This is a genomic window from Leminorella richardii, from assembly GCF_900478135.1.
Lineage (GTDB): Bacteria > Pseudomonadota > Gammaproteobacteria > Enterobacterales > Enterobacteriaceae > Leminorella > Leminorella richardii.
In genome coordinates, this window is record NZ_LS483470.1 from 1687191 (window position 1) to 1743974 (window position 56784).

Genomic DNA, 56784 nt, shown 5'->3' on the forward strand with positions numbered 1-56784 from the left:
GTTTGTGGAGAGATAGGAGCGGATCTTATCGTTATTGGATCGCGTCGACCCAATATCACGACGCATCTTTTAGGCTCCAACGCGTCAGGCATTGTGCGCTATGCAAACACTTCGGTGCTGGTTGTCCGATAGAATAACGAAGGTATATGTACAGAAATAGAGTCACCTGTAGGAGGCCGGTGGCTCTATTTTATGATTAACCGAACAATGCTTTTCCTAGTAGAACATCTTAAAAGAAAACGTATAATCGTTGGGGAAAATCAACAGATCCAGAAAGTCATCTTTTTTAATTATGTGATTAATCAAGGAAGAGATTGATGTTTTATAAAACATTTTTGTTTGGCGCCCTAATGTTAGCCAGCGGTGCTGCAATGGCTGCCAACAGTAGCTATGTTGAAGCCTGTGCCGATATGCAGCAGCAGGCGAACTCCAAGATTACCCGCAGCCAGGCCGTAAAAGCCTGTCAGTGTATTGAGTCTCGTCAGGATAGCGATCTGGAAAAAATTCAGGCGATGGATAATCCAACGCAGGCGCAAATTCGCAAAGTCATGGAAGATACGGCCAGATACTGTATTAAAAAAGCCGGTATTGCCAATAGCGGGAAAACAAGCAGCAAGAAGCCCAGTAGTTCATCTGATGAAAGCGAGTCTGAAAGCAAACCGACGATCAGACCCGGCGGTACTGTGGGTGGGATTCCAATTCGCGGTATTCGCTAAAGCTCAGCTACCGCGACAAAACATAAAAAAGGCGTGAGTTATCACGCCTTTTTCATACTTTTAGCATCAAAAAACGCTTAGGAGTTAACCTCTGCACTAACCGGTCTTGGGATCAGGAAAGAGGTCAGCAACGCCAGAACAGTGATGCCTAACCCTACCAAGATGCCGTTAGCATAGCCCGAGGTTACTGAGTCACCGGATGAGGCTGTCATTATTTGAACCGCTGGGAGCAGCGCAAAGCTTAAGCCCGCGCCGAGGTTAAATGCACCCGCGTTCATACCCGGCAGAAAGCCGGGGTTGTCTTTAGGCGACAGCACAATGCCTAACCCGTTCAGCATAATGTTAGCGATGCCTGCATAGCTGACGCCAATAAGCAAAACGGCGCCAATCATCCAGGGGAGTGAACCAAGACCCATCATCGCCATCAGCCCTAAGGAAATCAGGCTGCCGATCAGGCCAAAGCGCAGCACTCGGTTGTAGCCCAGCGTCGGCGCTAGTCGCCCGGAGAAGGGGCCGACTAGCCAGCCAATAAGCGCGTAGGGCGTTAAAAATGCTAGTGCGGCGGTATCTGCTCCCATTCCAAAACCAACGTTTTGATTTTGAGCCAGTGACATGACCAGCCCGTTCACAACGGCGAAAATGCCGGTCATGGTCAGCGTGGTGGTTAGCAGCAGCGCCCAGGTGCTGCGCTGCTTGAGATAGTGCGTCGTTACCAGAGGCTGCTCGCTGCGTTTTTCCACCTGCCAGAATGCAATAAACATCACGACAGAAAAGGCCGCCAGTCCAAAAACCAGAAGCCAGTTTGCAGCAGCGAGGTTCCCAGCCTGACCAAGGGCAATCAGCATTGCAGCGAGCGAAAGAACCAGCAGTATAACGCCGGGCCAGTCCATTTTAACGTTTGCAGAAGGCTTAGACTCTGGAGCCCATTTCATTACCATCAGAGTGGCGATCGCGGCAACGACGGTGATTGTCCAGAAAACCGAGCGGAAGCCAAAGTTGGCGGCTAACACGCCGCCAGCAATGGCATCAATACCGGCAATACCGCCGTTGACGGCGGTGACGACGCCCATCAGTGTGCCGTAGACTTTGGCATCAGAGATTTCGTGACGCAGCATAAGCAGGCAGAGTGGCACCACTGGCCCTGAAACGCCCTGAATGACTCGAGCGATATAGAGCACGGTAATATTGGGTGCCAGCGCCGCTAAGACGGTTCCTGCTGTCATAATCGCCAGCATCCAGCTCAGCACCTTTTTACGCCCTTTAATATCGCTGAGGCGCGGTAAAAACAGGGAGAACAGCGCAGCGGCAGTGAAAAACGCCGTTTGCGATAGAGAAACCGCTGCCTCATCGGTATGCAGCTCTTCGGCGATAGTGACCAGCACCGGGCCGAGCATGCTGGCATTAAGCTGAAACGCGACGCAGGCCGCCAAAAGGGCGACCATTAGGATCGTTGCGCTGACTCTCGTTTCTGAAGAGGGCGTTTCGGTCATATGCGCACCTCACCGATGCGCTTAAGGGCATCGACAACCATGTCCCAAAAGCGTGTGTGGTCGAGCTTAACGGCGACCTGAGTATGACAGTCTGACGGTGCGGGGGCACGGAAGTCGGCAACGGTCATGCCGAGTGTCAGTGTGCCTGTTAGCTCAATGTCTACAGGAACTTTCTGTACAGTCATGACGGAAGGATCGATAACATAGGCTACTGCGCACGGATCGTGAACCGGCGGGTAGTCAAAGCCCTGTGCGTCTTTGTACATTTTGCCAAAGAATTCCAGCAGCTCCAGCACAAACTGGGCGGGTTGAGTGCCGACAGCGGTGATTTTCTCAACGACGTCTGGCGTTGCCAGCGCCTGGTGAGTGAGATCCAGACCGACCATGGTTAACGGCCATTTTTCATTGAAGACGATGTGTGCGGCTTCAGGGTCGATCTTGATATTAAACTCAGCGACGGGGCTCCAGTTACCCACGTGGTAACCGCCGCCCATCAGCACAATTTCTTTTACTCGTTCAACAATGCGAGGTTCCATACGCGCCGCGAGGGCAATATTGGTCAGCCCGGCGGTAGGAACGATGGTCACCGTTTTTGGCGGATGGGACATGATGGTATCGATAATCAGATCGACAGCGTGGCGATTATCAAGAGCCAGCGTCGGTTCTGGAAGTACCGGGCCATCAAGGCCTGAGTCACCGTGAATATCAGGTGCGGTTTCAACCTGACGCACCAGCGGGCGTGCCGCACCGGCGGCAAAGGGAACCCCTGTAATATTGGCAATTCGGGCGACAGCCAGAGCGTTGCGAGTGACTTTCTCCAGCGTCTGGTTACCGACAACCGTAGTGACGGCCAACAGCTCAATATCTGGGTTACCGTGAGCAAGGAGGAGGGCGATCGCGTCATCGTGCCCGGGATCGCAGTCAAGGATAATTTTTTTGGTCATTTCTACACCCTCTATAGGATAAAAGACGAAAAAGGCCTTTTTGAAAACGGCCACCCCGCTCTGTGGCCAAAAGGCAAAATAACGACTGAAGCCTATAGGGCGAGTGGCCCAAGGCTGCGGTCACGGGGAGTTAATTGGTAAAGTTGTTGCGGCTGGCCCTAAACGCTATTTTTCATTTGGGCTATAGGGCAGCTTCCCTAAGCGGTAGGGATTGGTGCGAAAGAACTCAACGCGCTCCTTAAAATAGGCCTGTAGCTCTTTGGGAATAACGGCTTCAATATCGCGATAGCTAAACGGCATGCCGTAGCGTTCTTTATAGGCAATGCCTGAAGCGTGCAGGTCGACGTCGATTTTTTCCCGCTCTTGTGGCGGCAGTTCGGCAAGATTATGGCTCATAGGCGACTCCTCTGTATTTGACGAAGTATATCCCAACCCGAGAGCAATTTCATGACGTTATTAGAGGCGTAAATCGTTGGCAACGCGTGCTGTGCGCTGCCATAGCGTTGCTATTTGAGGACGAGACTTTTCATAAAAAGATGCACTGCAATCCTCAAGAGGGCTTACTATCGCGACAGCGTCTTTTATAATACTCTCTGATTTTTACGACGCGTCACTTCATACAGGCAAGGAACGGCATGGACTCTGAAGATCTCTTTCGCATTGCGATTATTATTGGCTGTCTGGCATTGGCGGCTAGGGGGCAACGATTTCACCTGCGCTATTTCTTGATTGCTATTGCCGCGATTGCCGGATTGGCCATGCTGTTGGACTATTTTGGTCTGGCATAAGGCGGTAATCCTGCTTACTACTTGAAAGCGTAGCGCTATCTACTCATACTGAGCCCAGACGCAGTTCTGACAGAATAACCCTATTGAGAGGCATACCATGGCTGAAGAGACGATTTTTAGTAAAATCATTCGTCGGGAAATCCCGGCTGATATCGTATATCAGGACGATTTAGTCACTGCGTTTCGCGATATCTCTCCACAGGCGCCCACCCATATTTTGATTATTCCCAATGTGCTTATTCCTACGGTTAACGACGTGAAGGCTGAACACGAAGTTGCCCTTGGTCGCATGCTGGTTGTTGCTGCAAAAATTGCTGAGCAGGAAGGCATTTCAGAAGACGGCTATCGTCTGATTGTGAACTGCAACCGCCACGGCGGTCAGGAAGTGTATCACCTGCATATGCATCTGGTCGGTGGGCAGGCGTTAGGGCCTATGCTGGCGCGCTGAAGGAGTGGATATGAAAAAGACACATTGGCTTTTTTTGGTCGCAGCGATGCTTGCGCTGACGGGCTGTCAGGTTAATCAGCCCAAAAACAAGGCGCCGGTAGTCGTTGTACCGCCCGCACCTCCGCCCTATGAGCCACCTCCTGTGCCGCCAACGCTGCCAGAGCCTGAAAAAGCGATTAACTGGGTAGCGAGCGTTGAACCGCTGGTGGCAAAAATGGTGGGTACCCCATCTATAGAAAGCGAAAAGGGGATCCTGCTGTTAGAGCAGATAAAGAATAACACCAGCGGCAGGCTGGCTTCTGCCGCCGCAACGGAAGCGCTGAAGGATTCTTTGGCGTCAACGCAGAAATTTGAGCTGGTGCCGGACGACAGGCTTCAAGAGGCACGACAGGCGCTGGGCATTCAGGGAGATGACAGCCTGATTTCCCGGAGTAAGGCGATGAGCCTAGCCCGCTATTTGGGGGCAAAATACATTGTCTACGCATCTGCTAACGGTAGCCCAAGCGCGCCAGAAATCACGATCCAGCTGATGCAGACCGCCACCGGTGAGATAATCTGGTCCGGTCAGGGGGAAACTCAGCGCTAGTCTGGCAGCTGAGTGAATTGCTAACCTGCTAAGGCCCGATTTTGCCGGGTCTTTTTCTTCGTCTAGCGCCCGTTAGCCGAATGTGTTGCGCGACTATTTTGTTATTTCGACAGCGCGATTAAAATGAACTACCCGTTTTGGGCTATGTATGCTGCACAAGACGATTACAAATAGAAGAGAGGTATATGTGGGTCCGGTAATGTTGGACGTCGTCGGTTATGAACTGGATGCAGTTGAGCGTGAAATTTTGCAGCATCCGTCGGTAGGTGGCCTTATCTTTTTTGCCCGCAACTTTCACGATCCGGCTCAGCTGGCTGAGCTTATTCGCCAGATCCGAGCTGCGTCAAAAAACCGACTACTGCTAGCGGTGGATCAGGAGGGCGGCCGAGTTCAGCGTTTCCGTGACGGATTTACCCGCCTGCCTGCCGCTCAGGCGTTTGCTGCACTGTTGGAAGGTGAGGAGGCAGAAGCTGCCGCTCAGGAAGGCGGCTGGCTGATGGCGGCTGAGCTAGTCAGTATGGATATCGATATCAGTTTTGCTCCGGTATTGGACGTTGGTCATATTAGCGCCGCGATTGGTGAACGTTCCTTTCATCAGGATCCTTTGGCGGTAACGGCCCTCGCGAGCAGGTTTATTCAGGGAATGAATGACGCAGGCATGCGGGCGACGGGAAAACACTTCCCCGGTCACGGCGCAGTGTCAGCGGATTCTCATAAAGAGACGCCGATCGATCCACGCTCTTATCAGACACTGTACGATAACGATATGGCGGTATTTCGACGCCTGTTCAGCGCCGGGCTGCTGGATGCCGTAATGCCTGCCCACGTGATTTATCCGCAGGTGGACGATCGCCCGGCAAGCTGTTCCCCGCATTGGCTAAAAACAGTGCTGCGCGAACAGTTAGGCTTTGACGGCGCTATTTTTTCCGACGACCTTTCAATGGAAGGCGCAGCCATCATGGGCAGCTACGCCGAGCGCGGCAGAGCGGCGCTGGAGGCTGGGTGTGACATGGTGCTAGTCTGTAATAACCGAGACGGTGCCGTTAGCGTGTTGGAAAATCTACCTCAGGGCATTCAGGCAGAGCGCGCAGAGCGACTGCGCCACAGGGCGACATTCACCCGTAAGGCTCTGTTGGAGAGCGACCGTTGGAAGCGTGCCAGTCAGCGCATGAGTGCGCTGAGCGCGCGGTGGGAAGAACACAAACAGCAGCTGGCGGGACGTTTAGAGAAATAGAGCCCGAAAAAGGGTTGACCTAGAAAAAGGTTGAATAAAAACCGGCTTTTTGGGCAAGATTAACGCGTAGGCATACACACAGCAGAGTGAGGCTTAGATGATTATTTATTTACACGGCTTTGATTCAACCAGCCCGGGCAATCATGAAAAGATCTTACAGCTGCAGTTTATCGATCCCGACGTGCGCTTTATCAGCTACAGCACGCTGCATCCGCGTCACGATATGCAACACTTGCTCAAAGAGACCGATAAGGCAATACAACAGTCAAACGATCCGAATCCGCTAATATGCGGCGTTGGGCTGGGTGGGTTCTGGGCTGAAAGGGTTGGTTTTCTTTGCGGTATCCGCCAAACGATACTTAACCCAAACCTGTTTCCCCATGAAAACATGCCGGGGAAAATTGATCGGCCGGAAGAGTATCTGGACATTGTTACTAAGTGCGTGACGGATTTTCGCACCAAAAACAGGGAAAACTGTCTGGTGATCTTATCGCGCATTGATGAAGTGCTCGATAGCCAGCGCAGCGCTGACTCTCTATCTCCCTATTATCCGATTGTGTGGGACGAGCAGCAGGGGCATAAGTTTAAGGCCATTTCAGCCCATTTACAGAAAATAAAAGACTTCAAGCTGCGCTAGCGAAAACAAGTACAGAGACAAAACGCCCCGACAGGCATATCTGCCGTCGGGGCGTTTATTTTTATGTAGCAAAGAGATAGCTTGAATCTTAAAGTATTCAAAGCGTGTTAAATAGGTTGAATTTGATTTACATCAAATTTGGTATGACCAAATGCCCAAGTATGATATTCTGCCGCAATTAGTGTGATGGCGATCAAATGTTAAGTGCCTTTATGCCGAAGCGTTGCGCCATGACCGACCTGAATTCATAGTCTATTTAGGTGGAAAACAGCGTGCAGAGCGAAAAGAAAAAAAATTGTTATTGTCGGCGGTGGTGCCGGCGGACTTGAACTGGCAACGAGCCTGGGCAAAAAGCTGGGGCGTAAGGGCAAAGCGGAAATTACGCTGGTGGATAGAAATCAAAGCCACCTGTGGAAACCACTGCTGCATGAAGTCGCGACCGGCGCGCTGGATGACGGCGTCGACGCGCTGAGCTATTTAGCCCATGCCAGAAATAATGCCTTTCATTTCCAGCTGGGAACGCTGATTGGTATTGAACACGAGGCCAAGCGGATACGACTGGCAAGAATCGATACCGAGCAGGGGGAAGAGCTGGTACCCGAACGCGAGCTTTCTTACGATATTCTGGTGATGGCGCTGGGCAGTGTGTCTAACGACTTCGGTACGCCCGGCGTAAAGCAAAACTGTATCTACCTCGATAACCCTAAGCAGGCTCAGCTGTTCCACAACCGCATGCTGGATCTGTTCTTAAAGTTCTCTGCAAACTCCGGCGAGCGTGAGCGCGTGAATATTGCCATTGTTGGCGGCGGCGCAACGGGCGTAGAGCTGTCGGCGGAGCTGCATAACGCGGTGAAACAGCTGCACAGCTATGGCTATAAGGGGCTGGACAACAGCGCCTTGAACGTGACGCTGGTTGAGGCCGGCGAGCGCATTCTTCCCGCACTGCCAGTTCGTATCTCTTCTGCTGCACATCAAGAGTTGACGAATCTTGGCGTTAACGTAATGACGCAAACTATGGTCACCAGTGCGGATGAAAACGGCTTGCACACAAAGAGTGGAGAGTTTATTCAGGCCGACCTGATGGTGTGGGCAGCAGGCATCAAGGCTCCCGACTTTATGAAAGAGTTGGACGGTCTGGAAACCAACCGCATTAACCAACTGGTGGTGGAGCCTACACTGCAAACAACGCGCGATCCCTCCATTTTTGCCATTGGCGACTGCGCAAGCCTTATGCAGGAAAGCGGTGTACCGGTTCCCCCAAGAGCTCAGGCCGCACACCAGATGGCAACGCTCTGCTACCAGAATATTCTGGCTCTGCTGAATGGGCAGGCGCTAAAAAGCTACCGCTATACGGATCGGGGCTCACTGGTTTCTCTGTCACAGTACAGCACGGTTGGTAGCCTGATGGGCAACCTAACCAGAGGCTCTATGATGATTGAAGGGCGCTTGGCAAGGTTGGCCTACATTTCACTGTACCGCATGCATCAGGTGGCGCTGTTTGGCTACGTGAAAACGGGGCTGATTATGCTGGTGGGCAGCATTAACCGCATTATTCGACCTCGGCTGAAGCTGCACTAAGTATGCAGAACCCGCAGAATTAAAAAATAGCGTTAAAAAGCAGGGCGATCGGAAACACCGATCGCCCTGTTGCGTTATGAGGACTTTAAAAGCCAGCCTGTCGGATGTTCGACAGGCTGACTGGTTAACTCAAGCGATGCTGTTCAAACTGCTCCAGTAGCTCGCTGATAAACGTCAGTCGCTTGGGGCGTTCGCTCAGGTCAAGGCTAAACTTCAGCTTGCTGGGGCCGTCAAGCTTATAGCGCTGAGGCTGCTTTTGCAGCAGGCCGATAAGAAAGGCCGGATCGACATGGTTGCTGTCGCTAAATTCGACAAATCCGCCTTTTTCATGTCCCTCAATGCGTCGAATGCCCAGACTTTTTGCCCGTAGCCTCATAGATGCCGTTTTGCAGCAGATTGCGGGCTGCGTCCGGCAGCAGACCGAAGCGGTCGATAAGCTCTACCTTGAGCTCGTCCAGTTCTTCTTCCGCGGCGGCGCTGGCGATGCGCTTATAGAACGACAGACGAGTATTAACGTCCGGCATATAGTCATCGGGCAGCAGCGCAGGCACGCGCAGCTCAAGATCTGTCTGGCTAGAGGTTAAGTCTTCCAGAGAAGGCTCACGCCCCTCTTTGAGCGCATCGACGGCGCTTTCCAGCAGCTCCATATAGAGTGAAAAGCCGATAGAGGCGATTTGGCCGCTCTGATCTTCACCCAACAGTTCCCCCGCACCGCGAATTTCTAAGTCGTGTGTCGCCAGCGCGAACCCGGCACCGAGGTCTTCCAGAGACGCGACGGCTTCCAGGCGCTTCACCGCGTCCGGCGTCATGGCTTTTGGATGCGGCGTGAGCAGATAGGCGTAGGCCTGATGGTGTGAACGGCCCACGCGGCCACGCAGTTGGTGCAGCTGTGCCAGACCAAAGCGATCGGCTCTCTCCATAATAATGGTGTTAGCGTTGGGGATGTCGATACCGGTTTCAATAATGGTCGTACAGACCAGCACGTTAAAACGCTGATGGTGGAAATCAGACATCACTCGTTCCAGATCGCGTTCGTGCATTTGGCCGTGGCCAATCGCTACCCGAGCCTCGGGTACCAGTTGGGACAGGCGCTCGGCTGCCTTATCGATGCTGGCGACGTCGTTATAGAGATAGTAAACCTGCCCGCCGCGCAGCACTTCACGCAAAATAGCCTCGCGGATAATCAGGTCGTCATACTCGCGAACGAAGGTCTTTACCGCCAGACGGCGAGCCGGAGGAGTTGCGATAATCGACAGGTCGCGCATGCCGCTCATGGCCATGTTCAGCGTGCGGGGAATAGGCGTGGCGGTAAGCGTTAAAATATCGACGTTGGCACGCATTGCCTTGATGCGTTCCTTTTGACGAACGCCGAAGCGGTGTTCTTCATCAACGATCAGCAATCCCAGATCTTTCCATTGGATATCGCTTTGTAGCAGCTTGTGGGTGCCGATAAGAATATCCACTTTGCCCTCGGCGGCGTCCTGTAAGACGACCTGCTGATCCTTGGCGCTGCGAAAGCGCGACATCACTTCAATACGCACCGGCCAGTTGGCAAAGCGATCGCGGAAGTTATCATAGTGCTGCTGAGCGAGCAGCGTGGTTGGTACCAGCAGCGCGACCTGCTTGCCGTTGATCGCCGCTAAAAACGCGGCGCGCATGGCCACTTCGGTTTTGCCAAAGCCGACGTCACCGCACACCAGCCGATCCATGGCGGACTTGGAGCACATGTCTCCAAGCACTGCGCCAATGGCGTTTTGCTGATCCAGCGTTGGCGTATAAGGAAAGGATTCGCAAAACAGCTGGTACTGTTCTTTGTCCTGCTGAAAGGCAAAGCCGGGCTTGGCTTCCCGCTGGGCGTAGACGTCCAGCAGCTCTGCGGCAACGTCGCGCACTTTTTCTGCGGCTTTCTGTCGTGCTCTGCTCCATGCGTCGCCGCCCAGCTTGTGCAGCGGCGCATTCTCTTCCGCTCCGCCGGAATAGCGGCTTATTAGATGCAGGGAGGAGACGGGCACGTACAGCTTGTCTTCTCCGGCATAGGTCAAGATCAGGTACTCTGCCTTGATACCGCCGGCCTCGAGGGTTGTTAAACCCGCGTAGCGGCCAACGCCGTGCTCAAGGTGCACAACGGGCTGGCCGGGGCGCAGCTCTGCAAGGTTGCGGATAAGAGTATCTGTATTGATGGCGCGTCGACTGTCCTGACGACGCGGCGTCAGGCGTTCACCGAGCAAATCACTTTCACAGATAAGCGCCAAGCGGCCTTCGTTGTCCAAAAAGCCCCGCTCGCAGGCGCCAATCATCAAATAGTGACCCGACTTATCGGCCTGGTGCAGATCGTCTATCGGCGTTGGTCTGAGCTTGATGCGAGAGAGCAACTCCTGCAGGGTTTCCCGACGCCCCTCGCTTTCAACAGAGAAGACGACTCGTCCGTCAAAACTCTCGAGAAAGCGGCGCAGGTTATCAAGGGGAGACTTGTTTTGGTGCTGTACAGCGAGTTCAGGCAGCGGCTGATAGTCCAGATTAACGCTGCCTGCCTTCTTAGTGACGGGGTCACTTTTTAGCGCAATTCTGGGCCACTGCTTTAATTCATGAAACAGCGTATCAGTGGGAAGCCAGAGGGCGTCTGGCGGTAGCAAAGGACGCATGGGGTCAACGCGTCGGCTCTCAAAGCGCTGATGAACGTCCTGCCAGAATCGCGCGCTGGCGCCTTCAATATCCCCTAGCGTCAGTAGAAGAGTGTTTGCCGGAAGATAGCTAAACAGCGTGGGTAGCGGCTGGCTGAAAAACAGCGGCTGCCAGTATTCAATACCCGCAGGCCAAACGCCTTTGCTGACCTGCTGATAAACGTGTTCCGGATCGCGGCGAACCTCGAAGGTTTCGCGCCACTGGCTGCGGAACAGTTCAATAGCGGCTTTATCCGTAGGAAACTCGTGAGCGGGCAGCAGGTTAATGGCGTCAACTTCCTGAAGCGTGCGCTGGGTGTCGACGTCAAACAGGCGAATGCTGTCAATCTCATCGTCGAAAAAGTCTAAGCGATAAGGCACATCGCTACCCATGGGGAACAGGTCGAGCAGCGCGCCTCGAGTGGCGAATTCACCGTGTTCTAATACCTGATCGACCGAGCGGTAGCCAGCCTGTTCCAACTGGGCGCGCAGGTTATCTCGCGACAGACGATCGCCTTTGTTCATCACCAGCGCGTGCCCCATCAGAAAAGCGTGAGGACACACCTTCTGCATCAGGGTATTGATGGGCAGGATAGTGACGCCGCTTTGCTGCTGCGGCAGCTGATAAAGGCTGGAAAGACGTAATGAAACGATTTCCTGATGGGGAGAAAAGCTGTCGTAGGGCAGCGTTTCCCAATCCGGCAGTGCGGTTACCGGCCTGCGGGTAAACTGCTTGAGCTCATCGCTGATGCGCAGTGCCTGCTGCATGTCAGCAGTAACGAGCAGCGAGGGGCCGCTGTGGCGCTCAATAATGTCGGCAGCGACAGCCGAAGAAGAAGAGCCGAACAGGCTGCCGACCTGTCTTAGGTCACCGGCGCGGGTAGGTAGAGTAAAGCGGTGTTGAGCAGGCATACGGTATATCACGTCTCTTTAATGCTGTGGACTATGAGGCTTTGACCAAACGGTCAAGTTATCCAACGGTATTCAACAATATTCAACGAACAGACAAATAGCATCCACTGGGCATGGCGAACAATCGCCGCCCCATGGAATAAAGTTTGTATTCACAGTGGCTAAAAGGCGACCGTGAAAATGTACCGCTTATAGTAATCTAACCCTGCACTGTTGTCTGAAAAAATCGCTATCCTTTTACCGTCACCTTGCCGCTATTGCATAAAAAAACGGGGATTCTTCCTATCGCCTAACGATGGTAAACTTAGCGCGCCGTTGAAGACCAAAAGCACAAAGCGACATGGCAAAACGACATTGAAGCCGCGCCGTGAACGATACGCTTCGCCCTGTGAAGGCGAGCGTATATTCCCGTGAAGAAACCGATGTCTTTGACTGACCGCGCCGCTGGCTGAGCCTTATGCCGGTGGCGATAAACTGAGTACATATACCTTAATGTATCAACCCGTTGCGTTATTCATAGGCCTGCGCTACATGCGCGGGCGAGCGTCAGACCGATTCAGCCAGTTTGTTTCTTGGCTTTCTACTATAGGCATCACGCTTGGCGTTATGGCGCTGGTAACCGTACTGTCGGTGATGAACGGCCTTGAGCAGGAGCTGGAGAAAAACATTCTCGGCCTAATGCCGCAGGCGCTGGTCACTACGCCGGAAGGTAACCTCAATCCGCAAACCGTTCCCAGCGCTCCGCTACTGGCCCTTTCTGGCGTGACGCGCGCTGCGCCGTTAACGACAGGGGATGTGGTGATGCAAAGCGCGAAGGGCATCGCTGTTGGCGTTATGCTCGGTATCACCAAAGAGGACAATGACCCGCTGGCTGGGAGTGTCTACAGTACCAGCGTGTCAGCGCTGGTGCCCGGCAGCTATAGCGTTATTCTGGGTGAAAAACTGGCGGAGAAGCTCGGCGTGCGCGTCGGTGACCAGGTACGCCTGATGGTCACTGGCGCGAGTCAGTTTACGCCGATGGGGCGCATTCCTAGCCAGCGCCTGTTTACCGTTATTGGTACGTTTGCCGCAGGTAGCGAAGTGGACGGCACACAGCTTCTGGTCAACCAGCAAGACGCCTCAAGGCTGATGCGTTACCCTGCGGGCAACGTCAGCGGCTGGCGTTTATACCTGACTCGTCCACTTAACATTAACGTAGTCAGCCAGCAGGCCTTGCCTGACGGGCTGGTGATGAAAGACTGGCGGGAACGCAAGGGCGAACTGTTTCAGGCCGTTAAGATGGAAAAGAACATGATGGGCCTGCTGATTGGGCTGATTATTGCCGTTGCCGCTTTCAACATCATTACGTCTCTGAGCATGATGGTGATGGAAAAAGAGGGCGAAGTGGCGATTTTACAAACTCAGGGGCTGAAGCGCCGTCAGATTGTGAGCATCTTTATGGTTCAAGGGGCGACCAGCGGCATCATTGGTTCTCTGTTGGGGGCAGGCATTGGCCTTCTGCTTGCCAGCAAGCTTAACGCTATTATGCCAGCGCTAGGACTGTCTCTCGGCGGCGCCAAGCTGCCAGTACTTATTGATTCCTCTCAAGTTATTACTATCGCGCTGTTCTCTATGGGGCTAGCGCTGCTTTCCACGCTTTATCCGTCATGGCGGGCTGCCGCCGTTCAACCAGCAGAGGCGTTACGCTATGAATGATTCTTTATTGCTGCAATGTGTCGACCTTTGCAAAACCTATCAGGAAGGCAAGCTGAAAACAGACGTGCTGAAAAACGTCAATTTCTCTATGCGGCCCGGAGAGCTGATGGCTATCGTCGGCAGTTCAGGTTCGGGCAAGAGTACGCTGCTGCACCTGCTGGGCGGGCTGGACGCGCCGACCTCTGGTGAAGTGATTTTTAACGATCGCTCGTTAAACCGCATGAGTGCGTCAGAAAAGGCTGAATTGCGTAATACTCAGCTCGGATTTATCTATCAGTTTCACCACCTGCTGCCGGACTTTACCGCACTGGAAAACGCCGCCATGCCGCTGCTGATTGGCCGTAAAAAGTCATCACAGGCGATGGAACAGGCGCGGGCCATGCTGGCTGCTGTGGGGTTGGAAAAGCGCGCCTCTCATCGGCCGTCTGAGCTTTCCGGCGGTGAACGTCAGCGGGTAGCGATTGCACGCGCGCTGGTGAATAACCCTGCGCTAGTGCTGGCGGATGAGCCGACAGGCAATTTGGATCAGCGAACCGCTGACGGTATTTTTGAGCTGTTAGGCAAGCTGAATCAGCAGCAGGGAACGGCGTTTCTGGTAGTGACTCACGATCTTAGTCTGGCGCGCCGCCTCGATCGCCAGCTTGAAATGCGCGACGGAGTGCTTAACCAGCGCGCCAGCCTGCTGGAGGCAGAGTAATGTCGGCACTGCCTCTCTCGTTAACGATTGCTCTGCGGTTTATTCGCGGGCGACGTCGAAGCGGCATGGTGTCGCTGATTTCTGTGATTTCCACTGTCGGTATTGCTCTGGGCGTAGCTGTGCTGATTGTTGGGCTTTCTGCGATGAACGGCTTTGAGCGGGAGCTAAAAAACCGTGTGCTGGCAGTTGTTCCTCACGGGGAAGTAGAGCCAGAACAGCCGTTTAACGACTGGCTGCAGACTCAGCAGAAAATGGCACACGCGCCGGGCGTCGCAGCGGTGGCGCCTTACATTCTGTTCACCGGTCTGGTTGAAAGCGGAACCCAGCTAAAGGCCATACAGGTTAGGGGCGTTGAGCCAAAAGACGAAGAGCGCCTGAGCGCGCTGCCTGAGTTTGTGCAAAACGACGCCTGGAAGGGCTTTAAAAGCGGTGAACAGCAGCTGATTTTAGGTAAAGGCATTGCCGACTCGCTGGGGGTAACGCAGGGCGACTGGGTGACAGTGATGATCCCCAACAACGACGGCAACGGCGACGAGCTTAAAATAGGTCAGCCTAAGCGCATCCGCCTGCACGTCACCGGTATCTTACAGCTTAGTGGAATGCTGGATCACAGCTTCGGCATGGTGCCGCTGAGCGACGCGCAGCAGTATCTTGATATGGGTGACAGTGTCACTGGTATCGCCTTTAAGGCCAACAACGTGTTTGCTGCCAACGTGGTGGCAAAAGAGGCGGCGGAAGCCAGCGGCAAGTACGCCTATTACCGCAGCTGGATCGCCACCTATGGCTATATGTATCGCGATATTCAGCTGGTGCGCAGCGTGATGTATCTGGCCATGATTCTGGTGATTGGCGTTGCCTGTTTTAACATTGTGTCGACGCTGATTATGGCGGTAAAAGACAAGAGTTCAGATATCGCTGTGCTGCGTACGCTCGGTGCAAAAGACCGGCTGATTCGCTCGATCTTTATCTGGTACGGGCTGCTGGCAGGGCTGGTTGGTAGCCTGTTTGGCGTGGCGACTGGCGTACTGATTTCGCTGCAGTTGACCAATATTATCAAGGGGATTGAGAAGATGGTCGGGCATCAGTTCCTTTCCGGCGGCATTTACTTTATTGACTTTTTACCGACTGAACTGCACGGGCAGGACGTTGCCATCGTATTGGCGACTGCTCTTGTGCTAAGCCTGCTGGCCAGCTGGTATCCGGCACGAAGGGCCAGCCGCATTGACCCTGCGCGAGTGTTGAGCGGCCAGTAAGTTGCTAAAAGAGGAGAACGGGAATGTATTACGGCTTTGACATGGGCGGTACAAAAATTGAGTTTGGCGCCTTTGACGTCCAGCGCAATCGGCTGATGCAAAAGCGCGTTCCCACTCCTCGTGACGACTATGAGGCGCTGCTGGAGGTTTTTACGCGTCTGACGCAGGAAGCTGACGCCGAGCTGGGTGTGATGGGAAAAGTGGGCATCGGCATTCCCGGTATGCCTGACGCGGAGAGCGGCGCACTGTTTACTGCCAACGTTCCCTCAGCCATGGGAAAGCCGCTGGCGGCGGACTTAGCCAAACGCCTTGGCCGACCGGTAAAGGTAGAGAACGACGCTAACTGCTTTGCGCTGTCTGAAGCCTGGGACGACTCGCTGATGGGCTATCCCAGCGTGTTGGGGATTATTCTCGGTACAGGCGTTGGCGGTGGGCTGATTATCAACGGCAGGCCGTTTTCCGGTCGCCACCATATTGCCGGTGAGTTTGGTCATCTTCGACTCCCTGTTGACGCGTTAGATCGCTTGGGGAGCGATATTCCTCGAGTCCACTGTGGCTGTGGCCACGACGGCTGCCTTGAGAACTATATTTCCGGGCGGGGGTTCGAGTGGCTGTATCAGCATTTTTACCAAGAGTCGCTAAAAGCACAGACGATTATTGAACGCTATAGAGCACAGGATTCGCTTGCCGTTGAACACGTTGAGCGATTTATCGACGTGTTGGCGCTGTGTCTGGCGAATATTCTTACCGTTTTTGATCCACACGCAGTCGTGTTAGGTGGCGGGCTGTCTAACTTTGACGAGATGTATGCTCTATTGCCGGAGCGCATTCAGCCGCACCTGCTTAGCGTAGCCCGAGTGCCGCCGATTGAAAAAGCGCGCTGGGGTGATTCCGGCGGCGTTCGCGGCGCGGCCTTTCTTAATTTCGGCGTTTAAGACAGAATAGAGAGCCGTTATGCGCTGAGGCAGAGTACTGCTTGAGTACCGCTCAGTGTCAGACTAAATAAAAAGGAGTTTTGTGCCATGCGCGTTCATCGCCGTCTGCACCACCGTAAAATGAAGCGTTCCGGTCATCGTCTACAGCGCATGCGCTATTACTATGGCCTGATTTACGCAGCGTGTAGTGAGATGAAAGCCAGCATTTATCCTTCTGTTGTGGTTCTTACGGGGGCGGGTATTTCCGCTGAATCAGGCATTCGAACGTTTCGCGCTTCCGATGGCCTGTGGGAAGAACACCGCATTGAAGACGTGGCGACACCGGAAGGCTATGAGGCCAATCCAGAGCTGGTACAGACGTTTTATAACGCCCGTCGTCGCCAGTTGCTCAGCCCCGGTGTGATGCCCAATGACGCCCACAACGCGCTGGCAAAGCTGGAAAACCTGCTGGGCAGCAAGTTTTTATTAGTCACGCAAAACGTAGACAATCTTCACGAGCGAGCTGGAAATCTGCGGGTCGTTCATATGCACGGTGAACTGCTGAAAGTGCGCTGCACCGGTTCAGGAAAAGTATTTGACTGGAAGGGCGATCTTTCCGTTGACGATCTCTGTGACTGCTGTACGCCGCCGCAGCCGATGCGCCCGCACATTGTCTGGTTTGGCGAAATGCCGCTGGAAATGGAGAGGATTAACAAAGCGCTGGCCGAGGCGGACTACTTTATTGCTATCGGTACCTCAGGCCACGTTTATCCTGCCGCCGGTTTTGTTCGCTCTGCTAATTTATCCGGTGCGCACTCTGTTGAACTTAATCTGGAACCGAGCAACGTTGGCAGCAGCTTTGCCGAAACGCACTACGGCTTAGCCAGTCAGACCGTGCCTGAATATATTCAACAAACGTTTCTCGACGCGTTCTCTTTTGACTGCTGCAAAGAGATCGATAAGTAGCGAGTAGGTCGCGAATATAGCGGCAGGAAAAGCGCGTTTATAAAGGTAACACTGTGAAGAACCGCCCACAGATAGACACTGTTTCATCCGATGAATTTCCCGCGTTAACGGCGCTCTGGGAGCGTTCAGTGCGCGCTACTCACCATTTTTTACCCGAATCCTATATTAATGCGCTCAGGCCGCTGCTGCTGAACGACTTTTTGCCGCAGGTTCAACTGCGCTGCACGCGTAATTCGCTCGGTGAACCGACTGGCTTTATCGGGCTGTCAGACGATAAGGTTGAGATGCTGTTTATTGATGATACCTGTCGCGGTCTGGGGCTAGGAAGGGCACTGATGGATTATGCGGTCAAGGAAGTCGGTATTCGCCTGGTTGACGTGAATGAGCAGAATCCTGACGCGCTGGCGTTTTACCAGCGGTACGGATTTAGCGTTAAAGACCGCTCTGAGCTCGACGGTATGGGAAAACCTTATCCGCTGCTGCATTTGGCGCTAGACGTCGATAAGTAAGGTTAAGGTATCCGCCATGGACTGGCTACTGCGGGCGTTAACACTGTTAGGGGCAATTCTGCTGTGGGGATTCCATCAGCTTATGGCGCTGTTCTTAACGATTTACCTCGGCATGGCGCTCTATTACTGGCAGGATATTCGTCCGAACGATCAGGCGGCTCTGGTATCAGCTCAGCCCTATTTGAGTAACGATCCAGAGATGTTGTCGCTGCGAACCATGGCGATAAAAATCCACAGTCACGCCTACGGTTTTATTACCTATACGATAAGGCCTTCAACGCCGGTAAAAAAACAACTCTATCGCCATGTGAGTAATGCCGTGTGGACCTTTTGGTTAACGGGGCTGTATAGCGATGATGAACTGTATGCCATGATGCTGTCTAAGGCCTATTTTGGCCAAGATATACAGGGTAATGCCGTCTACGGCGCGCGAGAGGCCGCGCAGGCGCTGTTTCATATCAAGCTGGAAGATATGACCTGCGAACAGCGGCTACAGCTGGTGTATATGCTGAAAGGCCCATCCCACTTTCGACCGGGATCCCCGAGGCTGATTGAAGGAAGCCGGCGATTTATAGCGCTGTGTGAGTGAGGCTGCCAGGGAAGAAATAGTCAGAAGTATTACTTTAAGGAATCATACTGATGTCAATGGAATCTGATAACTCCTATTTTTTCGACCACTCGAATCAAGCCGAATTCAAGATGGCTATCCCCGTAGGTTCCCTGTCGTTTAAAGACTATATGCAGGGATGCCGTTTGGCGTGGCGGTCAGCGAGAAAGCGTCGTTACTGGGTGTCCCCCTTACTTATTGGCGTCGCCTCCGGACTGGCATTCTGCTTTCTTTACTATTTAGTGTGTGAATATCTCTTTGTGATGAAGGGATTTAATCTGTTTTTTTCTGGCTGGTTTGACAGCGCAGAAGAGGCTGAATTTCGCGTTTTTAACGCGCGGATTTTGCTTATCTTTATTTACACCTTTTTTATGGGCTACTTTGTTCGCTTTGTTTTGCAACGCCTCGTTAATAAGAAAAACCATCGGCGTATATATCTGGCTAATGACAGCATACGTGAAGGCTACTCTCTGGAGCTAACAGACAAGGGGATCCGCTGTGCAAATAGGCTAGCCGGTAGCCATATCAGTTGGCAAAAAGTGCGGGGTGTTACCAGCAGCGGTGAAATGGACTTTATTCTTATCGGTAGCGGGATGTTTTTGTGGATACCCTCAGCGCTTGAGGGGTACCCGCGTAATCAAGCGCTGGCATTTATTCAGGCAAAGTGTGCAGAGATGGCTGAAGAGCGGAGCAAAACAGAGTGACTCATCAAGAAAACGGTCAACGAAATGACGTCAGATTTCGTATTGAAATCCCGGCTAATGCGCTGTCGTATAAAGAATATATAAGGAGCAGCAGCAGGGCGGTTAGCTCGATTGCCAGTGCGAACCCGCGTAAACTGCTTTCACGATTAAAGGGTGCTGCGGGCGGTTTTATTTTTACCCTTGCCGCGATAGTCGGTTTTCAACTGTTGTCGGAATACAGCGGTATCAAGCTGTTTGCTGCGGTTTGGTCTGAGGCTAGGGAAGACTATCTGTACTATACCGATAGCGCATTTTCTTTATGTCTTGTGCTGTTATTTTTGGGCGGATTTGCCGGCATGTTATGGCTGGGAAAACTGCTGCGGCAGCAGGGTAGGATTGTTTACCGCAATAACACCAGCATTAGGGATGGATACCTGCTGGAGCTGACGGAAAACGGTATCTGTGCAACCAATTTGAAGCACAGTGAATCAGAACATTGGCGAATCGACTTTGGATGGGGAAAGGTCAGCGGAGTGGTTAGTGACTCGGGCGTGGACATTATCCTGTTTAATTCGGCGGTGTTTTTATGGATCCCCGAGTGGGCGGAGGGGTATTCCCGAAGTGAAGTGCTGGCCTTTATTGAGGCCAAGCGCCGCGCTTAGTCGATAATCCTAAGAGAATGAAAACAGCGCTTCACTAAGCTACCTGTGAGGCGCTGCTTTTTTACGTTTAGGCTGCTTAAGCGTTAGCTTTCATCTTCATTGGTTCATGAATCGTTAACAGAATAATGAACGTCAAAATTGAGATGCTGGCCATAAAGACAAACACGTTGTTCCAACCGTAGTGATCAAGAATAAGGCCGCCGATAAAAGGCGTTGCCGCGCCGCCCAGCTGGCCGCCCATGTTGATTAACGCATTGGCAACCGGGAACTTCTCCTTAGCGATAAACGACATCGGATACACCATGTAGGCCGAGAAGCCGATGCTTAGCAGCAGGCCGGTCATAAACAGCAGCAGGGCGCAAACGACAGGGTTAGCCGGCGTATAGACCAGCAGCAACATCATCAGCGAGGTGGAAAGCGCCGAGATCATCATGCCTGGCTTTCTTCTTTTGCCCAGAAACTTGTCCGACAGCACGCCGCCAATCAAGTTACCCAGTACGGCGCCGACCCAGGGTGCCGCAGCAACAAAGCCCATGCCCATAACGGAGAGGTTCTTCTCGGTTAGCAAATAGGTGGGTATCCAGGCTAAAAGCAGACTGGAAATGCCCAGCTGGAAGCAGTAGCCCAGACTGCATCCCCATACGTTCCACGACAGGCAGATGCTCTTGGTGGTATCCAGCAGCCGAATTTCTTTTACTCGAATAAGCGAATCCAACACGGCAATTTTCTTATATTCGTCTTTTGTTGAGACGACGCTTTCGGTTCCGCTGGCCTTTTCGTCAATCAGGTCAACTTCTGCCTGATTAGTAAACTTTGAGCTTTCGGGGCGATCGGTAACGAAGGTGTACCAGAGTAAAGGGAGCAAAATGCCGGGAATAGCAAAGAAAATAAACACCTCTTTCCATCCCCAGGCGGCGATGATAGCTGCGCCGACAATAGGGGTAATCACTGGGCCTAGCTTTATTGAGGAAAGAAAAATGCCGGAGGCGATGCCTTTTTCTCTGGAGGGGAACCAGTTATTGATGGTGGACGTCACGCCAATAGGTAAAGGCCCCTCAGCAACGCCCAGCAGCACGCGGCATATCTTCAACTGCAAAATAGAGCTGACCATACCGGTCATGCCGGTCACCAGTGACGTTAGAATCATTGAGGAGGTAAAGACCTTACGTACCCCGAATCGCGAAATCAGCCAGGCAGAGGGCAGCTGGATCAGCGCGTAGGCGATAAGGAACAGGCTGACCAGTGCGCCCGCTTCGGCGTTGGTCATCGCGAATTCCTTGCGGATAAACGGCAGAGCTACGCCGAGATTCGCGCGATCGGCCGCCGCAACCGTATAGATCAGGAAGAAGAGGGTTGCCACCCACCAGCGATGGTGTGTGGGCTTTGTCGACGTCATCGCGCCGTTAACGATAGAGCTCATCGCGATAGTCCTATTGTAAGTTTAAGAGGCGGAAGGTTTCGCTAAGGTTCATCAGTTCGGCAGTTGTTGCGCCCTGAGTGATTTTGTCCTTAAAGGCGTCTTCTTTGCGCTCGCGAGCAAGAGACAGTTCGAGCGCGCGTTCAGCGCTGTCGGCAGGGACGATAGCCACGCCGTCTCTGTCGCCGATAACGATATCGCCGGGCGCCACAGTGACGTCGCCGATAGTGACGGGGACATTAATCCGCCCCGGCTGTGCTTTGCCGGTTCCCTTAATGGAAAGACCGCGTGAGAAGACAGGAAACCCTAAGCGAGCGATGGCCTCTGCGTCTCTAACGGCACCGTTAACCAAAATACCGGCTAGGCCGATATTTAGTGCCTGGGTGGTTAATACATCACCCCAAACGCCGGCTTCAAGAAAGCCTTTGCAGTCGAGAACCAGCACGTCGCCAGGCTGTGCGTGCAGTAGGGCATAGTGGATCATCAGGTTGTCGCCAGGGCGCATATCAACGGTAAACGCCGGGCCCGCCAGTTTCATCTCAGCGCAGACGGGCTTGATGCCGGCATCGAGCGCACCGTAGGCTCCCTGCGCTTCATAAACGGTGGCTGAACCCAGCGCGACAAGGCGCTGAGCGAGTTCTTTATTATTCATAGTGTCGTTGCCTGAGAGTGTTTATTTATTGGGATTGCGCTGCAGCAGGTGGTAGTTGTGTTTTTTACGAGCCTGTGAAATTGACATGCCGTTTAAGACGTCGCTTAAAATATCGTTTTCGACGGCCTGCATAATCAGCGCTCTGTCGATAACGGCTTGAATATGGTTTTTGGCCACAGCGACGGCGCCGTCAATATCGGCGACGATCAGATCGCCCTGTTTAATCAAGACGCCGCTGATGGTGACGGGCTCACACACGGCGGCGACCTGCACGCGGTCTTTCCCGGTTCGCATATAGCGGTCGCGGGCATAGAGTGGGTAACCGGCAGCGTTAGCCTCTTGGGTGTCGCGGCACACGCCGTTAATCACCGTGCCGGCGATATTTCTCTTGGCAGCGAGCTGGCTGAGAATGCCTCCCCAGACGGTGCAGTCTGGGCGGGCGGCGTTATCAATCACCACGACGTCTCCGGCCTTAACGTCATCGATAAAGTCACCGACGGTGCCCATATTGTCCCTGTCGACGGCAATATATCTGACCGTCCAGGCGGTGCCGACGAAGGCGTTTTTACCGGCAATATGCTTTATTCCCAACAGTGAGCCGGGGAGTGAAAAGTAGTCTAACGCGTCGGATATTTCCGGCGTCGTTAACCGCTTTGCTTTTTCTATATAATCGTTTATATCTAAACCAGACATCATATTCTCCTGTGTGTTTTTTGGAGGATGATTAGATATAACCCTATATTGCACAAGCAGTTAAAATTGAGCCTAGGATAAGAAAAAATGAACTTAAAACAGCTTGTCTATTTCTGTAAGGTGGTTGAATCCGGCAGTATTAGTCAGGCGGCAAAGCTGCTTTTTGTTGCGCCAACAGCGATTAGCATGCAGATTTCAGCACTGGAAGAGCTGCTAGGGGGAGAGCTGTTAAATAGAAGTACGCGTCCGATGACGTTAACGAAACTGGGGGAGTTTTTTTACTCCCGATCACAAGAATTAATTTATGATTTTAATAAGCTCGAGTCAGATACTGAGCTATTTATTAATAATAAATCTGCGGCGCTGAATATAGGCTTCACGCGATCGGTTATGTTCAATATTTTGCCCGAGGCGATTAAAAAGTTTAAAGAGCGTTACGGGCACGTACAAATAAACCTGACGGAGGTTCTATCGGAATATCAGTCAGAGATGCTGCTGAGCGGCGCTATCGATATCGGCATTACGCGGGAGCTGGAAAACGACAGCTTTATCTCTGATTCGCTTGAGCACCGGCTGATCCTCGTTGACCCGATGGTGGCAGCTATTCCCAGAGATCACTATCTGTCCAGAAAGCAGTTTTTGACGCTGCGGGATTTCGTGAATTCTCCGTTTATTATTTATCCTAAAGACGATCGAAGCGGCTTTGCGGGCAAGCTGTTTGATCTCTTTATTCAACGCCAGTGCCAGCCGATAGTCTCCTATCGGGCTATTGAAATTCATACCGCACTGGCGCTGGTTGGTGCCGGACTAGGCGTGACGCTGGTGGGTAAATCGACCATCCCAAATAACAGGCAGGACGTGCTCTTCTTACCGATTCAGGACTTTAATATTTCTAGCTATATTTATTCAGTGTGTCGCCCGGACAATAATAACCCCATGCTTGCGGACTTTATTGATGTGCTGGAAGGCGTATCGGGATAACTGATATTAGAATAGGCCAGTCAAAAATCACCAGCGTAAGGTATCAATAAATATCCTGATGAAATAGGCGACGCTTTTGTGATGCCATCTATTATTTATTCATGCATGCATGACAAATAACGAAAAAGCCGGGCATAAAGCCCGGCTTTGTACTGTGTTTATATTACGGTGGCGTGAGCGCGATTACGCGTCAGCCAGTTCGCCCATGGCCTGCTGCAGAATTTCTGCTGCCAGCAGAACGTCGTCAAACTCGCTGTATTCATCCGGGTGGTGGCTAACGCCGTCCTTGGATGGAATAAACAGCATGCCTGCCGGGAAGTCCTGCGCCATGTACATAGTGTCGTGGCCTGCGCCGCTCATCATGGTGACAGAAGGTACGCCTTTCTCCTGGCAGATGCGCTCCAGACGGTGAACGATGTCGTCAGTCATCAGTACCGGCATGTCGTTGGCCAGCTCGGAGACGTTAATAACAACGTCCTGTACTGACTTAGCGTGTTCAACGGACGCCAGGAACTTGGCGACAACACGGTTAACGCTGGCCTTGTCTACGCCGCGAATATCAACGTAGAAAGTGACGTCGCCCGGGATAACGTTGATAGCGTTTGGCGTAACGTCAAGACGGCCAACGGTACCTACGGTGCCGTAAGCGGACTCATAGCAGGCAGCGGTGTTGATATCGGTAATGATTCCCGCGCTGGCTACCAGAGCGTCGTGGCGCTGGCTCATCGGCGTAGCGCCAGAGTGGTCTGCGTGGCCGTGAACCTCTACGCGATAGCGGCAGGGTGCAGCAATGCCGTTAACGACGCCAATGCGCTTCTGCTGGTGCTCCAATACTTTGCCCTGCTCAATGTGGGTTTCGATAAAGGCGGCAAAGTAGTCTTTCGGCAGGCGGCACTCTTTCAGCTGTTGGCTTTGATAGCCGCAGTTGTCCAGTACCTGAAAGATGTTGTTACCCTGACTGTCGGTATTCTTGGCCCACTTGTCAAAGTCAGCCTGGCCGGCCATGACCTTACTGGCCATACAGGCAAAGCCAAAGCGGCTGGACTCTTCCGCGCGGAAAATAACCAGCTCTAAAGAGCGCTTGAGCTGCTGAGGCTTGAACTGAGAAATGGCGTACAGACCGGCCATAACGCCAATCACGCCGTCGTAGGCGCCGCCCTGAGGCACGGAGTCAATGTGGGAACCGGTACCGATCGCAGGCAGTTCAGGGTTTTTACCCGGCAGTCGGGCGAAAATGTTGCCCATGGCGTCCTGACGAACTTCAAGCCCCATTGCCCGGCACTTCTCTATCATAAGCTGGTGAGCCTGTTCGTCCTCTTTTGAGTAGGCTAGGCGGGTAATGCCCGGCGAGCCGTCGTTGAGGGTAAAGGCGGTGATTTGTTCAAAAAGATCGAGCGCCGATTGTTTCGTGAGAGCTTGGGTCATTCCTGTCGTCCTCTTGTTGTTACCGGTTTATCGAAATAGGCGGTAAACGCCGTGAGTTAAGGCGTAATTATCCATTTTGGCTATCTGAGTGTTAGATGACATATCGCTTAATGAATTCTAAATCCACACGTTCAGAATGCACTATACGATAGCCAACACGCCTTGGATAATCATAACAGGGTAGAGATAGTGACTTTAGTCTAATTTAATCTGAGGTTGACATAGGTCATAGAGAAAGGGGCGGTCGGAGGAAAAAGCATCAGCCGGCGAACGCTCACCGGCTGATGCTGGGCAGGGGGGATTAACCTCCCGCCTTGAGGTTTTGGAACAGCGTCTCGTAGAGCAGGCCCGCTTCGCCAACCGAGTCCATCCACTGCCCGTTCTTCAGCACTTCAGGATCGGGATAGAGGGACTTATCTTCGGTCAGAGACTTAGGCAGCAGCTTACGCGCCTCTACGTTCGGCGTCGGGTAACCGATTTCATTGGCGATTCTGGCGGCCACTTCCGGGCGAAGCAGGTAGTCAATCAGCTTGTGTGCGCCTTCAACGTTCTTGGCGTTGGCAGGAATAGCCATGCTGTCCATCCAGAACACGGCACCTTCTTTTGGCCAGATGTACTGAAGGTGAACGCCTTCCTGTCTTGCCATGTACGATGAGCCGTTCCACAGCATGCCGATGTCGATATCGCCTTCAATGTAGGGGTTGGCGGGAGCGTCGGAGTTAAAGACGACGACGTTGTCCATTAGCTTGCGCAGCTCTTCGTAAGCGGCTCTGATCTGTTTAGGATCTTGGCTGTTCATCGGGTAGCCCAGCTTAAGCATGGCGATAGGGAACACTTCTCGCGCATCGTCGAGGATCAGAATGCGGTCTTTAAAGCGAGGCTCCCAAAGGTCAGCCCAGCTGGTGACAGTTTTCGGATCGATAACGTCGGTATTGACCGCAATACCGGTGGCTCCCCACGTGTAAGGAACAGACCACTCGTTAGTGGGGTCAAACGGCTTGGACTGCAGGGCAGGGTCGATATTTTTGAAGTTTTTAAGCTTGCTGGTATCGATTTTTTGCAGCATGCCCTCGTCGCGCATTTTGGCGATAAAGTAGGCGGAAGGCACTACCAAGTCGTAAGCCCCGTCTTTGTAGGTCTTCAGCTTGGTGTACATGGTATCGATTGACTCAAACGAGGAGTTGATCACTTTGATACCGGTTTCTTTGGTAAAGTCGTCCATCAGGCCGGGCGGAACGTATTCCGACCAGTTATAGAAGTAAACGACGTTTTCTTCAGCGTGGACAGGAAGCGCGCTAAAAGAGAGTAACAGCGTTCCTGCCGCCAGCAGGCGAGACCACTTTTTCATGTAGGCCGTATCTCCAACATCGGATAAAAAACGTCGCCGACGAGCCTGTCGTCGGCGAACAACCCTATTTTCCGCTGCGTTCGCGAAGAATAAGCTGACTGGCCATGACCATCACCAGCGAGAAGACCAGCATAATGGTCGCTAGCGCGTTGACTTCCGGCGACATACCCACTTTTACCATTGAGTAGATTTTCAGCGGTAAAATCTCGTAGGAGGGGCCCGTCACGAATGAGGAAACCACCACGTCATCCATCGACAGCGTGAAGCTTAATAGCCAACCGGCGATCACAGCAGGCATGGCCAGTGGCAGAACGATTTTACGCATAATGGTAAATTCGCCAGCGCCCAGATCGCGCGCCGCTTCCAGCATTCTGACGTCAAAGCCTTTCAGCCGTGAATACACAGTAATGACAACAAAGGGCAGACAGAAGGTGATATGCGCCAGCATCAGCGTCCAGAAGCCTAGAGAAAGCCCCAGCAGCATATAAAGCGCCAGCAGTGAGATCGCCATGACGATATCTGGCGACATCATAACCACGAACAGCATACCGCCGACAAAGGGCTTACCGCGAAACTGGTAGCGATACAAAGCCACCGCTGTCAGAGAGCCGATAAGCGTAGCGAACGTTGCCGACAGTGAGGCAATGACGATAGAGTGCCCGGCGGCCTGCAGCAGGCTGTCGTTATTAAGCAGGATCCCGTACCACTGAGTCGTAAACCCGCGCCAGGTCACACCGTACTTGGCGACGTTAAACGAGTTAACGATCAGGATAACGATAGGGATATATAAAAAGGCGTAAACGGCGGTCATAAAGCCGCCTTTAAAAAGGCGTCCAATCATTCCAGCTCATCCTTTTTGTTAAGCAGCTTGCCTACACGATAGTAAACAAACAGCATCAGCCCCATTAGCACCGTCAGCACAATGCTGGTGGCGGCACCGAACGGCCAGTCGCGAAGCCGCAGGAACTGGTTCTTAATCACGTTACCCACCAGCAGGTTCTTGGCGCCGCCCAGTAGGTCAGCGATATAGAACATGCCCATGGCCGGCAGCAGCACCAGCAGGCAGCCTGCAATGATACCCGGCGTAGTGAGCGGAATGATCACCCTCGTGAAGGTTTGCACTTTACCCGCGCCCAGATCTCGCGCTGCTTCAATGTAGGCTTTGTCCAGCTTCTCGATGCTGGAATAAAGCGGCAACACCATAAACGGCAGCAGAATGTAAACCAGACCGATAACGACCGCCTCTTGCGAGTACATAATGCGCAGCGGCTGGTCGATAAGACCAATGTTAAGCAGGATCTGGTTCAGCACGCCTTTGGTGCTGATAAAAATTTTCAGCCCGTAGGTGCGGATCAGTGAGTTCGTCCAGAAGGGCACGATCAGCAGAAACAGCATAATAGGCTGTATCCGCTTGGGCATGTTGGCGATGATGTAGGCGAATGGGTAGCCGATTAACAAGCAGAAGAACGTGGCGATTAACGCCATGTTTAGCGAGTGCATCAGCACCTGAGCGTACATCGGGTCAAATAGCCGGGTGTAGTTATCCAGCGTAAAGACCATGGCCAACAGGTTGGCGTCGTCACGGGTCAGAAAGCTCGTGCCGATAATCATCAGGTTAGGCAGGAAAACGAACAGCACTAACCAAGAGACGATAAGCGTAATCGTGAGCTTCTGAAACAGCTTGCGCTGTGAAGGCTTATTGAGCGCTGTCATCATCTGGCAGTACCACCTCCCAACGTTCGGTCCAGGTTATGGCGACCCTGTGGTTGATCGAGTGGTCGACGTCTGGATCGTCTTCGTTAAAGAATTCACTGATCATCACCATCTTGCCGTTTTCCAGCTCGACGATAGAGTCCAGCGTCATGCCTTTATAGTTGTGTTCGCGAATGTGACCGATAATACCGTCAACGCTTTCGCCGTCTTTCACTGCAACAACGGATAGATCTTCAGGGCGGAGCAGCACTTTAACTTTATCGCCAGGGCTGACTTCCAGATCGGTCAGAATGCCGCACTCACGGCCTTCGACGTTGGCCAGAACGCGCTTTTCATCGATGCGGTGCAGGACCACGGCGTCAAACACGTTAATTTCGCCAATAAAGCGGGCGACAAACATGTTCTTCGGCTCTTCATAAATTTCGCGCGGCGTGCCGTCTTGCTCAATGCGCCCATTGCGCATCACCACAATACGGTCAGACATCGTTAGCGCCTCTTCCTGATCGTGAGTCACGAACACGAAGGTGATGCCCAGAGTGCGCTGTAGCGCCTGAAGCTCGTTTTGCATTTGCTTACGCAGCTTGTAGTCCAGCGCGGAAAGGGATTCGTCTAACAGCAGCACTTTCGGCTTGTTGACTACTGCGCGAGCGATGGCGACGCGCTGCTGTTGACCACCGGAAAGCTGATGGGGCTTACGCTGGGCAAAAGCGTCCAACTGAACCATTTTCAGCGCTTCCATCACGCGGGGCGTAATGTCAGCAGACGGCGTTTTTTGCATACGCAGGCCAAAGGCAACGTTGTCAAAAATGGTCATGTGGGGAAACAGCGCATAGCTTTGGAACACGGTATTGACGTGGCGCTGCTCGGCGGGCTGATGGGTAATGTCCTGCCCGGTAAGCATGATTTGTCCGTCGTCAACGGTTTCCAGCCCGGCTATTAAGCGAAGCACTGTCGTTTTCCCGCAGCCAGAAGGGCCGAGGATCGTCAGGAACTCGCCGTCGTTAATCGTTAGGTTGAACTGATTGATAATATCCCGTCCGTCAAAGCCTTTACGCAGGTTTTTCAGTTCGACGACCGGTGAAAGAGAGGAGTTTTCAGTCATTTTTTTCTGTCACTCTATCCCATATGGTTAATATTCCCTAAATACTCCAAGTTGCGGGAAGTCGGCAAGTGAATAAGCCCCCGATGAACTTACATTAAGTAAGTGTTCGGGTGAACGAGCACAGCCAACGCACCTATAGCTTGAAATATGGCGGGTATAAGCAGATAGAACCACCGCTGCAAAAGACTGCATGAAAGAACACAAGACCGTACTCCCTAATTATAGACGGTCTAAACCCAAAGTGGGCCTCCCTGTGTAATTCAAAACTAGCGGCACCCTTCGAAATTTTCGAAGCGCGGATAATAGACCGACTGGGCAATAAATGAAAGCCCGTTAGGGCTAAAAAAGCGTTTTTGTAGCCCTGCTGTTTTTATCTGAACGGCCGCTGCTTTTTTAAATGAACGTGTACTCGGCGGGGTGGGCTTTATTGCACTCAACGGAAAGTAATGATGGGGGAAAACAGGTTGAAAACTGACTTGACGCAATATATTAGTGCCGGGGATACGCATAATGATTAAAGCCTATTTGTGGAGAAAAAAATGGAACGGTTACTGGATCGCTTTTTTCACTATGTTTCGTTTGACACCCAGTCAAGACCAAACGCCCGTCAAACGCCCAGTACGGAAGGGCAAAGCGCCCTAGCGGAGTCTCTACGACTTGAGCTTATCAATATGGGGCTAAACAACGTTGAATTGAATCCATACGGCTGCCTAACGGCGACACTGCCGTCTAACGTTGACTGGCCCGTTCCCGCTATTGGATTTTTAGCCCATATGGATACCTCACCGGACGTTTCTGGCAAGGGGGTCAGGCCGCAGATTGTCGATAACTATCGAGGTGGAGATATCGCCTTGGGCATAGGCGATGAGGTACTGTCTCCGGTTATGTTCCCTGTGTTACATCAGCTGTACGGTCAAACGCTGATCACCACTGATGGAAAAACGCTGCTTGGCGCTGACGATAAAGCGGGGATCGCTGAAATCCTTACGGCCGTAGCGCGCCTGAAAGGGGAAAATCGCCCACACGGTGACGTGCACATTGCCTTTACGCCAGATGAAGAGGTCGGTAAGGGCATGAAACATTTCGATGCTCAGGCGTTCGGCGCGCAGTGGGCCTACACCGTTGACGGCGGCGGCGTTGGTGAACTTGAGTGTGAAAACTTTAATGCGGCTCAGGTGACAGTCAAGATTGTTGGTAACAGCGTGCATATTGGCAGCGCCAAAGGCGTGATGGTCAGCGCGCTGACGCTCGCTATGCGCTATCAGCAGCAGCTTCCTGCGGGAGAGACGCCAGAAAATACCGAAGGCTATGAGGGTTTTTACCACCTTAACGCAGTGCGCGGCAGTGTCGACTATGCGGAGATGAGTTATTACATCCGCGACTTTGAGCGCGAAGGATTTGAAAAGCGTAAACGCACGATGATTGAGGCAGCCAAAACGGTGGGGGAAGGTCTGCACCGTGACTGTCATATCGAAGTGGTGATTAAAGATATGTACTACAACATGCGCGATGAAGTTGCCAAGCACCCGCACGTTGTTGAGATAGCCCGACAGGCGATGCTGGATAACGGCGTTGAGCCGCAGGAGCGGCCTATCCGCGGCGGAACGGACGGCGCCGTACTTTCATATATGGGATTACCGTGCCCAAATATCTTTACCGGCGGCTATAACTTCCACAGCAAGCACGAGTTTATTACTGTTGAAGGCATGGAAAAGGCGACGTCTGTGATTATGAGCATTGCCGAAATTACGGCGCAGCGCGCACGCCAATAGGTAAACGTAACTTATAGAAATGGATAAAAGAAAACCCGGCGGTGACATTGTCACCGCCGGGTTTTCTTTTACTTAGCAATACTATCAATAGTCGTTGAAGTACCAGTATCCGCTGTTAACGAGTCGAGCCAGCTCTGCGACGAAGGCTGGGTCTTCCAGCGCGTCGCCCAGCTCTTTTTGCCCAATGAGCGGGGAGCGGCAAAGGGAATCCGCCGCGTCAAGATGGTCAGTATCGATGAGTTCGCCGTTCGCATAGCAGGCGTCACCGACGCGTAAAACGCGCAGGCCGCTTAGGCGAATGAGTTGCTCTCCCTGAACCAGTGAGTCATAGATCTCATCGGAACGATACGGCGGCTCGGCGGGTGCGATGTCCAGTTCATGCCTTGAGGTGGTGACAAACCGACCAAACCAGGCGTTGAAATCGTCAGGCTGGTTGATAAGACCGATCATCATATTGCGGATCCGCTCTAGCTCATTTTCCTGAACTTCAGCAGGATTGTCGCGCAGCTGCAGATCGGGATCGGCGTAGTGTTCACCGCCGAGGTCGTGCTCCAGCACATAGTCAGCAAAGCTGCTGATGAGATCTCGCCCGTTAGGGCCGCGATAGCCGACAGAGTAGTTCATTGCCGTTTCGTGGGTAAATCCGTCGTGAGGGAATCCCGGCGGAATATAAAGGATATCGCCAGTTTCCAGATCTTCGTCAATGATGGGGTCAAAGGGTTCAACGTGAAGCAGCGCAGGGTGTGGGCAGTACTGTTTCAACGGCAGCTTGTCCCCGACCCGCCAGCGGCGACGGCCCATTCCCTGAATAATGAAAACGTCATACTGATCGATATGCGGGCCTACACCGCCGCCCGGCACGGAAAAGGAGATCATCAGGTCGTCAAAGCGCCAGTCGGGAAGCTTGCGGAAAGGGCGAACCAGCGCAGCAGAGGGCATATGCCAGTGGTTAACGGCCTGAACCAGCAGCGACCAGTCTTTTTCTCCCAGATGGTCGTAGCTTTCAAAGGGCCCGTTGCTGGCCTGCCAGTGACCGTTAGGGCGATTCACCAGACGGCTGTCTACTTCATTTTCCATGGCCAGCCCGGCCAGCTCATCGGGAGAGATGGGGTCGATAAAGTTTTTTATCGCATTCTTTAGAATAACCGGGCGCTTTTGCCAGTAGTGCTCGAGAAAGTCATTCCAGTCTAAGTCCAGTTGATAATCCATACTGTCAGTCGCCTCGTCGGAGAAATTGGCGTGATTATATCTGACGTAAAAAGAAAATACCGGGGCGCATTCTCACTTTTTATTGACGGACATAAAAGAAGTGGGAGAGCGCAGCGCTAAAAACGCCATAAGAATTAACTGTTAGTGCAAAGCGGCATTAGGCGCTATGATAAAAGACATCCCGCAATTCGGGTGTTTATGGCGTTCTTCGTGGTACAGCCTCAGCCTATTATCTATTGATTAACCGATTGTTCATGTCATCTGAATTAACTGAATTGAAGAGTGGCGACGGGTCGACATTCTTGCTTTACGATCTTCACAGCCACACGACCATGTCTGACGGCAGGCTTACGCCAGAAGAGCTGGTTTTAAGAGCCAGCAGCATGAGAGTGGGCGTATTGGCGATCACTGACCACGATACGACGGACGCGCTGGCGGCAGCCAGGTTAGCCATCGAGGCGCACCAGCTTCCACTACATCTGGTTAACGGCGTGGAGATTTCTACCGCTTGGGAAAGCTTTGATATTCACATTGTTGGATTAAACGTCGATCCCGGTGCGCAAGCTATGGTGAAATTGCTGGCTTCGCAGGGGCAAAAGCGCTCTGAACGGGCGGAAGAGATAGGGCGACGGTTAGAGAAAAATCGAATTCCCGACGCGCTGGCGGGCGCTAAACGCTGTGCCGGTGAGGCGGGCATCACCCGAGCTCATTTTGCCCGTTACTTAATTGAGGCGGGTATTGCATCGGACATGGTGCAGGTGTTTAAAAACTACATGGTGAAGGGAAAGCCCGGCTATGTACCACCGCCGTGGTGTCTGATTGAAGAGGCCGTTTCGGCAATCCACGTGGCAGGCGGGCAGGCGGTGCTGGCTCATCCTGGCCGGTATGGGCTTTCCGCCAAGTGGTTGAAGCGACTCATTGCAGAATTTAAGAGCGTTGGCGGTGACGCCATAGAGGTGGCTCAGTGTCAGCAGCCTCAAAATGAGCGCACACAGCTGGCCGCCTACGCGCGTGAATATGGCCTGTTAGCCTCGCAGGGCTCGGACTTCCACTATCCCTGTGCCTGGCTTGAACTGGGTCGTCGCCTTTGGCTACCGGCGGGCGTTACTCCGGTTTGGCACGATTGGCCTCGTTAATTTATCGTAGCCCGCGTCCAGACGGTTTGCAGTCGGAGCGTAGCGGGTGTTAGAGGAGTTTATATGTCACAGTTTTTTTATATTCATCAGGACAACCCGCAGGCGAGGCTGATTAGCCAGGCCGTGGATGTTTTGCGTAAAGGCAGCGTGATTGTCTATCCTACGGATTCTGGCTACGCGCTGGGCTGCATGCTTGAAGACAAACATTCGATGGAGCGCATTTGTCGCATTCGTCAGCTTGACAGCAATCACAACTTTACCCTGATGTGTCGCGACCTGTCGGAGCTGTCTACCTACGCGCACGTGGACAACGCCGCCTTTCGCCTGATAAAGAACAACACGCCGGGTAACTATACCTTTATTCTCAAGGCAACCAAGGAAGTGCCGCGCCGCCTGATGAGTGAAAAACGTAAAACCATTGGCCTTCGCGTGCCGTCTAACCCGATTGCGTTGGCTTTGCTGGCAGAGTTGAATGAGCCGATGATGTCAACGACGCTGATGCTGCCGGGCAACGACTTTGCAGAGTCCGACCCAGAAGAGATCCGCGATACGCTGTCAAAGCACGTTGACTTGATTATTAACGGCGGCTATCTGGGGCAGCAGCCGACAACGGTAATTGATCTGACAGAAGAAACGCCGGTTGTGGTGCGCGAAGGGGCGGGCGATCCCACGCCTTTCCTGTAAGCCGCGAGAAAAGTTGAAACGCGGCCGTGACGCCGCGTGAGGTTGTCGTTATTCGATAGCATTACTGATGTAGATGTAGGCCCTTGATCGCTTTGTCGACTGCCTTTTTGGGGCCCTGGAGGGCCAAACCCACCAGATTTAAACGATGGGCGTCTTCTGCCAAAAAAACCTCTCGGTTAGCGCTATCGTGACCCGTTGAAAACATGGCCTGCACGTAAGGAATAAGAATCAGGTCTCGCTCAAGACCTTTCTGATGAGTTCGTTGAAGTCCGTCCAGATCTGAAGCAAAAATCAGCATCGGCTGACCGGACATACTGCCGTAATGTCGGCCAAGTGCATCAACGTAAGGCTCGCCTATAATATCGGGAACCATCGTCGCAACGCCCGTCGCTAGAAAGGCTACTACATTTAAACGCTGCCATACGGCAAGGTCGTCTCGAACGACAAAGGCAATTTTAGTATCGAACATCGGTACTTATCTCCATCTGATTTCAGGATGGAACATCATCGACAAAGTCAGCCCTCTAATATAGAACGTTTGTGCAACTGCGCTGATAGGCTGCGGGTGAAAGCCCATAGGCGCGCTTAAACCACCTTCCCATATGGCTTTGATCGGAAAAACCTACCTTTGAGGCGACCAGCGCTGGCTTTTCGCCCCGAGACAGAAGTGTTCGCGCCGTTCGTAGGCGAAGCCTCACTAGATAAGCGTGGGGGAGAAAGCCCAAATGTTTTCATAAATAGTCTACTGAGGCGAAAGCGGTCAATGCCGCAGTAGCTGGAAATGTCATCTAGGCCAATATCACAGGCGATACGATCGTGGAGATAGTCTCGAAGCTGGTACATCTGCCGTTGGGCGTAATTTAAAGAGGAAACTGGCCTAGCACTGATATGACGAGACAGCAGGGCGACCAAACGATCCAGACTTTCATCCCGCGCCAGTCGACCTTCTTTATGATGCAAAGAAAAAAAGGCCTGCTGTATGGTCTCACTTAACCGTAAGTCATTGATGAGGGTATGAGTGAAAGCGGCTTCAATTGCAGAAATATTTCCTAGTCCCTGACGCAGCATTCTTTCAGAAAGCCACGATTGGGGGATGTAGAGCATGTCATAGGTGAAGCCGTCCGCGTCCGGTGCATGCCCATCGTGCACCGCGCCAGGCTCGATAAGAATCGCCTGACCGGGGCTGCTAGTGTGAAGCGAGCGGCGGCAGTGAAAGCGCTGTAGCCCTTGGCGCGTTACGCCAACGAGAACTTCATCGTGGTCGTGAGGATCGTAAGCGTGGCCGGAAAAGTGTGCGCTGACGCTTTCTATGCCAGTTTCGCCGTCGCGTTGGAGTTCCAGCCAGTCAGTAGAGGTCGTAGAGGTGTTCATTTTGTCCATAGTACAGCACGCGTATTTTGCTGTTATACCGCATTTCAAGAGAACACAGAAAAGAGATTGACGTAAAAAAGCGTGTTAATGAGAGTCACCATAGAATGATTTTTCCGATATTTGATTAAAAAACCATCGGACAAACAGGATTACAGAAGGGTTAAAACGCGGTATAATGCACGCCCTGTTATTTTTAATTAGCTGAAAATAACCAGATTTTATTCCCCACGACGCCTGTGAAGGCGACAGCAGAGGTTGCTCAATGAGCGAAAAGCTACAAAAGGTATTGGCCAACTCTGGTCATGGTTCCCGTAGAGAACTTGAGACGATGATTCAGGCCGGGCGCATTAGCGTCGACGGTAAAATCGCAACACTGGGCGATCGCGTTACCGTTATACCAGGAATGAAGGTACGCATTGACGGCCACATTGTTGCCATTCGCGAAACCGAAGAGACAATTTGCCGTGTTCTGGCCTACTACAAGCCGGAAGGGGAACTCTGTACACGTAAAGATCCTGAAGGTCGCCCAACCGTATTTGAACGCCTGCCTAAAATGCGCGGCGCACGCTGGATTGCCGTAGGGCGCCTAGATGTCAATACTTCAGGCCTGCTGTTGTTTACAACAGACGGCGAGCTGGCGAACCGACTGATGCACCCGAGCCAAGAGGTTGAGCGCGAGTACGCCGTCAGGGTGTTCGGTAAAGTTGATGATGAAAAGCTCAACAGCCTGAAAAAGGGCGTTCAGCTTGAAGACGGCGTAGCGTCATTCCGCTCGATTAGCTATCAGGGCGGTGAAGGCATGAACCAGTGGTACAACGTGACTCTGACTGAGGGGCGCAACCGCGAAGTTCGCCGACTGTGGGAAGCCGTTGAGGTTCAGGTGAGCCGTCTGATCCGCGTACGCTACGGCGATCTCGGCTTGCCAAAAGGCTTACCTCGCGGCGGCTGGATTGAGTTAGATCTGGATAAGGTTAACTATCTGCGCGAGCTGGTCGGTCTCCGGGCGGAAACGGAAACCAAACTGGCACCGGAACGCGATCGTCGTCGCACAAAAGCCAATCAAATCCGTCGGGCTGTGAAGAAACACAGCCAGCGGCCATCGTCTCGAAGAGGAAGCACCTCTCGGCGATAGAATCAAAACGGCGCTCACAGTAGCGCCTTTTTTTATATTATTAATCATCTCGTTATATTCTCTTCCTGACCACTCAACGCTTTCCTATTTCTATTTTTCTTCCAGTAATTTCCACTTCAACTTTGTGATCTATGTCCGCGTTTCCAGTTTATTTCCACTTTGAAGCGGAAAAACTCAATCTCCTAACGTGACGTTAACAAGTGTAGTGTGGCCCACATAGGAAAAGGCAGAGCAGCGTTTGGCGTGCCCTCTGCTGTTTACGACTATATTTACCTTTGAATCTAGAGACACACAGCATGAGTAATATTCGTTTCGACATGAGTAAAGACAACCTAGAGCCGGAAGAAGTAACAAAAACGCTTTTGGCCACTATCGACGACTGGCTGAAAGAGGAAGGTGCCTATACCACCGACGTACAGGGGCAGATGTTGGCTTCTCACGTTAAGGCCATGGTGATGCGAGCGAAAACCGGTGAACCGCTACCGGAAGTGGATCGCTCTCTGTTTGAAGAAATCTCTGATGAGTCAATGCGGTTAGCAGAGCGTGCAGTGGACATGCTGCCAGGGCTGCCGATTGAAGAGGCTTATTTGCTGTCCGTCCATTTTGAAATTGCGCGTTCAAACGCATAACCCAACCCTACGGGAGAGAGAAGTATGAAACAAGTTGTTGTCGTTATTGGCGATCGTTTAGGCAAAGGCCAGAAAGTTGCAGCGGGCGTAGAGGCTGCGGGTGGTAAGGCTATCGTTATTCCCGGCGTTGCCGCGGACATGAAACTGGGTGACGTGATGAACGCAGAAAAAGGGGACATCGGTATCTCTTTCTGCGGCAGCGGCGGCGCAGGCGCCATCACAGCACAGAACAAGTACGGCTACAAAGTGCGCCACGGTATGCGTTCTATTGAAGAAGGCGAAACAGCGCTGGCAGACGGCTGCACAGTGCTGGGTTTTGGCTTTATGGATAAGGAAGAGCTGGGCGAGCGCCTGGTGAAAGCCTTCATCAAAAAATACGGCGAGGCCTAATGAAAGAGCGTCTTGAAACATCGGTTCGCGTCAGCGGTCGTGGAGACACAAAACAAAAGGCAATCGCCGACGCGCTTAGCGCCGTACAGCGTACGGTACTGAAAGAGAGCAGCAACATTATCCTGAGGATTGAGCCGGTAGACGTCGAGGTCGTACAGGCAACGGTAAAAGTGACAAACGAAAAATTTCTGTTTTTCTTTTTACCGCGCAAGCGCGAGCTCTACTCCGTTGTTTTAGACGTGGCTTTAGACGTAACCCTACTCAATGTGCAAGAGATTCACTTCGACGCGGCTTAGCAAGCGTTTGAAGTGTATTAGAGGAAAAACCAATGGATGCATCTACCACTTATTCTGTGTTTGAGATCCTGATTAAATCATTGATTATCGGTGGTCTCTGCGGTTTTGGACTAGGGGCAGGCGCAGCGCGCATGTTCCATGCGCCAACCGTACAGGGAATGGGGGCTTTCCGTACACTGGGAGAGCTTAACTCCTGTGAAGGCGATCCCGCTTCTCACTTCTCTTTTGGTCTGGGCTTCTTCTTTAACGCCTGGGCTTCATCAGTTGCTGCGGGTGCGTTCACCCAAGACGTTGACCACCGCATTATCCCTAACTGGGGTGCGGCAGCGCTGATGATCAAAAATCGCAACGTGGCGGAAACGCTGCACAATCCGAAAAAAATGGCTATTGCCTGCGGCATCATCGGTGCCCTTGTGGTGGCATTCCTGAACACCACGGCTTCTGCGGTGCCTGCATCGCTGCAAACAACGGCAACTAACGTGCTGGTGCCTGCGGCTAACCTGCTGGTTAACACCGTGATGCCCGTGATCTTCTGGCTGGCTGCAATGGACGCCGGTCGTCGCTCTGGCTTTTGGGCGACGCTGTTTGGCGGCTGTGCGCAGCTGATTATGGGTAACGCGATCCCTGGGCTGGTACTGGGCATTCTTATCGGTAAAGGCGTTGACGACAACGGTTGGAACAAAGTCACGCGTACCATGATGGTTGCTGTGATCCTGCTGTTCGTGCTGAGCGGTTTCTTCCGCGGCTTCGACGTTAAGCTGCTGCAGTCGTTCATGCTGGGCGTGCCCGATTGGCTACAGAACGTTCATAACGTACTGAGCGGCAAGTAATTCTATTAATGCTCTCAATAATTCGAGTTGTATGCAGCCAAGACTCATTCAGCTTGAAGTATGACGGGCAGAGACGCGGGATTGAATAATGAATACTGAATTAAAAAACGACTTTTGGTACGCAGAGTGGACGTTTCCTCTCTTCGTCGGACTGCTGTCGGCGGGGGTATTCGCCGGTACGCACATGTATGTAGTTTACGGCTTTGGTGCCTTTAACGAAGTGGCGTTTGTCGCCATGCTGCGCTCCGGTATTGATACCGGTGTTTACGGCGCGGTGGCGGCGTTTGGTGCAAGTTTCCTGTTTGCCCGAATCATTGAAGGCTCTCTGGTAGGGATCCTCGATATCGGCGGTGCTATTCAGACGGGGCTTGGTCTAGGCGTTCCTGCACTGCTGCTGGCGGGTGGGTTTGACTATCTTGTCACTAACTTCTATGCGGCGCTGGTTGTCGGCATGGTGTTGGGTATCGCGGTAGGTGCCGTGATTATCTTGGCGCGTAAGTTCACCGTTGGTCAGGGTAACTCGACGTTCGGTGCAGACGTCATGATGGGGGCAGGTAACACCTCCGGTCGCTTCCTTGGTCCGTTGATTATCTTAGCCGCCATGGCCGCGTCGATTCCTATCGGCATCGGTTCACTGATTGGCTCGCTGATTTTCTACGTGTGGAAAAAGCCAGTCGCCGGTGGCGCAATCCTTGGAGCAATGGTCTTCGGCTATTTCTTCCCATTGGTTGCGGCGTAAGTAAATTGACAGAGAGGTGAGCAGATATCATGAATGATTTAATTATCAGACAGGCAAGGCGTACAGAGGGCGATGTAGTTGACATCGTCATCCATGAGGGAAAAATCAGCGCTGTCGGACCCGACGTTGCCAAAGGGCAAACGGCCAAAAAGCAGATTGACCTGAACGGAAAGTACTTTATCAGCGCCGGCTGGATAGACGCTCACACTCACTGCTGTCCGTCTTCGCCCATTTATTTTGACGAACCGGATCTGGCCGGCGCCGCCTGTGGGGTGACAACCGTCATCGATGCAGGCAGCGTCGGTGCAGATGACGTAGACAGCTTCTTTTTACAGGCCAAAGCCGCTAAAACGAACGTCTACTCTTTTCTGAATATCGCCCGTATCGGCATCATTGCGCAAAATGAGCTGTCCGATATGAGCAAAATTGACAACGATGCTCTCCAAAAGGCGGTTAAACGCCATCCTGATTTTGTTGTCGGCATCAAGGCGCGCATGAGCAAAAGCGTCGTGGGTGAGAACGGTATTAAGCCGCTGCTTGCCGCTAAAGAGATGCAAAAAGAGAACGGGCTGCCGCTGATGGTGCACATTGGCAACAACCCGCCAAATTTGGACGAGATCGCCGATCTGCTGACGAAAGGCGACATTATTACCCACTGCTTTAACGGTAAGCCAAACCGGATCCTGAATGAGCAGGGGCAGCTTAAAGAATCCATCAAACGCGCACTGGCACGCGGTGTGATCCTCGACGTCGGCCACGGAGGAGAAAGTTTTAGCTTTTCTGTCGCCGAACAGGCTATGAAGATTGGCACCTATCCAGACCTTATTAGCTCTGACATCTACCATAAAAACCGCATTAACGGCCCGGTCTTTAGTCTGGCGGCGGTAATGACCAAGTTCCTGTGTATGGGATTCTCCCCTAAACAGATCGTCGACTGCGTGACAGTGAAAGCGGCAGATCTGCTGCGACTGAAGGGTAAAGGGCGTTTGACCGTCGGCGACGATGCTGACATTACCGTGTTTGATATTAAAGAAGAGCGCGTAGAGCTCTCCGACGCGGAAGGCCAGGTCAGAACCGGTACATATCGATTTATTCCTCTGGCGGCGATTGTCGCTGGGGAAAGTATTGCAACTAAAGAAGGTGAGTCCGACTATGCCATCAATTTATGAGAAGTATCAGCTGCGTGAAGTGATCAACGCCTCTGGGCGTATGACTATTCTTGGCGTGTCAACGCCAAAGCCAGAAGTGGCGAATGAAGTTCACTTTGGCCTGAACCAGTATTTTGAAATGAAAGATCTGGTCAACAAGACCGGTGCCTATATTGCAGGCCTGCTGGGTGTAGAAGATGCGGTTGTGGTGTCTTGCGCTTCGGCGGGAATTGCCCAGTCAGTGGCGGCAGTTATCGTGAAGGACGATGCTGACCTGCTGTTTAATCTCCACAGTTCAGACAAACAAGTGCCAAGGGAAATCGTGATCCCAAAAGGGCACAACGTTAACTTTGGCGCACCGGTAGACACCATGGTGTCTCTGGGGGGCGGTAAAGTTATCGAGGCGGGCTTTGCCAACGAGTGCAGTGCCGATCAGCTGGAAGCGAAAATTACCTCTCAAACCGCAGCCATTCTGTATATCAAGTCTCACCATACAGTACAAAAAAGCATGCTGTCAGTGGCCGATGCTGCTGCAGTTGCCAAGCGCTACTGTCTGCCGCTTATTGTTGACGCTGCAGCGGAAGAAGACTTGAAAGCCTATTACGCAATGGGCGCAGATCTGGTGATTTACAGCGGAGCGAAGGCGATAGAAGGCCCAACAAGCGGCCTAGTTATTGGTAAAAAACAGTACGTTGAATGGGTTAAGTTACAGGGTAACGGTATCGGCCGCGCCATGAAAGTGGGAAAAGAGGGCATTCTTGGCCTGACGCTGGCGATTGAACTCTACCTGACCTCTGCCAAAGAAACGGGTCAGGAGATGGTGGAAAAAATGACACCGTTTATTGACGAGCTCAACGGCATCAAGGGCATTTCTGCCAAAGTCGTGTGGGACGGCGCAGGCCGTGACATCGCGCGTACTGAAATTTCGTTTGATGAGAAAGTGATTGGTAAAACGACCGTCGCTTTGATGAAAGCCCTTAAGCAGGGTTCTACCGCTATCTATTTTCGTGAATACAAAGCGAATGAAGGCAAAGTTGAAGCTGACGTGCGCAGCGTGTCGCCTGCCCAGTTGGCTGTGATTGCCAGCGCCATTCGCCAACAGGTTACTGGAGCATAATTAATGAAACTCACCCCAAACTACTATCGCGATCGCGTTTGTCTTAACGTTCTGGCTGGCTCTAGGGAAAACGCCCGTGATGTGTATGCAGCCGCTGAAGGCCACGTAGTGGTCGGCGTACTGTCAAAAAACTACCCTGACCTCGCCAGCGCTATTGCGGACATGACTAAGTACGCTAACGACATCGATAACGCCATTTCGGTGGGACTGGGCGCAGGCGATCCAAAACAGTCTGAGATGGTGTCGCAAATTTCTCGCGTCATTCAGCCACAGCACGTCAACCAAGTGTTTACCGGCGCGCCTATCAGCCGTGCGCTGTTGGGGCAAAACGAGACAGTGGTTAACGCCCTTGTTTCACCAACCGGTACTGTTGGTCAGGTGAAGATTTCTACTGGTCCTATTAGCTCAACGTTCCCAGATGCGATTATTCCGGTAGACACGGCGATTGCGATGCTGAAAGACATGGGTGCTAGCTCAATCAAGTTCTTCAACATGCGCGGTCTGGCCCATAAAGATGAATATATTCGTGTCGCTAAAGCCTGTGCTGAGCACCATTTTTATCTGGAGCCAACCGGCGGTATCGATCTGGATAACTTTGAAGAAATCCTGAAGATCGCACTAGACGCGGGCGTGGAAAAAGTCATACCACACGTCTATAGTTCTATTATTGACTCGGCGACGGGCAATACTCGACCAGAAGACGTAAAAACGCTGTTGGCTATTGTTAAAAGGCTTACCGCCTAACACAACGCTTTTACTGACATATGAAGCCTTTCATTAGGAAAGGCTTTTGTCACGTTCAGCGCATTATTTTTGTTCTCTCTGCGGGTTAAAAGGTGGTTTGTGGCGCTATTTCCTTATCAACGCCTTGCCTATTTATTTGATGCAATCCAGTCCGAAACGCTGCCTCAGGACGAACTGGCAAAGCGATTCAACGTTTCAACGCGAACGATACGCACTGACGTGTCGGCGCTGAACGACGTGCTGTCCGGATATGGAGCAACAATCGTTTACGATCGCGGCTTCGGCTATCGCCTGTCCGTGATAGACGCTCAGCGCTACAGCACACTGCCAACGCAAAATCATCAGGTAAAAACGATCCCTCGTTCCTCAAAAGAGCGAGTCGACGCGCTGCTGCTCAAGTTTTTATTAGCGCCGCTGCCGATGAAGCTGGACGATATTGCCGAAGAATGGTTTGTCAGCCGAGGAACGCTGCAGCACGATATGTCCACCGTTAGAGAGCTGCTGGAAAAGTATCAGATTGTATTGGATACCATACCGCGTCAGGGCATTAAGCTTGCCGGGGCGGAACAGGCGATTCGCGCCTGTATTACCGACATTCTGTGGCAGCAGTTTTCCAGTGAAAATGACCGCTCGCTAAACAGCTTCAAGCAGGACATTCTCACTAACATTGACCTCAGCTACATCGAGAAGGTTTTAGAAAACAGCGTAAGCCGCTTTGACATTCGCCTGACAAATGAAGGGCGGCAGTACCTGATTTTCAACTGTGCAGTGTCTATTCTGCGCATTACCCGCGGTCATGAAATGATTCATTACGCCACTGAAGGCATTGATGACGTTATCAAAAGCGCAGCATCGGAGATTGCCAAGGGATTTGACTACTTTCTCGGTGGACAGCTTTCAGGCGCTGAAGAGGCCTATCTTAGTGTCCAAATTTCTGCACAGCGTATCCCCAGCGGAGTTACTGAAAGCGTGCAGGATAGCGAGGTTAACAGCGATCGGCTGGTAGACTATATCCTCAGCTATATTAACGATTCCTATAACTACGACCTGCGCCGCGATGAAAAGCTAAGGTCGGATTTGTCTTCCCACTTGGCGGCGATGCTGACGCGCGTTCGCTATCAGCTCAATACGAAAAACCCGCTGCTGTCCGATATCAAGCAATACTATCCGTTTGCCTACGACGTTACGCTTAGCGCGATGGCGAACGTAGAGCCTCAGCTTCCCTACGCGATTAGTGAAGACGAGATGGGATATCTGGCGGTGCATATCGGGGTTGGTCTAGAGCGCAACTATAGCGCAGGATATACCCGCCACCCGCACGCACTGCTGGTGACGGATGCTGGAAATTCAACAATCCGCATGATAGAAGCCAAGATTGTGCGCGAATTTCCCCAGATGAAAGTGCAGCGCGTTGTTTCTCTGAGAGAGTATGAAGAGCTTGACAGCGTCGCTGAAGATTTTGTCGTTACCACGGTCAGGCTGACGGAAAAGAATAAGCCGATCGTTAAGATTGCGCCTTTCCCCACGCCGTATCAGATCGAACAAATAGGGCGGTTGGCGATGGTAGACCGCACCAAGCCCTATATTTTAGAGCGCTTTTTCGACGAGCGGCACTTTATGATCGTCAAAGGTAAAATGACTCAGGAAGCGCTGTTTAAGCAGGTGTGTAAAAAGCTGGAGGCGGACGGCTGCGTCACTAAGGACTTTTATCCGTCGCTGATCGAGAGAGAGTCTATTGTTTCCACCCTGTTGGGCGAGGGGATCGCGCTCCCTCACTCTTTAGGCCTGTTGGCGAATAAAACCGTCGTGGTAACCATTCTTGCTCCTAACGGCATCGAATGGGGCAGTGAAAAGAAAGAGGTCGCTAATGTTATTTTCCTGCTCGCTATCAGCAAGGCTGAGTATGAAGAAGCGATGGCTATCTATGACCTGTTTGTGACTTTTGTTCGTGAAAAGGCCACTAAGCGACTGCTGAACAGCAAAAGCTTTAATGACTTTCAGGCAATTGCGAAAGACAGTCTGGGCAGAAGCGCATAGCGTCATACTGTCATCGGTATCAGGCGGCTTTTGCCGCCTGATACCGATGACAAACCATACTAAATTAGCTTCAGCGGATATTCCGGCCGAAAATACGACCTACTTATATCGCTATTGTGCTTGGCCGGAAGAGAGCTTGTATTAGCTTTAGGAGTGCGTCGGGCATAGCCTTCCTACGGGCCGTTATGAAGCCCTTTCAGGGCCAGCGCAAGCGCTGTTCAAACCGGCAAAGCCGGTTTGTCGTTGGCTTACGCCAAGTCGACCCCAACGGACAACGCCTTTAGGCGTTGAGCAACACGGAGTGTTGACCCGCAGGGCGAGCTAAGCGAGTAACACTCTCCCTCCGTTTGACTCTGTAGACTTTATTCAAGGCCTTTGTCATCAATCTCAGGAGGCTTTTGCCGCCTTTTTTGTCGGTTAAACGTTCTGCCAAAACTGTGAGTTATTCTTGATATTTTCAGCGCAGTTACCGGAAAAATAGCGCTATATCGGCATTTTACTGCGCTATAAAAGATATATTTGCTATGACACTAATAGAGACGCGAAATATTAATTCATGTACTTAAAACATATTGTTGTTATCTTGTTATCATTTTGCAACTCAATGAAATAACCGAAAAATATTTGTTTATTTAAATGACATAATGTTATTTATTATTCGTCAACACGCCTATTTAAAATAAATTGATTTATTTTTTGCCTTTGTGATGCATTTAACTGTTTCGGCACTAAGGCCGGCCTTTTTTGACATCCATCAACGATATCGAAGTATCAATTGCTATAGTGGAGCCGTAAACAGCAATTACTTTGAGTCTATTGCTCAATTGTCAGTCAATTGGTGGCTTAAATTAGCATTGGGAGCCCTGACTTTTTATTATATGATTCGATTTGTGATATAGGTGTGGACGCGGCAAAGTCATTGCCGTTTTGATGAGTGAAATAGTGAGAATAACATGATTATACAAATCATAGCGTTGGTAATTGTTGCAATTACCATATATCTGTTGATAAAGCAGTATGAAACACGGATGGTGCTGATAGGCTCCGGTCTGATTATGGGGCTGGTGGCGCTTAATCCGATGGCTGGTCTCGATGCATTTGCTAAGAGCATGACATCTGCAAGCCTAATACAGGCTATCTGTGCGAGCATGGGTTTTGCCTATGTGATGAAATTTACCAAGTGTGATATGCACCTGGTTAAAGCTCTTACCGGTATGATGACCCGTCTGGGCTTTTTCCTGATCCCAGCTACTGTTGTAGTGACCTACTTTATCAATATCGCCATTCCTTCCGCTGCTGGCTGTGCTGCTGCGGTGGGGGCAACGATGATCCCTCTGCTTATCGGTGCTCGCATCCATCCCGCTATTGCTGGCGCGGCAGTGTTAAGTGGAACCATCGGCTCTTTCTTGAGCCCAGGTATGTCTCACAACGCCTTCGTTTCCAACCTGTATAACGAAATCATGGTCGGAACTGACGGCTTCACTAAAATGGAAGTTATCGACCTTATTAAGCATCATGCGCCGTATAGTATTGCCATCGGCGTTATTGGCGCAGTTTCTCTTTCTATTGTTGCGCTGGTTCGCAAAGAGTTCCGTATTCAACCCGTTGAAGGTGAAACGAACGCGGCCTCTGCTGATGGAAAAGAAGAGGGTGGCGCTAACTATCTTTATGCCACCGCTCCATTCATTCCTTTGATTCTGCTGCTGATTGCCGGCACGACAACATGGTTTGGCAGCGTGAAGATGACTGTTCCTGCTGCGATGGTTATTGGTGCTATCTACGCGCTGGTCATTACCCGCTGCAGCCCGACCAACATGACCAAGCAGTTCTTCAGCGGTATGGGGAATGCTTACGGTGACGTTCTGGGTATCATTATTGCGGCAGGCGTGTTCGCCGCGGGTCTGAATGCATCTGGTCTGATTGACAGCTTCATTTATTTCCTGACGCATAACCCTGAACTGGCTCGCTGGGGCGGTACGATTGGCCCATTCCTGATGGGGATTATCACCGGTTCTGGCGATGCGGCAGCATTGGCCTTTAACGAAACGGTAACTCGTCACGCAGCAGCATTTGGCTACACCATTCCCGATCTGGGCATGGCGGCTGCAATGGGCGGTGCGCTGGGACGTACTATGTCTCCTATCGCCGGTGTGACCATTGTTTGTGCTGGTTTGGCAGCGGCTAACCCGGTTGAGCTTATCAAGCGCACAGCGCCAGGTATGATCGTCGGCGTTATCTTTGTCGCTCTGGTTATGCTGTAAAAGAGTTTCGGTATATTCCGTAAGTTAAGTAATAAAATAAGGAAACAAGTCATGTCGACAGTTGATTTAAACCAGTTAGTAGCGTGGCGGAGAGAGCTTCACCGCTTTCCTGAAATCGGTTGGTCTGAGTTCACCACCACTGCTCGTTTAATTAAAGAGCTTCGCGCAATGGGGCTGGAAGTGTTCGCTGGCCCGAAAGTCATCAATCGCGAGTTTGTGCGCGGCCGTAAGGCTGACGTCGTAGAGAAAGGACTGGCGCTGGCGAAAGAGCGCGGCGTAGACGAATCACTGCTGGCTGAAATGGAAGAGCTGACAGGCTGTATGGCTGTGTTCGACAGCGGCAAGCCGGGCCCAACAGTTGCTCTGCGTTTTGACATTGACTGTGTAAACGTGCAGGAATGCGCGACAGCTGAACATATTCCGAATAAAGACGATTTTGCCTCTAAGAGCGCGGGCCTGATGCACGCATGTGGCCATGACGGTCACATGTCCATCGGTCTGGGTATCGCCAAGTGGCTGGTAGAAAACGGCAGCGGCCTGTCAGGCAAAGTTAAGCTGCTGTTCCAACCGGCAGAAGAGGGTGTTCGCGGCGCGAGCGCTATGGCAGCTAGCGGTATTGTTGACGATGCTGACTATTTCCTCGGTATGCACTTGGGCTTTATCGCCAAGACCGGTGAGATCGTGGTAAATCCTAACAACTTCCTGTGCACCACCAAGTTTGACTTCCGCTTCTACGGCGCACCGGCTCACGCTGGCGCAGAACCACACTTGGGCCGTAACGCTCTGGCGGGTGCCTGTCATGCAGCGACGCAAATGCTGGGCATTTCCCGTCACGGTAAGGGCATGTCACGTATCAACGTCGGCGTTATCAAGGCGGGCGAAGGTCGTAACGTTGTTCCAGCCTACGGCGAGCTTCAGGTTGAAGTCCGTGGTGAAGATGAATCCATCAACACCTTTATGTCTGAGCAGGTACAGCGCATGGCTGAAGGCGCGGCTCACAGCTTTGAGCTGCGTCTGGAAAGCGAAGTGATGGGCGAAGCTGTCGATCTGGTTAACGACAAAGAGCTGGTTGATCTGCTGACCGGTGTTGTTAAACAGCACGCTGAACTGACTGTCGTACCTGAGCGTTCATTTGGCGGTAGTGAAGATGCGACAATTCTGGCCAAGCGCGTACAGCGCAACGGCGGTAAGTCCATTTACTTCATCGTCGGTGCCGATCTGACAGCTGGTCACCACCAGGCTGGCTTTGACTTTGACGAGAAGCAGCTGAAGACCGCTGCGGATCTGTTCATTGGCTGCCTGCAAAAGCTGATGGTCAAATAACGCTTCCTTAAGGATTTCCATTAAGGGTAATGTAAAACCGCCTCAGCAATGAGGCGGTTTTCTCATTCTTAAACGACCGTTTTATGTAATCACAAACGCTACTTTGACGGCCCGGGTACTCTTCCCGGCTGTGCGTCGAGACTGGTGCCGTTTTCGTGCAGACTGTCGTCACCCATCAGATATAAGTAGGTGGGCATAATGTCAGCAGGCGTTTTTAACAGATTTGGATCTTCCTCGGGAAACGCGTGGGCTCGCATTGCTGTGCGTGTGCCTCCCGGATTGATACAGTTAACCCGCAGGGAAGTCTCCTGATATTCGTCAGCCAGTACCTGCATAAGTCCTTCGGTAGCAAATTTAGACACCGAATAGGCACCCCATCCGCGTCGGCCTTTACGACCTACGCTGGACGAAGTAAAGATTAACGATGCGCGGGGTGACTTCAGCAGCAGAGGAAGTAGAACCTGTGTCAGCATAAATCCCGCATTCACGTTAACCTGCATAACCTGCTGCCACGTTTCTGCATCCTGCTCGATAACGGGAGCGATCTCTCCAAGCAGTCCTGCACTGTGAAGCAGACCGTCCAGGCGATCAACTTCTTTCATCAGCTCTTCCTGCAGCATGGCGTAGTGCTTAGGCTGTGCGGTTAATAGATCGTAAGGAAACACAGTGGCGGGCTTCCCACCTTCGGCAGCAATAGTTTGCTGAACCTGCTTGAGCTTGCTTTCGCTACGGCCAAGTAGAATAAGCTTAGCGCCGTGTCTGGCATAGGTGAGGGCGGCCTCTTTGCCAATACCGTCGCTGGCGCCGGTAACCATGACAATCTTCCCATTGAGCAAATCGCGCGATGCCTGGTAGTGCATACTCTCTCCTTACGGTATATTTATCCGGTGTATGGGGACTGCTTAATCATAGCTGAAATAGCGAGTGATATCAGTTAGTCACGGTAAAGGTTCTCTGCTTTGTGAACCGGCAGAGCCCATATCGTTATCCGATTTTTGTTAACTCGATAGGAAAAATGCCGTGGAGTGGATATCTCAATATGGTTTGTTTTTGGCGAAAATCGCGACGTTTGTCGTCATTATTGCCGCAGCTGCGCTATTTATTTTTAGTATGGCCCAGCGTAAGGGAGAACGCAGAGGGGAGCTTATTCTGACGGATTTAGGCGAGCAGTATCGCCTGATGAAAGAGGATATGCAGATTTCTCGCCTGCCAGAGGCAGAGCAAAAGCAGTGGAACAAAGAGCAGAAGAAAAAGGACAAAGCCGAGGCTAAACGCGCCAAGCTGGCAGCGAAAAGCGGTGAGCAAAGCGCTAAAAAGCCCTGTCTGTACGTGCTTGAGTTTAAAGGCAGCATGGATGCACATGAGGTTGAAGCGCTGCGTGAAGAGATTACGGCAGTGTTGGCTGCCGCAGGGCCGGAAGATGAAGTATTGCTCAAGCTGGAAAGCCCTGGTGGTGTGGTTCACGGCTACGGGCTAGCCGCATCCCAGTTGGATAGGCTGCGTAAAGCGGGTATTCGTCTGACCGTTGCGGTGGATAAAGTCGCCGCCAGTGGAGGCTATATGATGGCCTGTGTCGCCGACCGTATTGTCGCGGCGCCGTTTGCTATTATTGGATCAATTGGCGTTGTAGCACAGATCCCAAACTTCCACCGCCTGTTGAAAAAGAACGCTATCGACGTAGAGCTGCATACTGCAGGGGAATTTAAGCGGACGCTAACGCTGCTGGGTGAAAATACAGAGGCTGGCCGCGAGAAGTTTCGTGAAGAGCTAAATGAAACCCACCAGTTGTTTAAGGATTTTGTCCGCGAGCAGCGCCCCTCTTTGGATATTGACGCGGTAGCGACCGGTGAGCACTGGTTTGGCGTTCAGGCAAAAGAGAAAGGTCTGATTGATGAAATCGGCACCAGTGACGACCTGCTTATTGCTCAGTTGAGTCAGCGCGATGCAATTGGCGTACGCTACGCCCAGCGTAAGCGTATGATCGATCGCCTGACGGGCAGCGTCGCGGAGAGCAGCGATCGCCTTCTGCTGCGCTGGTGGCAGCGCGGTCAAAAGCCGATGCTCTGATAGGATATCTGTCTCTAGGCGCTCTGCAGCGTGCCCTTATTGGCTGTAGAGCGCACTTATCTAAATCTAAGCTGCTTTAAGTTTTTACATAAGATTCTTTGTGTGTTCTCCTCTTATTGGTAAGTATTTTCCTTTTAGGTATTTCTAAATTAACTACACTTAAATTAATAAAAAATAAATAACATAAATTCACCTTAATATCAGAAAAATCAAAATGCTATATTCCCGAGTTGAAATAATCGTTTCATCATTATTTCTTATTCATTAATCATTGAGGGAATATCTATGCGCGAATTAAATAAGAGTGAAATTAACGACGTTAGCGGCGGCTTCCTGACCGGTGCTCTTGATGGCGCTAGCGCTGGGATGGCGTTAGGGCAGCAAGTTGTTGCCGATAAAGAATGGAATAGCGTTATTTCTTACGCGTTTTCAGCAGCTGGTGCCGTGATTGGCGGTATTTTTGGCAGCGAAGCAACAGCTAAGTTTTTCAAGCTTTTTTACTAACGACAGCGTTGCTAAAGAAAATTAAATCAAGAGCAGAGAATAACGTTCTCTGCTCTCATTCTCTTTGCTAACTCACACCAGATGGTATTTTTCAGAAAGTACGTGAGCTAAATGTTTAAACATATTAAATACAGCGGTTGTTTTTGCCGTTGGCAAACCGTCTTGGTCCATAAAGAACTCCCCACGAAACACTAAAACGTTTCCTTTCTGCTCTACGTCCGTCGCCTCCATACCGTGAATAAAATCTTCATGGCTGCGAATAATGCGGTTTGCCTCTTCTAATAGTGCTTCGCGAGAGATAGGGGTAGTTTCGTTTTTCATGATTGACTCCAACTGCGTTAACCTATTTAAAATCGTTCGCGCATTTTAGCGCCCGTAAGGCGAGGGAGCAATGCATTGAGGCCTGATGTAAACGGCTTTTTGCCTGATAGTTGAGTGTATTTTACATGGATAAAAAACGGCGAATCGCGCTAATTTTGTTGCGTAGCGCTTTTTATCAGGTACAGTTATGGGCTTTTGGGACACAGGGTCAGCGTGGCAATAAGGTATGCTGTGCGCCTGTAGCGAGCTGTTTTGTTATAGACTGAATGCTATAAATAGAGGTAACAGAACAGGGCGAAGAAGCGGCACTTATAGCGTCCTCACTTACGTCACGTTTTGTACTGTCCTGCAGAATTCGCTATGTTGTATCTTATTTAAGAAGGGCCAATTAGGTAAACAACGTTATGGGTAAATCGCTCGTTATTGTGGAATCCCCGGCTAAGGCCAAAACGATTAATAAATACTTAGGCAACGACTACGTGGTGAAATCCAGCGTTGGTCACATCCGGGATTTGCCTACGAGCGGTTCAGGAACGAAGAGTAGCCCTGCTGCAAAAGGTGCTGCCAAGGTTAAGAAAGATGCCCAACAGGCGCTGGTTAACCGTATGGGTGTCGATCCGTACCACGACTGGGCCGCTAACTATGAAATTCTCCCTGGTAAGGAGAAAGTGGTCGCCGAGCTTAAGGCGCTGGCAGAAAAGGCCGACACTATCTATCTCGCAACCGACCTTGACCGCGAAGGAGAAGCCATTGCCTGGCACCTGCGGGAAGTGATCGGCGGCAGCGACGACCGCTATCGTCGCGTTGTATTTAACGAAATTACCAAGAATGCTATTCAAGAGGCGTTTAAAGAGCCGGGCGAGCTGAATATCGATCGCGTTAACGCTCAGCAGGCGCGTCGCTTTATGGACCGTGTCGTTGGCTACATGGTCTCTCCACTGCTGTGGAAAAAAATAGCCAGAGGGCTTTCAGCCGGCCGCGTGCAGTCTGTTGCTGTTCGCCTCGTGGTTGAGCGCGAGCGGGAAATCAAAGCCTTTGTGCCAGAAGAGTACTGGGAGCTGCACGCCGATCTCGATCACGGCAGCGATGCGCCGCTGCAAATGCAGGTGACGCACCATAAAGACAGCGCCTTTAAGCCCGTTAACCAGCAAGAGACGCAGGCCGCGCTGGCGCTGCTGGAAAAGGCCAGTTACGACGTTTTAGAGCGTGAAGACAAGCCAACCACCAGTAAGCCTTCCGCGCCTTTCATTACCTCTACGCTGCAACAGGCTGCCAGCACACGGCTCGGCTTTGGCGTTAAGAAAACCATGATGATGGCGCAGCGGCTGTATGAAGCTGGCCATATTACCTATATGCGTACCGACTCAACTAACCTGAGTCAGGATGCGTTGAAGATGGTAAGAGGCTACATTGGCGAGAGTTTTGGTGATAAATACCTTCCCGCACAGCCGAATGTTTACAGCAGCAAAGAAAACTCTCAGGAAGCGCACGAAGCGATTCGTCCTTCTGATGTCAACGTGCTTGCTGAATCCCTGAAGGATATGGAATCAGACGCACAGCGCCTGTATCAGCTGATTTGGCGTCAGTTCGTTTCATGCCAGATGACTCCGGCGAAATACGACTCCACGACGCTGACAGTAAAAGCAGGCGATTTTCTGCTTAAGGCGAAAGGGCGCACGCTGCGCTTTGACGGTTGGACGCGTGTGCTGCCTGCACTGCGTAAGAATGATGAAGACAAAACGCTGCCGGTTATCGAGGTTGGTACCAAGCTGAACCTGCTGCAACTGCTGCCTAGCCAGCACTTTACCAAGCCGCCTGCGCGCTTTAGCGAAGCCTCACTGGTTAAAGAGCTGGAAAAGCGAGGGATTGGCCGACCTTCAACCTATGCCTCTATCATCTCCACGATTCAGGATCGTGGCTATGTGCATACGGAAAATCGCCGTTTTTATGCCGAAAAAATGGGCGAAATCGTTACCGACCGTCTGGAAGAAAACTTCCGCGATCTGATGGACTACGACTTCACCGCGAGAATGGAAGACAATCTGGACAGCGTGGCGACCAATAAGGCCAACTGGAAGGGCGTGCTTAACAGCTTTTTCTCTGAATTCAGTCAGCAGCTTGAAACGGCAGAGCGGGAGCCGGAAGAAGGCGGGATGCGGCCTAATCAGGTTGTATTGACCTCTATCGACTGTCCGACCTGTGGGCGTAAAATGGGCATCCGAACCGCCAGTACCGGCGTTTTCCTTGGCTGTTCCGGCTATGCGCTGTCGCCTAAAGAGCGCTGCAAACAGACAATCAATCTTATCCCTGAGTCCGAAGTGCTTAATGTGCTGGAAGGGGATGATGCGGAAACCAACGCGCTGCGCGCCCGTCGCCGCTGTCAGAAGTGCGGTACCGCGATGGACAGCTACCTTATCGATCCAAGCCGTAAGCTGCACGTTTGTGGTAATAACCCAGCCTGTGACGGTTATGAGATCGAAGAGGGCGAGTTCCGCATTAAGGGATATGATGGCCCGGTTATCGAGTGCGATAAGTGCGGCTCTGAAATGCACCTGAAAATGGGGCGTTTTGGTAAGTACATGGGCTGTACGAATCCAGACTGTAAAAATACGCGTAAGATTTTGCGCAATGGCGATATCGCGCCACCGAAGGAAGATCCGGTTCCGCTACCAGAGCTGCCCTGTGAAAAATCCGACGCTTACTTTGTGCTGCGCGACGGTGCTGCTGGGGTTTTCCTCGCCGCCAATACTTTCCCTAAATCAAGGGAAACGCGAGCACCGATGGTAGCCGAGCTACAGCGATTTAAGGATCGCCTGCCGGAGAAACTGCGCTATCTGGCTGACGCGCCAGCGGCTGACCCTGAAGGCAACCCGTCTATGGTGCGCTTTAGCCGTAAAACTAAGCAGCAGTACATCTCATCAGAGAAGGCTGGCAAGGCAACCGGATGGTCACTGTTTTATACTGACGGGCAGTGGCGCGAAGCGAAAAAGTAATCCCGTGTGGGAAAAATGATGACTTACCATGCAACGCTCTGTATGTTGATTTAACAGCAGGGCGTTTTTATTCCTTTGAACAAACGAAAAAAAGTGACGCAGGAAGTCCGGGCAGATGCGCGTTTTTAACGCAAAAGCGCAGTCAATGCCTAACGTGAATGGACCGTAGGGATACATGACTATCCTATCCATGACAGCTATTAAGTAATGGTGTTACGTATGAAACTGCAGCAGCTTCGCTATATCGTTGAAGTGGTTAACCATAACCTGAATGTCTCTTCTACAGCAGAGCGCCTTTATACTTCCCAGCCGGGGATCAGTAAGCAGGTCAGAATGCTGGAAGATGAGTTAGGCATTCAGATTTTTACCCGCAGCGGTAAGCACCTGACAGAGGTGACACCGGCAGGGCAGGAAGTCGTGCGCATAGCGCGTGAAGTCCTGTCTAAAGTTGACGCGATCAAGTCGGTTGCCGGTGAGCATACTTATCCCGATCGCGGCTCGCTGTACGTGGCGACAACGCATACACAGGCGCGCTATGCGCTGCCTAAGGCCATTAAGGCTTTTATCGATCGCTATCCTAAAGTGTCTTTGCATATGCATCAGGGATCGCCAACGCAAATCGCTGAGGCCGTATCAAAAGGCAACGCTGACTTTGCTATTGCGACCGAAGCACTTCATCTCTACGAAGACTTGATCATGCTTCCTTGCTATCACTGGAACCGAGCTATCGTGGTGAAAGACGATCACCCGCTGGCGTCAAAAGGGCACGTTTCCATTGAAGAATTGGCATCGTATCCACTGGTGACCTATACCTTTGGCTTTACCGGCCGTTCTGAGCTGGATATCGCCTTTAACCGTGCTGGCCTCACGCCGAAGATCGTCTTTACCGCAACCGATGCAGACGTGATTAAAACCTACGTTCGACTGGGCTTAGGAGTGGGCGTTCTGGCGAATATGGCGGTTGATGCGCTTGAGGATCCGGATCTGGTGGCGCTTGATGCCAGCCACATCTTTGCACCCAGCACGACAAAAATCGGCTTTCGCCGCACGACCTTTCTGCGCAGCTACATGTACAGCTTTATTGAAGGATTCGCACCCCATTTGACTCGAGACGTTGTGGACAAGGCTGTTTCGCTAAGATCGCCGGAAGAGATTGAGGCGCTGTTTAGAGACGTTGAGCTGCCGGTGAAGTAGTCAGTTAGATCTGGACAAATCAAGGGATAGACAAAGAGAATAAGAAACAGAGTAGGGAAGATTGATCGCCAGACGCAGAGCGCGTCTGGCGCTATAGAAAGCGTATTTACTTGGACAACAGGTGACCCATTTTCGCCGCTTTAGTATCAAGATACTTTTCGTTTTTCGGATTACGTCCTACCAGAAGCGGAACGCGTTCAACGATGTTGATACCCGCCTGTGTCAGAATTTCTACTTTTTTCGGATTGTTGGTCAACAGCCTGACAGAGTCTACGTCCAGCAGCTTGAACATATCCGCACACAGCGTAAAGTCGCGCTCGTCTGCCGCAAAGCCCAGCTGGTGGTTGGCTTCCACAGTATCAGCGCCGAGATCTTGAAGCGCATAGGCGCGGATTTTATTCAATAGTCCAATATTGCGGCCTTCTTGGCGGTGATACAGCAAAATACCTCGCCCCTCTTCCGCAATATGCTGCATGGCGGCTTCCAGTTGAAACCCACAGTCACAGCGCAGGCTAAACAGGGCATCCCCCGTTAGGCATTCAGAGTGAATGCGCGCCAGCACGGGCTTATTGTCGCTGATATCACCAAACACCAGCGCTACGTGGTCATGCCCGGTGGCAAGCTCTTCAAACCCGACCATCAGAAAGTCTCCCCAAGGGGTCGGTAGTTTGGCTTCAGCCACTTTTTTTAACTGCATGATGTTCTCCAATGACGAATAACTTTGTTTTGTCTGCCTACATTGAGGCTAAGTTAACGTGTTGCAACGACATTAAGCGCATTAGTATAAACGAACCAGTGAGAATTGTTACTAATTAGTTAATAAAGAATGTGCAATAGTTTTATCGTTTCAGGCGCTTTTGTGGAATTATAGTCAGCCGTTATGAGTACAGGAAGAGTTTGTTGTATGCTGAGCTGCTTAACTGCTCGTCTCGCTGCTGGCGTTTTACTGTTGTTGATTGTCCCGTTGGCTGTCTTGGTCACAGGATGGCAGTGGAGCCCGGGAGGAGCCGAAGCGTTCCTTTTGCCCATGTTTTGGCTGACAGAAACGGCAAGTTCTCCATGGGGAGCAATAACCAGTGTTATTCTGGCTATCTGGTTTATCGGTAGGCTTTCTCTATCCTGGCGTCGAGCTATAGCGATGACAGCTCTGCTGGCGGTAACTATCGTTGGCGGGCAGGCGATAAAATCAGCCGTTAAAGAAACTGTGCAGGAACCCAGACCTTATGTGCTCTGGATGGCAAATCAATACCCGATTGACGCTCGCGAGTTCTATGCCCAAAGCAGAAAAGATCGCGTGAAAGTGATTAAACAGCATCTGAGTGAAGAGCCAGAAGTGCCTCGGTGGCTGTCGAAGCACTGGCAGCGGGAAACCGGATATGCGTTTCCCTCTGGGCACACGCTGTTTACCGCGACCTGGGCTTTACTGGGCGTTGGTCTACTGCTGCCACGCCGGCGCTACCTGAGCGTCGCCGTGTTAACCGCTTGGGCTATTGCTGTGGAGGGAAGTCGCCTGATGTTGGGTATGCACTGGCCGCTAGACTTGATAACGTCTATCTTGCTGGGTGGCATTCTGGCCT

Annotated in this window: 54 protein-coding genes and 2 pseudogenes (2 of these 56 running past the window's edge); 38 read left to right on the plus strand and 18 right to left on the minus strand. The window is 51.9% G+C overall.

The features are described 5' to 3' along the window. Positions 1 to 132, plus strand: partial view of a universal stress protein gene (locus DQM29_RS07845; protein ID WP_111740167.1) — the end only. It extends 297 nt beyond the left edge of the window; the window shows 132 of its 429 coding nt (coding positions 298-429); its start codon lies off the left edge, out of view; its stop codon occupies positions 130 to 132. Between the two features lie 185 nt (positions 133 to 317). Beyond that, complete coding sequence (locus DQM29_RS07850) at positions 318 to 716, plus strand: hypothetical protein (protein WP_111740168.1); 399 nt, start codon at positions 318 to 320, stop codon at positions 714 to 716. Positions 717 to 793: 77 nt separating this feature from the next. Here the strand turns inward: DQM29_RS07850 and uriT are convergent, their stop codons facing one another. The 3 genes from uriT to DQM29_RS07865 all read right to left on the minus strand — a co-directional run bounded on the left by uriT (position 794) and on the right by DQM29_RS07865 (position 3546). After that, positions 794 to 2206, minus strand: a complete 1413-nt coding sequence (gene uriT, locus DQM29_RS07855) for a uridine transporter UriT (protein ID WP_197708856.1) — start codon at positions 2204 to 2206, stop codon at positions 794 to 796. Further along, positions 2203 to 3150: a uridine-preferring nucleoside hydrolase UriH gene (gene uriH, locus DQM29_RS07860; RefSeq protein ID WP_111742037.1), complete on the minus strand. Its 948-nt coding sequence runs from the start codon at positions 3148 to 3150 to the stop codon at positions 2203 to 2205. The genes uriT and uriH overlap by 4 nt, the downstream gene beginning before the upstream one ends. 165 nt (positions 3151 to 3315) lie before the next feature. Next, the gene (locus tag DQM29_RS07865) at positions 3316 to 3546 is read right to left on the minus strand and encodes a DNA polymerase III subunit theta (RefSeq protein ID WP_111740169.1); all 231 of its coding nucleotides are present in this window, start codon (positions 3544 to 3546) and stop codon (positions 3316 to 3318) included. 239 nt (positions 3547 to 3785) lie between these two features. Here DQM29_RS07865 and DQM29_RS18190 point away from each other — a divergent pair, with 239 nt between their 5' ends. The 6 genes from DQM29_RS18190 to DQM29_RS07890 all read left to right on the plus strand — a co-directional run bounded on the left by DQM29_RS18190 (position 3786) and on the right by DQM29_RS07890 (position 8421). Beyond that, positions 3786 to 3938 (plus strand): hypothetical protein, encoded by a 153-nt coding sequence (locus tag DQM29_RS18190; protein WP_170126509.1) that lies wholly within the window; start codon positions 3786 to 3788, stop codon positions 3936 to 3938. A 97-nt stretch (positions 3939 to 4035) separates the two neighbouring features. Beyond that, a complete protein-coding gene (hinT, locus tag DQM29_RS07870; protein WP_111740170.1) occupies positions 4036 to 4386 on the plus strand; it encodes a purine nucleoside phosphoramidase in 351 nt (116 codons plus the stop codon). Positions 4387 to 4396: 10 nt separating this feature from the next. Then, positions 4397 to 4972 (plus strand): penicillin-binding protein activator LpoB, encoded by a 576-nt coding sequence (gene lpoB / locus DQM29_RS07875; RefSeq protein ID WP_111740171.1) that lies wholly within the window; start codon positions 4397 to 4399, stop codon positions 4970 to 4972. Positions 4973 to 5159: 187 nt separating this feature from the next. Further along, positions 5160 to 6206: a beta-N-acetylhexosaminidase gene (gene nagZ, locus DQM29_RS07880; RefSeq protein ID WP_111740172.1), complete on the plus strand. Its 1047-nt coding sequence runs from the start codon at positions 5160 to 5162 to the stop codon at positions 6204 to 6206. 97 nt (positions 6207 to 6303) lie between these two features. Further along, positions 6304 to 6843 (plus strand): alpha/beta hydrolase YcfP, encoded by a 540-nt coding sequence (gene ycfP, locus DQM29_RS07885; protein WP_111740173.1) that lies wholly within the window; start codon positions 6304 to 6306, stop codon positions 6841 to 6843. A 243-nt stretch (positions 6844 to 7086) separates the two neighbouring features. Continuing rightward, a complete protein-coding gene (locus tag DQM29_RS07890) occupies positions 7087 to 8421 on the plus strand; it encodes an NAD(P)/FAD-dependent oxidoreductase (protein WP_111740174.1) in 1335 nt (444 codons plus the stop codon). Positions 8422 to 8545: 124 nt separating this feature from the next. Here DQM29_RS07890 and mfd read toward each other — a convergent pair. After that, positions 8546 to 11993, minus strand: a pseudogene (gene mfd / locus DQM29_RS07895) (transcription-repair coupling factor). 492 nt (positions 11994 to 12485) lie between these two features. Between mfd and lolC the strand changes: the two are divergent. From lolC to DQM29_RS07940, 9 genes are all read left to right on the plus strand, one after another. Beyond that, on the plus strand, positions 12486 to 13688 hold the full coding sequence (gene lolC, locus DQM29_RS07900; protein ID WP_111740175.1) for a lipoprotein-releasing ABC transporter permease subunit LolC: 1203 nt from the start codon (positions 12486 to 12488) through the stop codon (positions 13686 to 13688). Beyond that, the gene (gene lolD, locus DQM29_RS07905) at positions 13681 to 14385 is read left to right on the plus strand and encodes a lipoprotein-releasing ABC transporter ATP-binding protein LolD (RefSeq protein WP_111740176.1); all 705 of its coding nucleotides are present in this window, start codon (positions 13681 to 13683) and stop codon (positions 14383 to 14385) included. The genes lolC and lolD overlap by 8 nt, the downstream gene beginning before the upstream one ends. After that, positions 14385 to 15638: a lipoprotein-releasing ABC transporter permease subunit LolE gene (gene lolE / locus DQM29_RS07910; RefSeq protein WP_111740177.1), complete on the plus strand. Its 1254-nt coding sequence runs from the start codon at positions 14385 to 14387 to the stop codon at positions 15636 to 15638. The genes lolD and lolE overlap by 1 nt, the downstream gene beginning before the upstream one ends. Before the next feature lie 23 nt (positions 15639 to 15661). Beyond that, a complete protein-coding gene (gene nagK / locus DQM29_RS07915) occupies positions 15662 to 16573 on the plus strand; it encodes an N-acetylglucosamine kinase (RefSeq protein ID WP_111740178.1) in 912 nt (303 codons plus the stop codon). Positions 16574 to 16660: 87 nt separating this feature from the next. Continuing rightward, a complete protein-coding gene (gene cobB, locus DQM29_RS07920; protein ID WP_111740179.1) occupies positions 16661 to 17518 on the plus strand; it encodes a Sir2 family NAD+-dependent deacetylase in 858 nt (285 codons plus the stop codon). A 53-nt stretch (positions 17519 to 17571) separates the two neighbouring features. After that, positions 17572 to 18027, plus strand: coding sequence for a GNAT family N-acetyltransferase (locus DQM29_RS07925; protein ID WP_111740180.1), 456 nt, complete (start codon positions 17572 to 17574; stop codon positions 18025 to 18027). Positions 18028 to 18043: 16 nt separating this feature from the next. Further along, positions 18044 to 18616, plus strand: a complete 573-nt coding sequence (locus DQM29_RS07930) for a transglycosylase domain-containing protein (protein WP_111740181.1) — start codon at positions 18044 to 18046, stop codon at positions 18614 to 18616. A gap of 50 nt (positions 18617 to 18666) precedes the next feature. Continuing rightward, a complete protein-coding gene (locus DQM29_RS07935) occupies positions 18667 to 19338 on the plus strand; it encodes a hypothetical protein (protein ID WP_111740182.1) in 672 nt (223 codons plus the stop codon). After that, the gene (locus DQM29_RS07940) at positions 19335 to 19979 is read left to right on the plus strand and encodes a hypothetical protein (protein ID WP_111740183.1); all 645 of its coding nucleotides are present in this window, start codon (positions 19335 to 19337) and stop codon (positions 19977 to 19979) included. Before DQM29_RS07935 ends, DQM29_RS07940 begins: the two co-directional genes overlap by 4 nt. Positions 19980 to 20055: 76 nt before the next feature. On the opposite strand, the gene DQM29_RS07945 is transcribed toward DQM29_RS07940, so the two are convergent. The 3 genes from DQM29_RS07945 to DQM29_RS07955 are packed head-to-tail and all read right to left on the minus strand — an operon-like array spanning position 20056 to position 22741. Then, positions 20056 to 21399 (minus strand): MFS transporter, encoded by a 1344-nt coding sequence (locus DQM29_RS07945; protein ID WP_111740184.1) that lies wholly within the window; start codon positions 21397 to 21399, stop codon positions 20056 to 20058. A gap of 10 nt (positions 21400 to 21409) precedes the next feature. Continuing rightward, on the minus strand, positions 21410 to 22048 hold the full coding sequence (locus tag DQM29_RS07950) for a 4-carboxy-4-hydroxy-2-oxoadipate aldolase/oxaloacetate decarboxylase (protein ID WP_111740185.1): 639 nt from the start codon (positions 22046 to 22048) through the stop codon (positions 21410 to 21412). Between the two features lie 21 nt (positions 22049 to 22069). Then, positions 22070 to 22741, minus strand: a complete 672-nt coding sequence (locus DQM29_RS07955; RefSeq protein WP_111740186.1) for an RraA family protein — start codon at positions 22739 to 22741, stop codon at positions 22070 to 22072. 87 nt (positions 22742 to 22828) lie between these two features. Between DQM29_RS07955 and DQM29_RS07960 the strand changes: the two genes are divergently transcribed. After that, positions 22829 to 23722: a LysR family transcriptional regulator gene (locus DQM29_RS07960; protein WP_111740187.1), complete on the plus strand. Its 894-nt coding sequence runs from the start codon at positions 22829 to 22831 to the stop codon at positions 23720 to 23722. A 183-nt stretch (positions 23723 to 23905) separates the two neighbouring features. Here the strand turns inward: DQM29_RS07960 and DQM29_RS07965 are convergent, their stop codons facing one another. The 5 genes from DQM29_RS07965 to potA form a co-directional block, all read right to left on the minus strand. Then, on the minus strand, positions 23906 to 25147 hold the full coding sequence (locus DQM29_RS07965) for a Zn-dependent hydrolase (protein WP_111740188.1): 1242 nt from the start codon (positions 25145 to 25147) through the stop codon (positions 23906 to 23908). Between the two features lie 301 nt (positions 25148 to 25448). Then, the gene (locus DQM29_RS07970; protein ID WP_111740189.1) at positions 25449 to 26495 is read right to left on the minus strand and encodes an extracellular solute-binding protein; all 1047 of its coding nucleotides are present in this window, start codon (positions 26493 to 26495) and stop codon (positions 25449 to 25451) included. A 64-nt stretch (positions 26496 to 26559) separates the two neighbouring features. After that, on the minus strand, positions 26560 to 27336 hold the full coding sequence (potC, locus tag DQM29_RS07975; RefSeq protein WP_111740190.1) for a spermidine/putrescine ABC transporter permease PotC: 777 nt from the start codon (positions 27334 to 27336) through the stop codon (positions 26560 to 26562). After that, on the minus strand, positions 27333 to 28208 hold the full coding sequence (gene potB / locus DQM29_RS07980) for a spermidine/putrescine ABC transporter permease PotB (RefSeq protein WP_111742038.1): 876 nt from the start codon (positions 28206 to 28208) through the stop codon (positions 27333 to 27335). The genes potC and potB overlap by 4 nt, the downstream gene beginning before the upstream one ends. After that, positions 28192 to 29310, minus strand: a complete 1119-nt coding sequence (gene potA / locus DQM29_RS07985) for a spermidine/putrescine ABC transporter ATP-binding protein PotA (RefSeq protein ID WP_111740191.1) — start codon at positions 29308 to 29310, stop codon at positions 28192 to 28194. Before potA ends, potB begins: the two co-directional genes overlap by 17 nt. Before the next feature lie 539 nt (positions 29311 to 29849). On the opposite strand from potA, the gene pepT reads away from it, so the two are divergent. Beyond that, on the plus strand, positions 29850 to 31082 hold the full coding sequence (gene pepT, locus DQM29_RS07990; RefSeq protein ID WP_111740192.1) for a peptidase T: 1233 nt from the start codon (positions 29850 to 29852) through the stop codon (positions 31080 to 31082). An 84-nt stretch (positions 31083 to 31166) separates the two neighbouring features. On the opposite strand, the gene DQM29_RS07995 is transcribed toward pepT, so the two are convergent. Next, positions 31167 to 32291, minus strand: a complete 1125-nt coding sequence (locus DQM29_RS07995; protein ID WP_111740193.1) for a ribosomal protein uL16 3-hydroxylase — start codon at positions 32289 to 32291, stop codon at positions 31167 to 31169. Between the two features lie 254 nt (positions 32292 to 32545). Between DQM29_RS07995 and rnm the strand changes: the two genes are divergently transcribed. Both rnm and DQM29_RS08005 read left to right on the plus strand, forming a co-directional pair. After that, positions 32546 to 33427: an RNase RNM gene (gene rnm / locus DQM29_RS08000; protein WP_111740194.1), complete on the plus strand. Its 882-nt coding sequence runs from the start codon at positions 32546 to 32548 to the stop codon at positions 33425 to 33427. A 63-nt stretch (positions 33428 to 33490) separates the two neighbouring features. Beyond that, a complete protein-coding gene (locus DQM29_RS08005) occupies positions 33491 to 34111 on the plus strand; it encodes an L-threonylcarbamoyladenylate synthase (protein ID WP_111740195.1) in 621 nt (206 codons plus the stop codon). A gap of 61 nt (positions 34112 to 34172) precedes the next feature. Here DQM29_RS08005 and DQM29_RS08010 read toward each other — a convergent pair whose 3' ends face one another. Continuing rightward, positions 34173 to 34580 carry a DUF2000 family protein gene (locus DQM29_RS08010; protein WP_111740196.1) on the minus strand — a complete coding sequence of 136 codons (408 nt, stop codon included), beginning with the start codon at positions 34578 to 34580 and terminating at the stop codon, positions 34173 to 34175. Positions 34581 to 34635: 55 nt separating this feature from the next. Next, positions 34636 to 35491: pseudogene (locus DQM29_RS08015) on the minus strand (helix-turn-helix domain-containing protein). 253 nt (positions 35492 to 35744) lie between these two features. Between DQM29_RS08015 and rluB the strand changes: the two are divergent. From rluB to DQM29_RS08075, 12 genes are all read left to right on the plus strand, one after another. After that, positions 35745 to 36614 carry a 23S rRNA pseudouridine(2605) synthase RluB gene (gene rluB / locus DQM29_RS08020; protein WP_111740197.1) on the plus strand — a complete coding sequence of 290 codons (870 nt, stop codon included), beginning with the start codon at positions 35745 to 35747 and terminating at the stop codon, positions 36612 to 36614. Positions 36615 to 36910: 296 nt separating this feature from the next. Continuing rightward, positions 36911 to 37243, plus strand: coding sequence for a transcriptional antiterminator (locus DQM29_RS08025; protein WP_111740198.1), 333 nt, complete (start codon positions 36911 to 36913; stop codon positions 37241 to 37243). Between the two features lie 24 nt (positions 37244 to 37267). Continuing rightward, complete coding sequence (locus DQM29_RS08030) at positions 37268 to 37633, plus strand: SFCGS family glycine-rich protein (RefSeq protein ID WP_111740199.1); 366 nt, start codon at positions 37268 to 37270, stop codon at positions 37631 to 37633. After that, positions 37633 to 37929, plus strand: coding sequence for a DUF4312 family protein (locus DQM29_RS08035; protein ID WP_111740200.1), 297 nt, complete (start codon positions 37633 to 37635; stop codon positions 37927 to 37929). The genes DQM29_RS08030 and DQM29_RS08035 overlap by 1 nt, the downstream gene beginning before the upstream one ends. A gap of 32 nt (positions 37930 to 37961) precedes the next feature. Further along, positions 37962 to 38759, plus strand: coding sequence for a DUF4311 domain-containing protein (locus tag DQM29_RS08040; RefSeq protein ID WP_111740201.1), 798 nt, complete (start codon positions 37962 to 37964; stop codon positions 38757 to 38759). 88 nt (positions 38760 to 38847) lie between these two features. Further along, positions 38848 to 39498 carry a DUF4310 family protein gene (locus tag DQM29_RS08045; protein WP_111740202.1) on the plus strand — a complete coding sequence of 217 codons (651 nt, stop codon included), beginning with the start codon at positions 38848 to 38850 and terminating at the stop codon, positions 39496 to 39498. 29 nt (positions 39499 to 39527) lie between these two features. Next, entirely contained in the window at positions 39528 to 40667 is a 1140-nt protein-coding gene (locus tag DQM29_RS08050; RefSeq protein ID WP_111740203.1) for an amidohydrolase/deacetylase family metallohydrolase, read from the plus strand. Continuing rightward, complete coding sequence (locus DQM29_RS08055; protein ID WP_111740204.1) at positions 40651 to 41763, plus strand: DgaE family pyridoxal phosphate-dependent ammonia lyase; 1113 nt, start codon at positions 40651 to 40653, stop codon at positions 41761 to 41763. The genes DQM29_RS08050 and DQM29_RS08055 overlap by 17 nt, the downstream gene beginning before the upstream one ends. Before the next feature lie 3 nt (positions 41764 to 41766). Continuing rightward, positions 41767 to 42507: a 2-dehydro-3-deoxy-phosphogluconate aldolase gene (dagF, locus tag DQM29_RS08060; RefSeq protein WP_111740205.1), complete on the plus strand. Its 741-nt coding sequence runs from the start codon at positions 41767 to 41769 to the stop codon at positions 42505 to 42507. Positions 42508 to 42606: 99 nt separating this feature from the next. Then, positions 42607 to 44544, plus strand: a complete 1938-nt coding sequence (locus tag DQM29_RS08065; protein WP_111740206.1) for a BglG family transcription antiterminator — start codon at positions 42607 to 42609, stop codon at positions 44542 to 44544. Positions 44545 to 45497: 953 nt separating this feature from the next. Next, positions 45498 to 46805 (plus strand): C4-dicarboxylate transporter DcuC, encoded by a 1308-nt coding sequence (gene dcuC, locus DQM29_RS08070; protein ID WP_111740207.1) that lies wholly within the window; start codon positions 45498 to 45500, stop codon positions 46803 to 46805. Between the two features lie 51 nt (positions 46806 to 46856). Next, entirely contained in the window at positions 46857 to 48128 is a 1272-nt protein-coding gene (locus DQM29_RS08075; protein WP_111740208.1) for an amidohydrolase, read from the plus strand. Positions 48129 to 48226: 98 nt separating this feature from the next. Here DQM29_RS08075 and DQM29_RS08080 read toward each other — a convergent pair whose 3' ends face one another. Then, a complete protein-coding gene (locus DQM29_RS08080; protein WP_111740209.1) occupies positions 48227 to 48988 on the minus strand; it encodes a YciK family oxidoreductase in 762 nt (253 codons plus the stop codon). 160 nt (positions 48989 to 49148) lie between these two features. Between DQM29_RS08080 and sohB the strand changes: the two genes are divergently transcribed. Together sohB and DQM29_RS08090 are read left to right on the plus strand one after the other, a co-directional pair. After that, positions 49149 to 50195 (plus strand): protease SohB, encoded by a 1047-nt coding sequence (gene sohB / locus DQM29_RS08085; RefSeq protein ID WP_111740210.1) that lies wholly within the window; start codon positions 49149 to 49151, stop codon positions 50193 to 50195. Between the two features lie 285 nt (positions 50196 to 50480). Further along, on the plus strand, positions 50481 to 50699 hold the full coding sequence (locus DQM29_RS08090; RefSeq protein WP_111740211.1) for a hypothetical protein: 219 nt from the start codon (positions 50481 to 50483) through the stop codon (positions 50697 to 50699). Between the two features lie 72 nt (positions 50700 to 50771). On the opposite strand, the gene DQM29_RS08095 is transcribed toward DQM29_RS08090, so the two are convergent. After that, positions 50772 to 51020, minus strand: a complete 249-nt coding sequence (locus tag DQM29_RS08095) for a YciN family protein (protein WP_111740212.1) — start codon at positions 51018 to 51020, stop codon at positions 50772 to 50774. A gap of 404 nt (positions 51021 to 51424) precedes the next feature. Here DQM29_RS08095 and topA point away from each other — a divergent pair, with 404 nt between their 5' ends. Continuing rightward, positions 51425 to 54013, plus strand: a complete 2589-nt coding sequence (gene topA / locus DQM29_RS08100; RefSeq protein ID WP_111740213.1) for a type I DNA topoisomerase — start codon at positions 51425 to 51427, stop codon at positions 54011 to 54013. A 219-nt stretch (positions 54014 to 54232) separates the two neighbouring features. Next, entirely contained in the window at positions 54233 to 55207 is a 975-nt protein-coding gene (cysB, locus tag DQM29_RS08105; protein ID WP_111740214.1) for an HTH-type transcriptional regulator CysB, read from the plus strand. Between the two features lie 106 nt (positions 55208 to 55313). On the opposite strand, the gene ribA is transcribed toward cysB, so the two are convergent. Next, complete coding sequence (gene ribA / locus DQM29_RS08110) at positions 55314 to 55904, minus strand: GTP cyclohydrolase II (protein WP_111740215.1); 591 nt, start codon at positions 55902 to 55904, stop codon at positions 55314 to 55316. Positions 55905 to 56111: 207 nt separating this feature from the next. Here ribA and pgpB point away from each other — a divergent pair, with 207 nt between their 5' ends. Then, on the plus strand, positions 56112 to 56784 hold the 5' portion of the coding sequence (gene pgpB, locus DQM29_RS08115) for a phosphatidylglycerophosphatase B (protein WP_170126510.1). It continues 59 nt past the right edge of the window; 673 of the gene's 732 nt are visible here — the first part of the coding sequence; its start codon is at positions 56112 to 56114; the stop codon falls past the right edge of the window.

What these genes read in the sequence shown, in the direction of transcription:
- DQM29_RS07850 (WP_111740168.1), top strand. Translation starts at nt 318, where the DNA reads ATGTTTTATAAAACATTTTTGTTTGGCGCCCTAATGTTAGCCAGCGGT.
- uriT (WP_197708856.1), bottom strand. Translation starts at nt 2,206, where the DNA reads ATGACCGAAACGCCCTCTTCAGAAACGAGAGTCAGCGCAACGATCCTA.
- uriH (WP_111742037.1), bottom strand. Translation starts at nt 3,150, where the DNA reads ATGACCAAAAAAATTATCCTTGACTGCGATCCCGGGCACGATGACGCG.
- DQM29_RS07865 (WP_111740169.1), bottom strand. Translation starts at nt 3,546, where the DNA reads ATGAGCCATAATCTTGCCGAACTGCCGCCACAAGAGCGGGAAAAAATC.
- DQM29_RS18190 (WP_170126509.1), top strand. Translation starts at nt 3,786, where the DNA reads ATGGACTCTGAAGATCTCTTTCGCATTGCGATTATTATTGGCTGTCTG.
- hinT (WP_111740170.1), top strand. Translation starts at nt 4,036, where the DNA reads ATGGCTGAAGAGACGATTTTTAGTAAAATCATTCGTCGGGAAATCCCG.
- lpoB (WP_111740171.1), top strand. Translation starts at nt 4,397, where the DNA reads ATGAAAAAGACACATTGGCTTTTTTTGGTCGCAGCGATGCTTGCGCTG.
- ycfP (WP_111740173.1), top strand. Translation starts at nt 6,304, where the DNA reads ATGATTATTTATTTACACGGCTTTGATTCAACCAGCCCGGGCAATCAT.
- lolC (WP_111740175.1), top strand. Translation starts at nt 12,486, where the DNA reads ATGTATCAACCCGTTGCGTTATTCATAGGCCTGCGCTACATGCGCGGG.
- lolD (WP_111740176.1), top strand. Translation starts at nt 13,681, where the DNA reads ATGAATGATTCTTTATTGCTGCAATGTGTCGACCTTTGCAAAACCTAT.
- lolE (WP_111740177.1), top strand. Translation starts at nt 14,385, where the DNA reads ATGTCGGCACTGCCTCTCTCGTTAACGATTGCTCTGCGGTTTATTCGC.
- nagK (WP_111740178.1), top strand. Translation starts at nt 15,662, where the DNA reads ATGTATTACGGCTTTGACATGGGCGGTACAAAAATTGAGTTTGGCGCC.
- cobB (WP_111740179.1), top strand. Translation starts at nt 16,661, where the DNA reads ATGCGCGTTCATCGCCGTCTGCACCACCGTAAAATGAAGCGTTCCGGT.
- DQM29_RS07930 (WP_111740181.1), top strand. Translation starts at nt 18,044, where the DNA reads ATGGACTGGCTACTGCGGGCGTTAACACTGTTAGGGGCAATTCTGCTG.
- DQM29_RS07935 (WP_111740182.1), top strand. Translation starts at nt 18,667, where the DNA reads ATGTCAATGGAATCTGATAACTCCTATTTTTTCGACCACTCGAATCAA.
- DQM29_RS07945 (WP_111740184.1), bottom strand. Translation starts at nt 21,399, where the DNA reads ATGAGCTCTATCGTTAACGGCGCGATGACGTCGACAAAGCCCACACAC.
- DQM29_RS07950 (WP_111740185.1), bottom strand. Translation starts at nt 22,048, where the DNA reads ATGAATAATAAAGAACTCGCTCAGCGCCTTGTCGCGCTGGGTTCAGCC.
- DQM29_RS07955 (WP_111740186.1), bottom strand. Translation starts at nt 22,741, where the DNA reads ATGTCTGGTTTAGATATAAACGATTATATAGAAAAAGCAAAGCGGTTA.
- DQM29_RS07960 (WP_111740187.1), top strand. Translation starts at nt 22,829, where the DNA reads ATGAACTTAAAACAGCTTGTCTATTTCTGTAAGGTGGTTGAATCCGGC.
- DQM29_RS07965 (WP_111740188.1), bottom strand. Translation starts at nt 25,147, where the DNA reads ATGACCCAAGCTCTCACGAAACAATCGGCGCTCGATCTTTTTGAACAA.
- DQM29_RS07970 (WP_111740189.1), bottom strand. Translation starts at nt 26,495, where the DNA reads ATGAAAAAGTGGTCTCGCCTGCTGGCGGCAGGAACGCTGTTACTCTCT.
- potC (WP_111740190.1), bottom strand. Translation starts at nt 27,336, where the DNA reads ATGATTGGACGCCTTTTTAAAGGCGGCTTTATGACCGCCGTTTACGCC.
- potB (WP_111742038.1), bottom strand. Translation starts at nt 28,208, where the DNA reads ATGACAGCGCTCAATAAGCCTTCACAGCGCAAGCTGTTTCAGAAGCTC.
- potA (WP_111740191.1), bottom strand. Translation starts at nt 29,310, where the DNA reads ATGACTGAAAACTCCTCTCTTTCACCGGTCGTCGAACTGAAAAACCTG.
- pepT (WP_111740192.1), top strand. Translation starts at nt 29,850, where the DNA reads ATGGAACGGTTACTGGATCGCTTTTTTCACTATGTTTCGTTTGACACC.
- DQM29_RS07995 (WP_111740193.1), bottom strand. Translation starts at nt 32,291, where the DNA reads ATGGATTATCAACTGGACTTAGACTGGAATGACTTTCTCGAGCACTAC.
- rnm (WP_111740194.1), top strand. Translation starts at nt 32,546, where the DNA reads ATGTCATCTGAATTAACTGAATTGAAGAGTGGCGACGGGTCGACATTC.
- DQM29_RS08005 (WP_111740195.1), top strand. Translation starts at nt 33,491, where the DNA reads ATGTCACAGTTTTTTTATATTCATCAGGACAACCCGCAGGCGAGGCTG.
- DQM29_RS08010 (WP_111740196.1), bottom strand. Translation starts at nt 34,580, where the DNA reads ATGTTCGATACTAAAATTGCCTTTGTCGTTCGAGACGACCTTGCCGTA.
- rluB (WP_111740197.1), top strand. Translation starts at nt 35,745, where the DNA reads ATGAGCGAAAAGCTACAAAAGGTATTGGCCAACTCTGGTCATGGTTCC.
- DQM29_RS08025 (WP_111740198.1), top strand. Translation starts at nt 36,911, where the DNA reads ATGAGTAATATTCGTTTCGACATGAGTAAAGACAACCTAGAGCCGGAA.
- DQM29_RS08030 (WP_111740199.1), top strand. Translation starts at nt 37,268, where the DNA reads ATGAAACAAGTTGTTGTCGTTATTGGCGATCGTTTAGGCAAAGGCCAG.
- DQM29_RS08035 (WP_111740200.1), top strand. Translation starts at nt 37,633, where the DNA reads ATGAAAGAGCGTCTTGAAACATCGGTTCGCGTCAGCGGTCGTGGAGAC.
- DQM29_RS08040 (WP_111740201.1), top strand. Translation starts at nt 37,962, where the DNA reads ATGGATGCATCTACCACTTATTCTGTGTTTGAGATCCTGATTAAATCA.
- DQM29_RS08045 (WP_111740202.1), top strand. Translation starts at nt 38,848, where the DNA reads ATGAATACTGAATTAAAAAACGACTTTTGGTACGCAGAGTGGACGTTT.
- DQM29_RS08050 (WP_111740203.1), top strand. Translation starts at nt 39,528, where the DNA reads ATGAATGATTTAATTATCAGACAGGCAAGGCGTACAGAGGGCGATGTA.
- DQM29_RS08055 (WP_111740204.1), top strand. Translation starts at nt 40,651, where the DNA reads ATGCCATCAATTTATGAGAAGTATCAGCTGCGTGAAGTGATCAACGCC.
- dagF (WP_111740205.1), top strand. Translation starts at nt 41,767, where the DNA reads ATGAAACTCACCCCAAACTACTATCGCGATCGCGTTTGTCTTAACGTT.
- dcuC (WP_111740207.1), top strand. Translation starts at nt 45,498, where the DNA reads ATGATTATACAAATCATAGCGTTGGTAATTGTTGCAATTACCATATAT.
- DQM29_RS08075 (WP_111740208.1), top strand. Translation starts at nt 46,857, where the DNA reads ATGTCGACAGTTGATTTAAACCAGTTAGTAGCGTGGCGGAGAGAGCTT.
- DQM29_RS08080 (WP_111740209.1), bottom strand. Translation starts at nt 48,988, where the DNA reads ATGCACTACCAGGCATCGCGCGATTTGCTCAATGGGAAGATTGTCATG.
- DQM29_RS08090 (WP_111740211.1), top strand. Translation starts at nt 50,481, where the DNA reads ATGCGCGAATTAAATAAGAGTGAAATTAACGACGTTAGCGGCGGCTTC.
- DQM29_RS08095 (WP_111740212.1), bottom strand. Translation starts at nt 51,020, where the DNA reads ATGAAAAACGAAACTACCCCTATCTCTCGCGAAGCACTATTAGAAGAG.
- topA (WP_111740213.1), top strand. Translation starts at nt 51,425, where the DNA reads ATGGGTAAATCGCTCGTTATTGTGGAATCCCCGGCTAAGGCCAAAACG.
- cysB (WP_111740214.1), top strand. Translation starts at nt 54,233, where the DNA reads ATGAAACTGCAGCAGCTTCGCTATATCGTTGAAGTGGTTAACCATAAC.
- ribA (WP_111740215.1), bottom strand. Translation starts at nt 55,904, where the DNA reads ATGCAGTTAAAAAAAGTGGCTGAAGCCAAACTACCGACCCCTTGGGGA.